Annotated in this window: 59 protein-coding genes (2 of these 59 cut by a window edge); 9 read left to right on the top strand and 50 right to left on the bottom strand. The window is 65.0% G+C overall.

Annotated elements, in window-relative coordinates; translation table 11 throughout:
- The 10 genes from pheT to infC form a co-directional block, all read right to left on the bottom strand.
- A protein-coding gene (gene pheT, locus K323_RS0119910) for a phenylalanine--tRNA ligase subunit beta (RefSeq protein WP_022887026.1) crosses the window boundary here: on the bottom strand, nt 1-561 show its start. 1,986 nt of this gene lie to the left of the window's left edge; only the first 561 of its 2,547 coding nucleotides appear in the window; its start codon is at nt 559-561; the stop codon falls past the left edge of the window.
- On the bottom strand, nt 561-1,619 hold the full coding sequence (gene pheS, locus K323_RS0119905; protein ID WP_022887025.1) for a phenylalanine--tRNA ligase subunit alpha: 1,059 nt from the start codon (nt 1,617-1,619) through the stop codon (nt 561-563). Before pheS ends, pheT begins: the two co-directional genes overlap by 1 nt.
- A gap of 23 nt (nt 1,620-1,642) precedes the next feature.
- Entirely contained in the window at nt 1,643-2,533 is an 891-nt protein-coding gene (locus tag K323_RS27495) for an amino acid ABC transporter permease (RefSeq protein ID WP_245571034.1), read from the bottom strand.
- A 38-nt stretch (nt 2,534-2,571) separates the two neighbouring features.
- Nucleotides 2,572-3,219, bottom strand: coding sequence for an amino acid ABC transporter permease (locus K323_RS0119895; RefSeq protein ID WP_022887023.1), 648 nt, complete (start codon nt 3,217-3,219; stop codon nt 2,572-2,574).
- Between the two features lie 78 nt (nt 3,220-3,297).
- Nucleotides 3,298-4,170: a glutamate ABC transporter substrate-binding protein gene (locus K323_RS0119890; protein WP_026851893.1), complete on the bottom strand. Its 873-nt coding sequence runs from the start codon at nt 4,168-4,170 to the stop codon at nt 3,298-3,300.
- Between the two features lie 37 nt (nt 4,171-4,207).
- On the bottom strand, nt 4,208-4,996 hold the full coding sequence (locus K323_RS0119885; RefSeq protein ID WP_026851892.1) for an amino acid ABC transporter ATP-binding protein: 789 nt from the start codon (nt 4,994-4,996) through the stop codon (nt 4,208-4,210).
- 177 nt (nt 4,997-5,173) lie between these two features.
- Entirely contained in the window at nt 5,174-5,974 is an 801-nt protein-coding gene (locus K323_RS0119880) for a TrmH family RNA methyltransferase (RefSeq protein ID WP_022887020.1), read from the bottom strand.
- A 116-nt stretch (nt 5,975-6,090) separates the two neighbouring features.
- Nucleotides 6,091-6,480: a 50S ribosomal protein L20 gene (rplT, locus tag K323_RS0119875; RefSeq protein WP_022887019.1), complete on the bottom strand. Its 390-nt coding sequence runs from the start codon at nt 6,478-6,480 to the stop codon at nt 6,091-6,093.
- A 28-nt stretch (nt 6,481-6,508) separates the two neighbouring features.
- A complete protein-coding gene (gene rpmI, locus K323_RS0119870) occupies nt 6,509-6,703 on the bottom strand; it encodes a 50S ribosomal protein L35 (protein WP_022887018.1) in 195 nt (64 codons plus the stop codon).
- Nucleotides 6,696-7,280 (bottom strand): translation initiation factor IF-3, encoded by a 585-nt coding sequence (gene infC, locus K323_RS0119865; protein WP_084697513.1) that lies wholly within the window; start codon nt 7,278-7,280, stop codon nt 6,696-6,698. Before infC ends, rpmI begins: the two co-directional genes overlap by 8 nt.
- Nucleotides 7,281-7,558: 278 nt before the next feature.
- Here infC and K323_RS0119860 point away from each other — a divergent pair, with 278 nt between their 5' ends.
- Nucleotides 7,559-7,939, top strand: coding sequence for a DUF1844 domain-containing protein (locus K323_RS0119860; protein WP_026851890.1), 381 nt, complete (start codon nt 7,559-7,561; stop codon nt 7,937-7,939).
- An 81-nt stretch (nt 7,940-8,020) separates the two neighbouring features.
- Here the strand turns inward: K323_RS0119860 and K323_RS30105 are convergent, their stop codons facing one another.
- Entirely contained in the window at nt 8,021-8,377 is a 357-nt protein-coding gene (locus K323_RS30105) for a GNAT family N-acetyltransferase (RefSeq protein WP_051147447.1), read from the bottom strand.
- A 155-nt stretch (nt 8,378-8,532) separates the two neighbouring features.
- Here K323_RS30105 and K323_RS0119850 point away from each other — a divergent pair, with 155 nt between their 5' ends.
- The gene (locus K323_RS0119850) at nt 8,533-8,802 is read left to right on the top strand and encodes a hypothetical protein (RefSeq protein WP_022887014.1); all 270 of its coding nucleotides are present in this window, start codon (nt 8,533-8,535) and stop codon (nt 8,800-8,802) included.
- A gap of 6 nt (nt 8,803-8,808) precedes the next feature.
- Here the strand turns inward: K323_RS0119850 and K323_RS0119845 are convergent, their stop codons facing one another.
- From K323_RS0119845 to K323_RS0119835, 3 genes are all read right to left on the bottom strand, one after another.
- The gene (locus K323_RS0119845) at nt 8,809-9,585 is read right to left on the bottom strand and encodes a DNA-formamidopyrimidine glycosylase family protein (RefSeq protein WP_022887013.1); all 777 of its coding nucleotides are present in this window, start codon (nt 9,583-9,585) and stop codon (nt 8,809-8,811) included.
- A 30-nt stretch (nt 9,586-9,615) separates the two neighbouring features.
- Nucleotides 9,616-14,355 (bottom strand): Lhr family ATP-dependent helicase, encoded by a 4,740-nt coding sequence (locus K323_RS0119840; RefSeq protein ID WP_022887012.1) that lies wholly within the window; start codon nt 14,353-14,355, stop codon nt 9,616-9,618.
- Nucleotides 14,356-14,515: 160 nt separating this feature from the next.
- Nucleotides 14,516-14,914 carry a VOC family protein gene (locus tag K323_RS0119835; protein WP_022887011.1) on the bottom strand — a complete coding sequence of 133 codons (399 nt, stop codon included), beginning with the start codon at nt 14,912-14,914 and terminating at the stop codon, nt 14,516-14,518.
- Nucleotides 14,915-15,000: 86 nt separating this feature from the next.
- On the opposite strand from K323_RS0119835, the gene K323_RS0119830 reads away from it, so the two are divergent.
- A complete protein-coding gene (locus K323_RS0119830; RefSeq protein WP_022887010.1) occupies nt 15,001-16,125 on the top strand; it encodes an epoxide hydrolase family protein in 1,125 nt (374 codons plus the stop codon).
- Nucleotides 16,126-16,188: 63 nt separating this feature from the next.
- On the opposite strand, the gene K323_RS0119825 is transcribed toward K323_RS0119830, so the two are convergent.
- The 8 genes from K323_RS0119825 to K323_RS0119795 all read right to left on the bottom strand — a co-directional run bounded on the left by K323_RS0119825 (nt 16,189) and on the right by K323_RS0119795 (nt 21,396).
- Nucleotides 16,189-16,983, bottom strand: a complete 795-nt coding sequence (locus K323_RS0119825) for an SseB family protein (protein ID WP_022887009.1) — start codon at nt 16,981-16,983, stop codon at nt 16,189-16,191.
- A complete protein-coding gene (gene priA, locus K323_RS0119820; RefSeq protein ID WP_022887008.1) occupies nt 16,967-17,713 on the bottom strand; it encodes a bifunctional 1-(5-phosphoribosyl)-5-((5-phosphoribosylamino)methylideneamino)imidazole-4-carboxamide isomerase/phosphoribosylanthranilate isomerase PriA in 747 nt (248 codons plus the stop codon). The genes K323_RS0119825 and priA overlap by 17 nt, the downstream gene beginning before the upstream one ends.
- Nucleotides 17,714-17,779: 66 nt before the next feature.
- Nucleotides 17,780-18,412 (bottom strand): imidazole glycerol phosphate synthase subunit HisH, encoded by a 633-nt coding sequence (gene hisH / locus K323_RS0119815; RefSeq protein ID WP_022887007.1) that lies wholly within the window; start codon nt 18,410-18,412, stop codon nt 17,780-17,782.
- Nucleotides 18,409-19,041 carry an imidazoleglycerol-phosphate dehydratase HisB gene (gene hisB, locus K323_RS0119810; protein ID WP_022887006.1) on the bottom strand — a complete coding sequence of 211 codons (633 nt, stop codon included), beginning with the start codon at nt 19,039-19,041 and terminating at the stop codon, nt 18,409-18,411. The genes hisH and hisB overlap by 4 nt, the downstream gene beginning before the upstream one ends.
- Complete coding sequence (locus K323_RS0119805) at nt 19,038-20,153, bottom strand: histidinol-phosphate transaminase (RefSeq protein ID WP_022887005.1); 1,116 nt, start codon at nt 20,151-20,153, stop codon at nt 19,038-19,040. Before K323_RS0119805 ends, hisB begins: the two co-directional genes overlap by 4 nt.
- Nucleotides 20,154-20,197: 44 nt before the next feature.
- Complete coding sequence (locus K323_RS29560) at nt 20,198-20,293, bottom strand: hypothetical protein (protein ID WP_425402294.1); 96 nt, start codon at nt 20,291-20,293, stop codon at nt 20,198-20,200.
- Nucleotides 20,294-20,417: 124 nt separating this feature from the next.
- The gene (locus K323_RS27485; protein WP_245571033.1) at nt 20,418-20,930 is read right to left on the bottom strand and encodes a hypothetical protein; all 513 of its coding nucleotides are present in this window, start codon (nt 20,928-20,930) and stop codon (nt 20,418-20,420) included.
- A gap of 76 nt (nt 20,931-21,006) precedes the next feature.
- Nucleotides 21,007-21,396 carry a LysM peptidoglycan-binding domain-containing protein gene (locus tag K323_RS0119795; RefSeq protein ID WP_022887004.1) on the bottom strand — a complete coding sequence of 130 codons (390 nt, stop codon included), beginning with the start codon at nt 21,394-21,396 and terminating at the stop codon, nt 21,007-21,009.
- Between the two features lie 263 nt (nt 21,397-21,659).
- Here K323_RS0119795 and lexA point away from each other — a divergent pair, with 263 nt between their 5' ends.
- Nucleotides 21,660-22,370, top strand: coding sequence for a transcriptional repressor LexA (lexA, locus tag K323_RS0119790; RefSeq protein WP_022887003.1), 711 nt, complete (start codon nt 21,660-21,662; stop codon nt 22,368-22,370).
- Between the two features lie 122 nt (nt 22,371-22,492).
- Here the strand turns inward: lexA and metE are convergent, their stop codons facing one another.
- The 3 genes from metE to hflX form a co-directional block, all read right to left on the bottom strand.
- Nucleotides 22,493-24,820, bottom strand: a complete 2,328-nt coding sequence (metE, locus tag K323_RS0119785; protein ID WP_022887002.1) for a 5-methyltetrahydropteroyltriglutamate--homocysteine S-methyltransferase — start codon at nt 24,818-24,820, stop codon at nt 22,493-22,495.
- Entirely contained in the window at nt 24,817-25,824 is a 1,008-nt protein-coding gene (locus K323_RS27480) for a methylenetetrahydrofolate reductase (RefSeq protein ID WP_022887001.1), read from the bottom strand. Before K323_RS27480 ends, metE begins: the two co-directional genes overlap by 4 nt.
- Nucleotides 25,825-26,056: 232 nt before the next feature.
- A complete protein-coding gene (gene hflX / locus K323_RS0119775; protein ID WP_022887000.1) occupies nt 26,057-27,619 on the bottom strand; it encodes a GTPase HflX in 1,563 nt (520 codons plus the stop codon).
- A gap of 42 nt (nt 27,620-27,661) precedes the next feature.
- Between hflX and K323_RS0119770 the strand changes: the two genes are divergently transcribed.
- A complete protein-coding gene (locus K323_RS0119770) occupies nt 27,662-28,282 on the top strand; it encodes a class I SAM-dependent methyltransferase (RefSeq protein ID WP_022886999.1) in 621 nt (206 codons plus the stop codon).
- Nucleotides 28,283-28,320: 38 nt separating this feature from the next.
- On the opposite strand, the gene dapF is transcribed toward K323_RS0119770, so the two are convergent.
- The 14 genes from dapF to K323_RS0119700 form a co-directional block, all read right to left on the bottom strand.
- Nucleotides 28,321-29,202 (bottom strand): diaminopimelate epimerase, encoded by an 882-nt coding sequence (dapF, locus tag K323_RS0119765; protein WP_022886998.1) that lies wholly within the window; start codon nt 29,200-29,202, stop codon nt 28,321-28,323.
- Between the two features lie 50 nt (nt 29,203-29,252).
- The gene (gene miaA, locus K323_RS0119760; protein WP_022886997.1) at nt 29,253-30,188 is read right to left on the bottom strand and encodes a tRNA (adenosine(37)-N6)-dimethylallyltransferase MiaA; all 936 of its coding nucleotides are present in this window, start codon (nt 30,186-30,188) and stop codon (nt 29,253-29,255) included.
- 5 nt (nt 30,189-30,193) lie between these two features.
- Complete coding sequence (gene miaB, locus K323_RS0119755; RefSeq protein ID WP_051147446.1) at nt 30,194-31,840, bottom strand: tRNA (N6-isopentenyl adenosine(37)-C2)-methylthiotransferase MiaB; 1,647 nt, start codon at nt 31,838-31,840, stop codon at nt 30,194-30,196.
- Between the two features lie 22 nt (nt 31,841-31,862).
- Entirely contained in the window at nt 31,863-32,558 is a 696-nt protein-coding gene (locus tag K323_RS27475) for a regulatory protein RecX (protein WP_022886995.1), read from the bottom strand.
- A 74-nt stretch (nt 32,559-32,632) separates the two neighbouring features.
- Nucleotides 32,633-33,736 carry a recombinase RecA gene (recA, locus tag K323_RS0119745; protein ID WP_022886994.1) on the bottom strand — a complete coding sequence of 368 codons (1,104 nt, stop codon included), beginning with the start codon at nt 33,734-33,736 and terminating at the stop codon, nt 32,633-32,635.
- Between the two features lie 292 nt (nt 33,737-34,028).
- Nucleotides 34,029-34,253, bottom strand: a complete 225-nt coding sequence (locus tag K323_RS0119740; protein ID WP_022886993.1) for a DUF3046 domain-containing protein — start codon at nt 34,251-34,253, stop codon at nt 34,029-34,031.
- Between the two features lie 60 nt (nt 34,254-34,313).
- Entirely contained in the window at nt 34,314-34,622 is a 309-nt protein-coding gene (locus K323_RS0119735; RefSeq protein ID WP_022886992.1) for a helix-turn-helix domain-containing protein, read from the bottom strand.
- Between the two features lie 161 nt (nt 34,623-34,783).
- A complete protein-coding gene (locus K323_RS0119730) occupies nt 34,784-35,293 on the bottom strand; it encodes a CinA family protein (protein WP_022886991.1) in 510 nt (169 codons plus the stop codon).
- 6 nt (nt 35,294-35,299) lie between these two features.
- Nucleotides 35,300-35,899, bottom strand: coding sequence for a CDP-diacylglycerol--glycerol-3-phosphate 3-phosphatidyltransferase (pgsA, locus tag K323_RS0119725; protein WP_051147445.1), 600 nt, complete (start codon nt 35,897-35,899; stop codon nt 35,300-35,302).
- 4 nt (nt 35,900-35,903) lie between these two features.
- Nucleotides 35,904-38,792 (bottom strand): FtsK/SpoIIIE family DNA translocase, encoded by a 2,889-nt coding sequence (locus K323_RS0119720; protein WP_022886989.1) that lies wholly within the window; start codon nt 38,790-38,792, stop codon nt 35,904-35,906.
- Nucleotides 38,793-38,882: 90 nt separating this feature from the next.
- On the bottom strand, nt 38,883-40,145 hold the full coding sequence (locus tag K323_RS0119715; protein WP_022886988.1) for an ABC transporter permease: 1,263 nt from the start codon (nt 40,143-40,145) through the stop codon (nt 38,883-38,885).
- Nucleotides 40,142-40,849: an ABC transporter ATP-binding protein gene (locus tag K323_RS0119710; RefSeq protein ID WP_022886987.1), complete on the bottom strand. Its 708-nt coding sequence runs from the start codon at nt 40,847-40,849 to the stop codon at nt 40,142-40,144. The genes K323_RS0119715 and K323_RS0119710 overlap by 4 nt, the downstream gene beginning before the upstream one ends.
- Complete coding sequence (locus tag K323_RS27470) at nt 40,846-41,922, bottom strand: efflux RND transporter periplasmic adaptor subunit (protein ID WP_022886986.1); 1,077 nt, start codon at nt 41,920-41,922, stop codon at nt 40,846-40,848. The genes K323_RS0119710 and K323_RS27470 overlap by 4 nt, the downstream gene beginning before the upstream one ends.
- A 123-nt stretch (nt 41,923-42,045) precedes the next feature.
- Nucleotides 42,046-42,546, bottom strand: coding sequence for a GNAT family N-acetyltransferase (locus K323_RS0119700; protein WP_022886985.1), 501 nt, complete (start codon nt 42,544-42,546; stop codon nt 42,046-42,048).
- A gap of 129 nt (nt 42,547-42,675) precedes the next feature.
- Here K323_RS0119700 and K323_RS0119695 point away from each other — a divergent pair, with 129 nt between their 5' ends.
- On the top strand, nt 42,676-43,428 hold the full coding sequence (locus K323_RS0119695) for an ArsR/SmtB family transcription factor (protein ID WP_026851885.1): 753 nt from the start codon (nt 42,676-42,678) through the stop codon (nt 43,426-43,428).
- A gap of 85 nt (nt 43,429-43,513) precedes the next feature.
- Here the strand turns inward: K323_RS0119695 and K323_RS0119690 are convergent, their stop codons facing one another.
- The 9 genes from K323_RS0119690 to K323_RS27450 all read right to left on the bottom strand — a co-directional run bounded on the left by K323_RS0119690 (nt 43,514) and on the right by K323_RS27450 (nt 53,444).
- Nucleotides 43,514-45,190 (bottom strand): ribonuclease J, encoded by a 1,677-nt coding sequence (locus K323_RS0119690; RefSeq protein ID WP_022886983.1) that lies wholly within the window; start codon nt 45,188-45,190, stop codon nt 43,514-43,516.
- A 40-nt stretch (nt 45,191-45,230) separates the two neighbouring features.
- Nucleotides 45,231-46,208 (bottom strand): 4-hydroxy-tetrahydrodipicolinate synthase, encoded by a 978-nt coding sequence (gene dapA / locus K323_RS0119685; protein ID WP_022886982.1) that lies wholly within the window; start codon nt 46,206-46,208, stop codon nt 45,231-45,233.
- Nucleotides 46,209-46,288: 80 nt separating this feature from the next.
- Nucleotides 46,289-47,716, bottom strand: coding sequence for an FAD-binding oxidoreductase (locus K323_RS0119680; RefSeq protein WP_022886981.1), 1,428 nt, complete (start codon nt 47,714-47,716; stop codon nt 46,289-46,291).
- 169 nt (nt 47,717-47,885) lie between these two features.
- Nucleotides 47,886-48,743 (bottom strand): EI24 domain-containing protein, encoded by an 858-nt coding sequence (locus K323_RS0119670; protein WP_245571032.1) that lies wholly within the window; start codon nt 48,741-48,743, stop codon nt 47,886-47,888.
- A 90-nt stretch (nt 48,744-48,833) separates the two neighbouring features.
- Nucleotides 48,834-50,168: a serine hydrolase domain-containing protein gene (locus K323_RS27465; protein ID WP_022886978.1), complete on the bottom strand. Its 1,335-nt coding sequence runs from the start codon at nt 50,166-50,168 to the stop codon at nt 48,834-48,836.
- Between the two features lie 8 nt (nt 50,169-50,176).
- Nucleotides 50,177-51,466 (bottom strand): serine hydrolase domain-containing protein, encoded by a 1,290-nt coding sequence (locus K323_RS27460; protein ID WP_169515697.1) that lies wholly within the window; start codon nt 51,464-51,466, stop codon nt 50,177-50,179.
- 171 nt (nt 51,467-51,637) lie between these two features.
- The gene (locus K323_RS27455; protein ID WP_022886976.1) at nt 51,638-51,997 is read right to left on the bottom strand and encodes a DUF202 domain-containing protein; all 360 of its coding nucleotides are present in this window, start codon (nt 51,995-51,997) and stop codon (nt 51,638-51,640) included.
- A gap of 11 nt (nt 51,998-52,008) precedes the next feature.
- Nucleotides 52,009-52,368 carry a YidH family protein gene (locus K323_RS0119650; protein WP_022886975.1) on the bottom strand — a complete coding sequence of 120 codons (360 nt, stop codon included), beginning with the start codon at nt 52,366-52,368 and terminating at the stop codon, nt 52,009-52,011.
- Entirely contained in the window at nt 52,365-53,444 is a 1,080-nt protein-coding gene (locus K323_RS27450) for a formylglycine-generating enzyme family protein (RefSeq protein WP_022886974.1), read from the bottom strand. The genes K323_RS0119650 and K323_RS27450 overlap by 4 nt, the downstream gene beginning before the upstream one ends.
- A gap of 134 nt (nt 53,445-53,578) precedes the next feature.
- On the opposite strand from K323_RS27450, the gene K323_RS0119640 reads away from it, so the two are divergent.
- Nucleotides 53,579-54,082 carry a universal stress protein gene (locus tag K323_RS0119640; RefSeq protein WP_022886973.1) on the top strand — a complete coding sequence of 168 codons (504 nt, stop codon included), beginning with the start codon at nt 53,579-53,581 and terminating at the stop codon, nt 54,080-54,082.
- A 17-nt stretch (nt 54,083-54,099) separates the two neighbouring features.
- Here the strand turns inward: K323_RS0119640 and thyX are convergent, their stop codons facing one another.
- Both thyX and K323_RS0119630 read right to left on the bottom strand, forming a co-directional pair.
- The gene (gene thyX / locus K323_RS0119635; RefSeq protein WP_022886972.1) at nt 54,100-54,837 is read right to left on the bottom strand and encodes an FAD-dependent thymidylate synthase; all 738 of its coding nucleotides are present in this window, start codon (nt 54,835-54,837) and stop codon (nt 54,100-54,102) included.
- Nucleotides 54,838-54,905: 68 nt separating this feature from the next.
- The gene (locus tag K323_RS0119630; protein ID WP_022886971.1) at nt 54,906-55,352 is read right to left on the bottom strand and encodes a hypothetical protein; all 447 of its coding nucleotides are present in this window, start codon (nt 55,350-55,352) and stop codon (nt 54,906-54,908) included.
- Between the two features lie 220 nt (nt 55,353-55,572).
- On the opposite strand from K323_RS0119630, the gene K323_RS27445 reads away from it, so the two are divergent.
- Together K323_RS27445 and K323_RS27440 are read left to right on the top strand one after the other, a co-directional pair.
- A complete protein-coding gene (locus K323_RS27445; RefSeq protein WP_022886970.1) occupies nt 55,573-56,052 on the top strand; it encodes a TlpA family protein disulfide reductase in 480 nt (159 codons plus the stop codon).
- Nucleotides 56,033-56,240: the beginning of a DUF4395 domain-containing protein gene (locus K323_RS27440; RefSeq protein WP_022886969.1), read on the top strand. 284 nt of this gene lie beyond the right edge of the window; only the first 208 of its 492 coding nucleotides appear in the window; the start codon lies at nt 56,033-56,035; its stop codon lies beyond the right edge, outside the window. Before K323_RS27445 ends, K323_RS27440 begins: the two co-directional genes overlap by 20 nt.

Genomic DNA, 56,240 nt, shown 5'->3' with positions numbered 1-56,240 from the left:
CGAGAAGGCGTAACCACGGTCGGGCGTGACGTTGACTTCGACGGCCGCATCGTCCAGGCCCAGCAGGCTGATCGCATCCGTACCCACCTCGGGGTCAAGCCCCAGCGTGGCCAGGCGCAGGATGCCGTCATGCTCGTCGCCGAGCCCGAGTTCGCGAGCGGACGCGATCATCCCGTCTGACACGTGCCCGTAGGTCTTGCGGGCAGCGATCGGGAACGGGCCGGGCAGGACGGAGCCGGGCAGCGTCACGGCGACCTTGTCGCCTACGAAGAAGTTGGCGGCGCCACAGACGATGCCGTGCACGGCGGGTCCGCCGTCTGCGGCGGCCTCCGCACCCTCAGGCGCCACGCGCACCTGGCACCAGCGGATCGTCTTGCCGTTCGACTGCGGTTCTTCGGTGAATTCGAGCACCTCGCCGACGACGATCGGTCCGGACAGATCGAAGCGGTGGATCTCTTCTTCCTCGAGGCCGACGCTCACGAGGGCAGCATGTACATCTTCCGGCGTCGTTCCCGGCTCCAGGTCGACGTACTCGCCGAGCCAGCTCAGTGGTACCCGCATCAGACAGCCATCCCATACTGCTGGCTGAAGCGGATGTCGCCCTCAACGATGTCGTGCATATCCTTTACGTCGTTCCTGAACATCAGGGCGCGGTCGATGCCGACGCCGAAAGCGAAACCGGAGTACACCTCTGGGTCGATGCCGGCCGATCGCAGCACGTTGGCGTTGACCATGCCGCATCCGCCCCACTCGATCCAGCGCGCGCCGCCCTTGAAGGTCGGGTGCCAGAAGTCGAGCTCTGCGCTCGGCTCGGTGAATGGGAAGTAGTTCGGGCGCAGTCGCACGGTCGCCTCGTCGCCGAACAGCGACTTGACGAAGTGATCGAGGGTGCCTCGCAGGTGCGCCATGGTGAGGCCCTTGTCGATGGCGATGCCCTCGGTCTGGTGGAAGACCGGAGTGTGCGTGGCGTCGAGCTCGTCTGTGCGGTAGACGCGTCCGGGCGCCACCACGTAAACGGGGAGTTCCCGGCTGAGCAGCGCGCGCAGCTGTACCGGCGACGTGTGCGTGCGCAGCACCAGGTGCGCGCTCGTCGGCTCGGTGAAGAAGGTGTCCTGCATGGCGCGGGCGGGGTGGTCCTCGTCGAAGTTGAGCGCGTCGAAGTTGAACCATTCGCTCTCGAGCTCCGGCCCCTCCGCGATCTCCCAGCCCATACCGACGAAGACGTCGGCGATGCGGTCTTGCAGCAGGGAGATCGGATGCCGGGCGCCGGCCTGCCAGGTCGAAGCGGCGGCGGTGACGTCTACGGCTTCGGCTTTCAGCCGGGCTTCTGCCTCCGCCGCGAGAATCTCTGCCTCGCGCGCCGTGAGCGCCTGCCCGACCTGCGCCCTGGCCTGCCCAACGAGCTTGCCGGCCGCTGCCTTCTGGTTGTTCGGCACGGTACGCATCAGTGCGTTCAGCTTCGCAAGCGGTGAGGCTTCGGCCGCGTGGGCGGCACGAGCAGCCCTCAGCGCCGTCGAGTCGCCGGCGGCCGCGATGGCCGCTAGGGCCGCGTCGACGGCTTCGGTGACGGCTGGTTCGGTTATTTCAGTGGGCTCGGGGGTAATAGGCACTGCGCTCATAGGCTCTGACACAAGGCACAAGTTTACCGGGAATCACCCCGCGCGCCGTCGCCTCCGGCACCACCAATGCCGAGTGCTGCCGACTCGCCGCCGAGCGTGGTCGAATCAAGCTCTGCGATCGCGGTCACCCCGCCAGAGTGCGAGCCCGTGCGTCGAGCGATGATGCGAGCCAGCCACGACAGTGACAGGTTCATCGCCAGGTAGATCGCCAGCACCACGAAGAAGAACGAGAACGCGTAGCGGTTGCCGAAGAATCCAGAGAGGTTGTAGATACCTTCGCGCAGCAGCTCAGGGTACCCGACCACGAATGCCAGCGAAGTGTCCTTCAGCAGCACCACGAGCTGCGCGATGATAATCGGCAGCATCTGCCGGAAGGCCTGCGGAAACTCGATCCGGAACCGCGTGGCGAGGGGAGTGAGGCCGATGGCAAGACCGGCTTCCCGTTGCCCGCGGGGCAGAGATTTGATGCCGGCGCGCAGCGCTTCACCGATGATTGCCCCGTTGTAGACCGCCAGGGCGGCGACGCCAGCCCAGAACGAACCGGTCGAGAACACGAGCAGGATGAACAGCATCATCAGCAGAACGGGCATTCCGCGAACGAACTCGAGGATGATCGTCGCCGGGCGACGGATCCACGCATTCTCCGAAGCGCGTCCGAACGAAAACGCGATACCAAGGAGTATCGCGAAGACAGCGGCCACCCCGGCCATCGACAGTGTCGCGAGGGCGCCCTTGCCCAGGGCGCGCCAGACAACCAGGTCATTGAAGACGTCCCAGCGGGTCGGATCCCAGAGTCCCGGCTGCACAGCGCCATTCGCACTGGTCTTGGGTGCGCCGAGCGCAAAAGCCAGCCACACCAGTCCGCCGACAATCAGCAGGATACCGACAACGGAGATGACACGGGAGCGTGTCATCGCCTTCGGCCCAGGCGCATCGTAAAGAACCGAGGTACTCATCGGAGAACCGCCACCCTCTGCTCGACCTTCCCGGCGATCAGTCCGAGAGGAATGGTGATCACAAGATAGAAGAACGCGACAGCGAGCAGAATCGCAATCACTTCGTCTCCTCGGTCATTGGTGACCTGCCTGGCTGCGCCGAACAGCTCGAAGACAAAGAAAGCGCCGGCGACCGAGGTGTTCTTGGTGAGTGCGATAAAGACATTGATCAGTGGCGGAATCACCATTCGAATCGCCTGGGGCATGATGACGAACGACAGGCTTTGCCCGAAGGTGAGGCCGACACTGCGAGCGGCCTCTGCCTGACCGACCGGAACGCCGTTGACTCCGGAACGGAGCGCCTCGGCAATGAACGGCGACGTGTAAACGGTAAGGCCGATCGCGGCAAGTGTGAAGTAGCCAGGCTGAAACTGCAGGTACGGCAGGAGAGTCGCACAGAAGAACAACACCAGGGTGAGTGGTGTGTTGCGGACGAGTTCCGTGTAAACGGTCGCGAATGCGCGGAAAGACGGCACAGGGGAAATTCGCATTGCAGCGACGACTATGCCGATGACCAGGGCGCCGACGCCGGCTAACCCGAGCAGGGCAAGGGTGTTCCCGAAGCCCTCAAGGAACTTGGGCAGGTTTTCAATGACTGCGTCCACAACTCACCTCCTCTTTCAAACGTGTTGCGAACCGGGTGGCCCGCCCGGAGTGCGGGCGGGCCACCTGGCTCTTCTGGATTAGTAGCGGTCGATCGTCGGCGGCTTCGGCGTGGACAGCACCTTGCCGGCCGTCGACTCCCAGGCAGCAGCCCATGCGCCGTCTTCGAAGGATTCTTCAAGGACGTCGTTGACGAAGTTGCGGAACTCGGTGTCGTCGAGCGCGAGCCCGATTCCATAGGGCTCCTCCGTGAACGGTTTGTCGAGAACTTCGAACTCGCCCGCGTTCTGGTCGGCAAGGCCGGCCAGGATCACGTTGTCCGTCGTCACCGCGGCGACCTCACCGCTGCGCAGCGGGCCGAGACAGTTCGAGTAGGTGTCGGTTGCGATCACGTTGGCGGTGTACTCCGCGATGTTCTTCTCCGACGTCGAACCGGTCACCGTGCAGACCGCCTTGTCAGCGAGATCCTCAGGGCCCTTGATGTCTTCCGGGTTTCCGGCAAGTACAAGCAGGTCCTGGCCGGCGCTGTAGTACGGGCCGGCGAAGGAGATGACTTCCTTGCGCTTGTCGTTGATCGTGTACGTTGCCACGACGAGGTCGACCTGGCCGTTCTGGATGAACGGCTCGCGGTTGGCCGACACGGTCTCGACCCACTCGATGTTCTCCGGCTTGATGCCGAGCTTAGAAGCGACCAGCTTGCCGATCTCGACGTCGAAGCCGACCGGGGTGCCGTCCGGGCCCTTGAGACCGAATAGCGGTTGGTCGAACTTGGTGCCAATGGTGATCTTGCCCGCGTCACTCAAGTCGGCCATCGTGGTGCCGGCCTCGAACTCCGGTACTTCCTCGACGGGCGCTTCAGACGATGGCGCGGCGCCGGAATCGGCACACGCACTGAACGTCAGAACGCTTGCGAGGGCAATGGCTGAGATCATCAGACCTTTTTTCAGCCTCATGGTTTCCTCCTGTTTGCTGTGTTGTCCTGCTCACCGATTAGTGGGCAAGTATCTTCGAGAGGAAGTCCTTCGCTCTCGCGCTCTGGGGGTTGGTGAAGAACTGCTCAGGGGTGGCTTCCTCAACGATCTCGCCCTCCGCCATGAAGATGACGCGATCCGCTGCCTTACGAGCGAAGCCCATCTCGTGCGTCACGACGATCATGGTCATGCCGTCTTCGGCGAGTCTGATCATGACCTCGAGCACCTCGTTGATCATCTCGGGGTCAAGCGCGCTGGTCGGCTCGTCGAGCAGGATGACCTTCGGGTCCATCGCCAGCGCACGCGCGATGGCCACGCGCTGCTGCTGGCCACCAGAGAGCTGGGCGGGCATCTTCTTGGCCTGATTGGCCACGCCAACGCGCTCGAGCAGCTCCATCGCGCGCTTGTCAGCATCTTTCCGCGACATCCCACGCACCTTGATCGGCCCGAGGGTGACGTTCTCAAGCACGGTCTTGTGTGCGAAGAGGTTGAACGATTGGAAGACCATACCGACGTCGGCCCTGAGGTGCGCCAGCGCCTTGCCTTCCTTCGGCAACTCATGGCCATCGATCGTGATGATGCCGTCGTCGATGGTTTCGAGGCGGTTGATCGCCCGGCACAGGGTCGACTTGCCCGATCCACTCGGACCGATCACCACAACGACCTCGCCGCGGTTCACCACCGAGTTGATGTTCTTCAGAACGTGCAGTTCCCCGAAGTGCTTGTTGACGTCTTTGACAACAACGAGTGGTTCGCCTCGACGCACACTGATGTTCGAGGTAGCCGGTGACGGCGCTGTAGGCTCCATATCCCCAAACATAGGGGACCAGCGAACCGGATGCCCCCACATTCTCCGGACGGTTACTTATTTGTAATCGAGCTTCGCCCGCAGCCGTTCGACGGAGATTCTGTTCTAGAAGAGCACAAATCGCCCTGATTCACGCTATTCGACGAAAATCTCCGTCGAATGGTCAGGCGGTTGTATCTAAGAGCGGTGGGCGAACGCGCTCTCATACAGGCAGACGGAGGCCGCGGTCGCGAGATTCATCGATTCTGCGTTGCCGTAGATCGGCACGGTGATGGCACGATCCGCTAGTTCGATGCTCTCGTCCGTCAGGCCGCGGGCTTCGTTTCCGAACAGCCACGCGGTCGGAGCAGCGAGCACACCGGCCGAGCGGGCGGTGAGCAGGTCATCGCCCTTGACGTCGGCGGCGAGCACCTGGAGCCCAGCGGCCCGTGCCCGGCCCGCCACATCGTCGAGGGTGGCGCCGACGGCAACGGGAACATGGAAGATCGAACCGGTTGAGGAACGGACGACCTTGGGGTTGTACAGGTCGACACTGCGACCGGTGAGGATCACAGCATCGGCACCGGAGGAATCTGCCGCCCTGATGATGGTGCCGGCGTTGCCGGGGTCGCGCACCTCTTCGAGGATGGCGATGAGCTGTGGCTCCCCGGCGAAGATGTCTTTTACCGAGGTCGGGAACTGACGACAGACGGCAACGAAGCCTTGCGGAGTCACCGTATCGGCCATCGCCTCGAGTACCTGCTCGGTGACAAACTCCACCTCGATGCCGGCTTGGGTTGCCGCTTCTGCGATGTCGGGATAACGCTCGAGTGCTGTCGGAGTCGCGAAAAGGTCGACCACCAGCTCCGGGCGGAAGGTCAGCGCCTCTGCGACGGACTGCGGCCCCTCGAGGAGGAACAGCCCGGTCTCGGCTCTGGCGCTGCGCTTGGCCAGTTTGGCCACGGCGCGCACACGCGGCGAACGGGGATTATCAAGCATGTTCTAAGCCTACTTGGCGCTCACTCGTTCAAGGGGCAACCCGCCGAGGGGCCCAGACACAGAACGGGAGCCGCCGACCAGATGGCCAGCGGCTCCCGTGAAAACTGCAGGTATTGCTACGCGGCGTCAGCCTTCGGAGCCGACGTGTCGGCGGGAAGAGCAGCCTTGGCGGTCTCCACGAGCCCCGCGAACGTGGCGGGCTCATTGACGGCCAGTTCGGCGAGGATACGGCGGTCTACCTCAACGCCGGCCAGGCCGAGGCCCTGGATCAGGCGGTTGTAGGTGAGGCCGTTCGCGCGCGACGCGGCGTTGATGCGCTGAATCCACAGGCGACGGAAGTCACCCTTGCGGGCACGACGGTCGCGGTAGCTGTAGACGAAGGAGTGGGTGACCTGCTCCTTGGCCTTGCGGTACAGACGCGAACGCTGTCCGCGGTAGCCCTCGGCGCGCTCGAGGATGACGCGACGCTTCTTGTGGGCGTTGACTGCCCTCTTTACTCTTGCCATTTTCCTGAATTCCTTACGTTACGAAGGTCTAGCGACCGAGAAGCTTCTTGATGACTTTGCTGTCGGCCTTGGCCAGCACCTGGTCCTGGTTCAGGCGTGCCTTGCGCTTGGAGGCCTTGACCTCCAGGTTGTGACGCATGCCGGCCTGCTGCTTCATGATCTTGCCGGTACCGGTGACCTTGAAACGCTTCTTGGACCCGGAGTGGGTCTTCTGCTTAGGCATTCTTTTCCTCCTGTTTCGCTGCTTTGTCAGCAGCACGATGTGCGAGGGCCTCGCCCTTGACCTCTGATTTGTTTTTCAGGGGGCCAATGACCATGACCATGTTTCGACCGTCAATGGTCGGAGTCGATTCGACAGAACCGAACTCCGCGACATCTTCGGCAAATTTCTGGAGCAGTCGCACACCCTGGTCTGGGCGGGACTGCTCACGACCACGGAACAAGATCATGGCCTTGACCTTGTCGCCTCCCTTGAGGAAGCCTTCTGCGCGCTTGCGCTTGGTCTCATAGTCGTGCTTGTCAATCTTGAGACGGAACCTGACCTCTTTCAAGATCGTGTTCGCCTGGTTGCGCCTGGCCTCCTTGGCCTTCTGCGCAGCCTCGTACTTGAACTTGCCGTAGTCCATGATCTTGGCAACCGGCGGCTTGGAATTAGGGGCTACTTCGACCAGATCGAGGTCTGCCTCCTGTGCCAGTCGCAGGGCAACATCAATCGCCACGACCCCGACCTGCTCGCCGCCGGGACCGACAAGACGAACTTCAGGGACGCGAATACGGTCATTTGTACGGGGATCGCTGATGCGTCACTCCTCTACTCAATACTTCGTGACTACAACCAGACGACGGATGCCGCTGGCGACGAAGCGAGGAGAATCACGTGCGCAGGCACTCGCGAATTGTTCTCGCAACCTAAACACGACACCCTGTCTACCTTCGCAATGCTGGAGACCAGCGCCGCGACGGCGGAGTGTAATCGACCCGGTAACCTTGATGAAGCGGTATGCGCGGGTGGGAGATTCTCCACTTTCGTACCGAGATTTACATCTCGGAGCCCGGATGAGTCTAGCAGAGGATGGCAGTGAGCGACACTACGGCACCGAATACCCCCGATCTCCGGTTTCCGGATGAGGATGACGCCGCCCAGGCGACCAGGGACATCGCCGATGTCGCCGCCGTGGAGGTCATCACCACCACGGCCGTACACCTGATGAGCGCGGCAGCCGTCAAGTGCGGCCTGGCTGACGACCCGGAGTCACAGACAGACCTCGACGAGGCCAGAAAACTGATCACCGCCCTCGCCGGCCTGGTGACGGCATCCGCCCCCGACATCTCCGACATGCACGCCAGGAGCCTGCGCGACGGGTTGCGTTCCCTGCAACTCGCGTTCCGCGAGGCATCTGCCATTCCAGACCCGATCGGCCAGGGCCCTGGCGAGAAGTACACCGGCCCGGTCAACTAGGCGCATTGCGCGCCATCTGCGCGCTCATGCTCCACGCACGCATGGCGCATGAGCGCGTAGTTGGCGCGTCGTGATAAACCGTCAGTCGCAAGCGCTCCTGTGCAGCAAGAAGACGAGGTCACCGCGATCGTCATTCTCTATCCGGTCCTGAACGAACCCCACTCGAGCCAGCGCGTGCAACGAGGCAACGTTCCATCCACGGACGGTCGCCCAGACCTCGGGGAAGCCTGCCCGATGGGCTTCAGCGACCACGGCTGCCGCTGCAATGCTGCCGTAACCCTGGCCTTGATCTGCGTGGCGGACCTCGAAACCGATCTCGGGATGCGGCCCGGTCCGGCCCATGAACAACCCGGCACTCCCAACCAAGGCCCCATCGCTGCGTCGAACTGCGTACCAAGCGACACCGTGCTGCTCGCGCCTGGGAACGATCGCGTTCACATTCGGAACTCTAATCCTCGTCTCACCGCCGCGCGCCATTTGCGCGCGCATGCGCCATGCGCGCATGGCGCATGCGCGCGCAATTGGCGCGTCGTGATGGACGACCTGGGGCGGACGGGGTTGACGCTGGGAAACGGCGGCGTAGGCTCCGAAATATGACGAACGAATCCTCCAACGAAGAAGCAGACGCGGCCGGCGACACGACACCGGATGACAAAGCGAACCTCGGCGACCTGGGCGATGTGAGTCACCCATTCGACCAGACGAATGGCATCGTCGACGGATTGGAAGGCAACAGCGACGGTCAGGCGGAGGAAAATACGTCTGACTCGACAAAATCCGACGTCGATGCCAGCCGGCCAGGCGACGAAAGCGACGAGGGCGGCAACGTCACCGGGCCGATTCCGCCAACACCCATGCACTGAGCACAATCAGACCTGGCAACGGGGGCACCAGAAGGTGTCTCGCAGCTCCAGTTCTGTGCGACCGAGCCGGCCTCGCTCGATGCGCGTGCCACAGCGCCTGCACGGTTCGCCATCCCGCCCGTAGACCCATAGCTGCCTCCCCCGCCTGGTGTCGCCCGTCGTCGTGCGCACCCGTTCCCGGTTCGCCGTGATCAGGCGGTGCGCCAGCGCGATCATCCCTGGCACGTCTGACACCCGCGATTCCGGCTGGGTCGGTAGCACTCCCCTCAGGAAGCACAACTCGTTGACGTAGACATTGCCGAGCCCCGCGATATTGCGCTGGTCGGCGAGCGCCACCGCAACCGGCACGTCGCCATGCTCCTCAAGCCGGCGAACCGCTTCTTCCGCATCCCAGCCTGCGCCGAGCAGGTCTGGCCCGAGGTACGCGAGCAGCTCCGCCTCACGCTCGATCGGCACGATCTCGAGCACCCCGAGTTCGAAACCCACGGTGACCCATTCCGCCGTCTCCAGCACGGCCCTCGCCTGGAAAGCCGGCCGCTTCCAGGAGGTGCCATGGCGGTAGAGGTGCCAGGAACCCTCCATCTTCAAATGCGAGTGGATACTCACCTCGCCGATCCGCATCAGCAGGTGCTTACCCCTGCTGGCCACCTCGTGCACGGTCTGGCCGGTGAGGTCGACGGTGGCGAACTCCGGCACCCTGATGTCGCACCGCGTCAGGACTGCGCCGTGCAACGCTGCATCCAGCGTTCGTGCCGTCTGGTAGACGGTGTCGCCCTCAGGCATCCGTTCCCCTGGACAGCAGCGGTCGCACGTTCAATTCGAGAACCGTAGGCCCTGTGGCGTGACCGAGAAGCCGGCGTCTTGGAGTGCCTTTCCGAGCGGTGTTCCGATCACAAACTGCCCATTGGCGGTTTCGACTCGGATTCGGTCCACCCCTCCCCCGGTGACGATGTCGGCGAGCGATCGCGCAGCACCGACCAGGCGGTCTTCCGCGTCGGTGAAGGCCAGCATCGACTTGCCCCCGCGTTCGATATAGAGCGCCAGCTCGCCGTCGACCAGCACCACGAGAGCCCCTGCTTTCCGCCCCGGGCGATGAGTGGTGCCCTCCGGCAGCGCCGGCCACGGCAGGGCGGCGCCGTACGGGTTCGCCGGATCGGTCGCGGCCAACGTGAAGATCGAGGCCGCGCCGGCCCGTTCATTCGAGCCGTCTGACACGTAGCTGCGCAGTCTGTCGATGGTGCCCGCCGTCGCGAACTGCGCCGCGCCCAGGCCCTCGATGAAGTAGCCACGGCGGGCCCGGCCGGTCTCCTCGAAGCCGCTCAGGGTGCGGTAAACCAGCGCAAACCCCCCAATGACGCCCTCATTGGTGACGGCGCCTCTGGTGACCACGCCGTAGCGCTCCAGCAGGGTCTCACCGAGGGCGTGCGCGCGCCTGGTGCTCGACTCGTCTGCGAGTGGAACGATCGACCAGCGCCCTGCAACGATTGGCGGCCCGCCCCTGCTCGGCAGGCTCGGTCGTGGCAGGCTGCGTCCGCGGCCCATTCTCGCCCTCGGCGCCGACCTCGTGGGCTTGTGCGCACTGCGACCGCCGGAGATCAGCGAACGCACCGGCGCGAAAGTATCGTTGTTCACGAGACCGGCCCACACCAGTTCCCAGAGCGCGAGCACCAGGTCGGCGTCGTCCTGGCTGCCGACCGCATCCGCCAGTTGCCGGAAGAAATACCCCCCGCCGCCGCCCAGCGTGGCGAGAACCTCCTGCTGCATCAGTGTGGCGTCGAAACCGAGAGCGACAGGCAGGGTGAGAGGGGCCGTCTCCGCCAGGTGCAGGCTGATCCAGCCGTCCCTGGCCGCCGAACCGGTGGAGCCGGAGAGCGACCCGGAACCCGCCCAGAGCACCTCCCCCGTCGCGGTCAGCTCGTCGAGCATCGCCGAACTGTAATCGGAGACCCGCGCGGGCAGAATCAGCGACTCCCAGGCCGACGCGGGAACGCGAGCGCCCTCCAGCTGTTCGATGACGGATGCGACGCCGTCAAGTCCTCGAAGCCGGCCGCCGACATGCTGCCAGGCCGGCAGGAAGCGCCCGAGCGTGGCGTGGTCGACCGGTTCCACCTCGTGCCGAAGCGCGGCAAGGGAACGCTGGCGAAGCCGGCGCAGTACCTCAGCATCGCACCACTCTGCTCCAGCACCGTGCGGCCGGAACTCCCCCTCGATCACGCGGCGGGAATCGGCGAGGCGACGAAGTGCGCCGAGGGCGACGGATGTGCCCAGGCCGAAGCGTTCGGCGACATCCGTAGCGGTGAACGGGCCGTGAGTGCGGGCGTAGCGGCTCACCAGGTCGCCAAGAGGCTCGGCGACCGACTCGGTGAAGACCGAAGAAATACCGAGCGGAACCGGCACGCCAAGGGCATCGCGCAGCCGGCTGGCGTCTTCAATCGCCGCCCACCAGTCGTGCCCGGCGAAGCTCACCCTGATGGCTCTCCGCGCTGCTACCAGGGCGGTGAGGTGTTCCAGCGCCTGGTGTTCCAGCGCCTGGTGTTCCAGCGCCTGGTGTTCCAGCGCCTGGTGTTCCAGCGCCTGGTGTTCCGGCGCCTGTGCGTCGGTGGTGGCTCCCTCAACGGGCGCCAGCCGTTCGCTGACCTCCGCGACGGTCTGTGGTCCGAGTGTGCGCAACAGGTCGGCGACGCCCTCCAGCCCGCGTGCCTTCCGGTCGTCGGCCAGACGCTGCAACTCCCGCTCGGTCAGCTCGAGCACGCCCGGGTCGAGCAGCTCACGGAGTTCAACGCGACCGAGCAGGTCGGCCAGCAGGCCGGCATCGAGCGAGAGCGCGGTGGCGCGGCGTTCTGCGAGCGGGGAGTCGCCCTCGTACATGAAGGCGGCCACGTAACCGAACAGGAGCGTCGACGCGAACGGGCTGGCGGCATCCGTCGTCACATCAACGAGGCGCACGGTGCGGCTGGCGATCTGTCGGGCGAGGTCGGTCAACGCCGGCAGGTCGTAGACGTCTTGCAGGCACTCGCGAACGGTCTCCAGGATGATCGGGAACGTCGGGTAGACGCGCGCAACCTCGAGCAGCTGGGACGCCTTCTGCCGCTGCTGCCAGAGCGGCGAGCGCTTGCCGGGGTTGTACCGCGGCAGAAGCAGTGCACGAGCGGCGCACTCACGGAAACGGGACGCAAAGAGGGCGGAGCCGCCGACCTCCTCCGTCACCAGCTGCTCGAGCTCGTCTGGGTCGAACACGAAGAGCTCTCCGCCCGGCGGTTCGGACTCTGTGTCTGGAATGCGCACGACGATGCCGTCGTCGCTGGCCACGCAGGCACCGTCGATGCCGAACCGCTCCCGCACCCTGGCACCGACGGCGAGCGCCCAGGGCGCGTGGACCTGCATGCCGAACGGTGAATGCAGCACCACCCGCCAGTCGCCGAGTTCATCACGGAACCGTTCGACGACCAGCGTGCTGTCGGTGGGAAGGTGCCTTGTCGCTGCCCGTTGCTCGTCGAGGAAGGCGAGCAGGTTGTTCGTCGCCCGTTCGTCGAGGCCGCCTGCTGCACACCGGGCGCGAGCTTCGGTCGGTTTTGCCGTCCCGATTTCCCTGAGGAATGCGCCGACGGCGCGGCCCAGTTCGGCCGGCCGGCCAAGCCCGTCGCCCTTCCAGAACGGAAGCCGACCCGGTTGCCCGAATGCCGGCACCACCAGAACGCGGTCGTGAGTGATCTCCTGGATGCGCCAACTCGTCGCTCCCAGGGCGAAGACGTCGCCGACCCGGGATTCGTAGACCATCTCTTCGTCGAGCTCGCCGACCCGCTTGCCGGTTGCGGTATCCCCGCCGACCATGAAGACACCGAACAGGCCGCGATCGGGGATGGTGCCGCCGCTGGTGACGGCGAGACGCTGTGCTCCCGGTCGGCCGGTCAGTGTGCCGTTCTCCCGGTCCCAAAGGATGCGCGGGCGCAACTCGGCGAACTGGTCGGAGGGGTATCGCCCGGCGAGCAGATCGAGTGTGGCCTCATACGCGGATCGCGGCAGGGTGGCGAAAGGGGCGCTCCGGCGCACGCTCTCAAACCACTCGTCTGCGTCGATCGGCTCCAAGGCGACGGTGGCAATGGTCTGCTGCGCGAGGATGTCGAGGGGGTTCGTCGGTACGGCCAGCGACTCGATCAGACCGGCCTTCATCCGCTCGGCCGCGACAGCTGAGTGGATCAGATCGGCCCGGTGCTTGGGAAAGATCACACCGCGTGACACTTCACCCACCTGATGCCCTGCCCTGCCGACGCGCTGGAGACCGCTGGCGACGGACGGCGGCGACTCCACCTGCACGACAAGGTCGACGGCCCCCATATCGATGCCGAGTTCGAGGCTCGACGTCGCCACGACACAACGGAGCCAGCCCGACTTCAGGTCGTCTTCGATCATCGCCCGCTGTTCCTTGCTCACCGAACCGTGGTGCGCACGGGCCAGCAGCGGCGGAGCGCCCTCGCTCTGGCCGCTGCCTCCCATTATCTCCGCGGGCGAGCGGCGAGGCGAACTGCCTCCGGCCTCGAGAACGGCGCCGGCTGAGACGTCGCTTGACACAGCGACGGATGCAACCGGCTCACCCTCCGCTTCCGCCTCCATCCGCTCGGCATAGATCTCGTTGAACCGGGCTGTGAGCCGTTCGGCCAGCCGCCTCGAATTCGCGAACACGATCGACGACGAGTGCGCGAGCACCTGGTCGACGATCGCCTCCTCCACGTGCGGCCAGATCGAGCCGGTGCGCGGCGTGCTTGCCGCCGCCGAACCCTCTTGGGGCGGCGCGGCACCGAGCTGGCTCATGTCTTCGACCGGCACGACCACGCGCAGGTCGAACCGCTTCTGGGCATCTGGCGCGACGATCTCGACCGGAGCCGACCCGCCGAGGAATCGCGCGACTTCCGAATGCGGCCGCACGGTCGCCGAGAGACCGATTCGCTGAGCGGGCGTGGCCAGCAGTGCGTCCAGTCGCTCCAGGGAGACAGCCAAGTGCGCGCCGCGTTTGGTGGCGGCGACCGCGTGGATCTCGTCGATGATGACCGTCTCGACACCTCGCAACGACTCGCGCGCGGCCGAGGTGAGCATCAGGAACAACGATTCCGGCGTGGTGATCAGGATGTCGGGAGGAGTCTTCACGAGCGAGCGCCGGTCAGCGGAGGGGGTGTCACCGGAGCGCACGCCGACGCTGACGTGTGGCGGCTCGGAGCCCAGCCGGTGAGCGGCCTGGGTGATTCCCACCAGTGGAGCCTGCAGGTTACGTTCGACGTCGACACCGAGGGCTTTCAGCGGGGAGATGTACAGCACCTTGGTGATCGGCGTCGCCGTCGCCGTCGCCGCGGCATCCGTCACATGACTCGCGGCGAGACGGTCGATCGCCCACAGGAATGCCGCGAGGGTCTTGCCGGAGCCGGTCGGGGCGACCACCAGTGCGTGTGAGCCGCGAGAGATCGCATCCCAGGCTCCGAGCTGCACGGCCGTTGGCGCGGCGAACGCCTCGCCGAACCACGCGCGAGTGGCCGGCGAGAAGCGCCCCAGTACCTCAGCCATCTCCCCATCTTCGCCCACTCCACTGACACTCCCAACCGTGCAGCAGGGCGACTACTTGTGTTCTATGCGGAATCCTCCTTCACCAGAAGGTGCTGACGTTGGAGGAGTCGGCGCGGAGGAGGATGTGAGGTCGTAGCTCGGACCTTCCGCCCGGCGTTGTCTATTCGGGAAGCGAGTCGACGGGCGGGTCTGCCTCTCCCTGCCAGAAGTTCCATTTGTAGCCCCACGGATCCGCGACCGTAAAGGTCCACGGCCCATATGGTTGCTTCTCGGGCGGAGCCAGGTTGAGTCCAGGGGCCGCCAGGGCGACTCTGGAGAACTGAGCGTCAATGTTGTCGACGTGCACCACCAGAAGCGCGCCGCCACCCTCGTTGGCTCCGGGCGCGCGGCCCGAAATAGAGATCCGGCAGTCGCCGGCGACGATATCGGCTTCCTTCGTGGTCTGACCACCCATTTTCCATCGAGTGGAGGGGCCGAATCCCAGCACGCGTTCAAGCCAGTCAAGTGCGGCGTCGGCATCCGCGTAATACAGGTAAGGGATTACTTCGGTGATTGCCATCGCAACTCCTTCGTATGCAGGGATCATATTGCGAATTGCTGATTTGGGGCTGCTCGGCACGATTAAGAACCATGGAGAATTACAGAATGAACTCTGGATTCTTGCTCGACATACCTCGAAAAGACGTCGATGAGCTCCGCGACCGGCTCCGGCACACTCGATGGGCGCCAGAGTGGCCGGTCACTGGCTGGACGGCGGGCACCGACCAGTCCGAGCTGCGCCGCCTGGTCTCCTACTGGGAAGACGGTTTCGATTGGGAGGCTCAGCAGCACCAGATCAACGAGCTGCCCTGGCAGAGCGCCACGATCTCTGGCACTTCCTTGAGTTATCTGAGATTCGAGGCTGAGAGCCCCGGGGCGCTTCCGATCGTCCTGACCAACGGATGGCCGAGCACAGTTCTCGAACTCGTCGAACTCGCGAGGCGCCTTGCCACCCCGTCCGCGTATGGCGAAGACGCGGCAGACTCATTCACTGTCATCGTGCCGGCCCTGCCCGGGTTCCCGTTCTCCCCGCAGCGCCCGACTCATGCCGAGCAGACCCACGAGATCTGGCACCGGCTGATGTTCGACGAGCTCGGCTTCGAGCGCTACGCCGCCCACGGGGGCGACCTGGGCGCCGGCATAACGTCGCGACTTGCCGAGGCCCACCCGGAGTCGGTGGTCGGAATCCACCTTCTCGCAGTGGCCGCCCCAGCCGACGTCGATTCAGCGTCGCTCACGAGCGGAGAGCAGGCATACCTGGATGAGGTGCAGTCCTGGGTGAGCGCGGAGGGTGGGTACCAGCACGAGCAACAGACCCGTCCACTCAGTCTCGCACCGGCACTTTCCGACTCTCCGGTTGGCCTCCTCGCGTGGATCATCGAGAAGTACCGGGCGTGGAGCGACTCCGACGGAGACCTGTCGGCGCGATTCAGCGACGACTTCCTGCTCGCTCAGGCGTCTCTGTACTGGTTCACGAACTCGACTTCGACGTCGTTCCGGCCCTACTGGGAGTTCGCGGCCGGTCTGACGACGCGGGTACGGAGAGTCGACGTGCCGACTGCCGTCGCGGTGTTCCCGCGCGATCTCACGCAGCCGCCTCGCAGCTGGGCTGAGAGGACATACAACGTGGAGAGGTATTCGACGATGCCGCGTGGCGGGCACTTCGCACCACACGAAGAGCCAGACCTGCTCGCTATCGACCTGAGGGAATTTCTCCGACCGCTGCGATAGAAAGAGCAATCACGCGACAGCGAATGCACCCGTGTGTTTTCCGTCTCGATAGCCGGCAGTACGCTACACCGAGGCGACGAGCTGCACCTTCAGGGAGTCGACCCCTGTCGCGATCGGGTCGCTGGTCGACCACCTGGTCGCCAGGCGCGCGAGGGTGGCGTCGAGTTCAGTCTTGGTGAGGCCGTCGACCAGCTCCAGTCGCACCACCAGTTCAGGTCCGGCCAGGCGACCTTCTGGGTCCCCCGCTACCAGGGCGACCGAGAGAACTGAAAGTTCGGTCGCGATCGACTCCGCGAACGCATCCGCCACCTGCCGGCTCGCGTAACTCGGCGTCCAGGGCTGGGACTGCGCGATCGCCCACAGTGCAGGGCGACGGATGACGTACTCCGTCTCCGCGGTCGGGTCGAGCACCACAAGGTCGGTGTTCTCCTGCGCGGCGGCGAGCGCCACCCGCACCGCGTCTGCCGGCACTGGGCGTGCGTCGGCATTCCACGCCGACATCGCGGCGGCCGAAGAGAACACCGGCATGACATTTCGACCGTCTGGCCCTGCGACAGTGATGATCGACAGCTCCTGGCTTTTGTCGATCGTCACCCCCTGCTCGTTCTCACCGGCCTCGCCGAGCCGCGCAACCAGGGGAATCAGCAGGCGCGACTCGCGGAGCGCGTCGATGACGCTCTCCTCGCCGACCTCGCGCAAGCGGTACCGGCGAAGTGCCTCCATCAGCGCGGCGGGGGCAGAACCGTCGTCGTCCGAGTGCGTGCTCGCCTCGAACTCGCGGCCTGCCCACGGCTGGCCGGCGGAGTCTGACGCCCCGTCTGGCCGGCCGGTCGATCCGAGGTTATGAGCCGGAGACATCCAGTGCCTCGGCCAGCGTGAACGCACCCGCATACAGCGCCTTGCCCACGATGGCGCCCTCGAGCCCGAGCGGAACCAGGTCGCGGAGTGCCTGGATGTCGTCGAGGCTTGAGATGCCGCCCGAGGCAATGACGGGGCGGTGTGTGCGTTCCATCACCTGGCGGAGCAGGTCGATGTTGGGTCCCTGAAGGGTGCCGTCCTTGGTCACATCCGTGACGACGTAGCGTGCGCACCCGGCTTCTTCGAGGCGGTCCATGACGTGCCAGAGGTCGCCGCCCTCTTTGGTCCACCCTCGCGCAGCGAGTGTCGTGCCACGCACGTCGAGGCCGACGGCAACGGCTTCGCCGTACTGCGCGATCACGCTCGCCGCCCACTCCGGGTTCTCCAGCGCGGCCGTGCCGAGGTTGATTCGCTTCACGCCGGTGCTGAGCGCGGCCTCGAGCGACGCGTCGTCACGGATGCCGCCGGAGAGTTCCACGTTGACCCCGCGCACCTGTTTAATGACCTTCTTGAGCACGCCGGTGTTGTTCCCGCGTCCGAAGGCTGCGTCGAGATCGACGAGGTGGATCCACTCCGCTCCCTGGCTGGCCCAGTCGGCTGCGGCATCGACCGGATCGCCGTAACTGGTCTCGGTGCCTGCGGCGCCCTGGGTGAGGCGAACGGCCTTGCCCCCTGCGACATCGACGGCGGGAAGCAGCACCAGGCGCGGCGCTCTGTTGAACTCACTCATGATCGTTGTTCGTGTCCTTGGGTAACGGGCGACCACGGAAGGCCGTGACCGAGTAAACACTCGATACTACCCGCGAAGCGAGCCGAGCCAGTTCGCCAACACCCGGATGCCGGCCTCGCCCGATTTTTCGGGGTGGAACTGGGTGGCAGAGAGCGGTCCGTTCTCCACGGCGGCGAGGAAGGGCACGCCGTGCTCTGCCCAGGTCAGCCGAGGTGCCGGGAACGGCGGCTGCACGTCGAGGGTCCATTCCTGGGCGGCGTAGGAGTGGACGAAATAGAAGCGCTCGTCCTCTAACCCGGCGAACAGCACCGAGTCCGGGTCTGGCTTCACGGTGTTCCAGCCGATGTGCGGCAGTACCGGTGCGTCGAGTTCGGTGACGGTTCCCGGCCATTCACCGAGCCCTTCGGTGTCGACTCCACGTTCCACGCCACGCTCGAACATGACCTGCATTCCGACACAGATGCCGAGAACGGGCCTGCCGCCCGCGAGACGCTTGTCGATGATCTCGTCCCCACCGACATCCGTCAGCGCTGCCATGACAGCACTGAAAGCGCCGACGCCAGGAACCAGCAGACCGTCGGCCTCGAGTGCCTTCTTGCGATCGCCGGTCAGCGTCACGTTCGCGCCGGCGTGCTCCAAAGCCTTGACGGCCGAGTGGATGTTGCCGGTTCCGTAGTCGAAGACGACAACGGATGTCACAACGCGCCCTTGGTCGACGGGATGCCGGACACCAGCGGGTCGAACGCCTTCGCCTGTCGGAACGCACGGGCGAATGCCTTGAACTCGGCTTCGGCGATGTGGTGCGGGTCACGGCCTCCGACGACGGTGACGTGAACGGTCAGACCCGCGTTGAAGGCGATGGCCTCGAACACGTGGCGCACCATTGAGCCGGTGAAGTGGCCGCCAATGAGGTGGAATTCGAAGCCGGCCGGTTCACCGGTGTGCACCAGGTATGGCCGCCCCGAGATATCGACGACGGCCTGCACGAGTGCTTCGTCGAGCGGAACGAGTGCGTCGCCGTAGCGCGAGATGCCGGCCTTGTCGCCGAGTGCCTGCTTGATGGCCTGGCCGAGCACGATGCCGATGTCTTCGACGGTGTGGTGCACGTCGATCTCCACATCGCCCCGTGCGGTCACCGTGAGGTCGGTCAGCGAGTGCTTGGCGAACGCGGTCAGCAGGTGGTCGTAGAACGGCACGGAGGTGTTGATGTTGCTGGCTCCGGTGCCGTCAAGGTTGAGCGAGAGGTCGATGCTCGACTCGCTCGTCTCGCGTTGGAGGTGGGCGGTGCGGTCTTCTGTGGAGACAGGCTCCGTGCCGGGAGAACTCATGGCTCTAGCCTATTCGGACCCGGCCGCCCGGTCTGCGGCGTGCCCAGTCGCTCGAGGGCATCGAGGAAAGCAGTCGTCTCCGGTTTGGTGCCGACACTGACCCTGAGGTGGTTCTCGATTCCGGGGTCGCGCACCAGGATGCCCTCGGCAAGCAGTGCTTCGAACACCGCTTTCGGGTCGTCAACCCCGCCGAACAGCACGAAATTGCTCGCGGTGCGGTGGGGAACGTAGCCGAGTCGCTTCAGTTCGATCACGAGCCGGTCACGCTGCTGACGGATGTCGTCTACCATGGCCAGCATCTCGTCGGCGTGGGCCAGGGCGGCCGTTGCGGCGCCCTGGGTCAGCGCAGACAGGTGGTACGGAAGCCGGACGAGGCGGAGGGCATCCGTCACCGCGGGGTCTGCGGCCAGGTAACCCAGGCGAACGCCGGCGAACGCGAACGCCTTGCTCATCGTGCGGGAGACGATCAGTCGCTCCCGGCCGGGTAGGAGGGTGAGTGCACTGGGTGTTCCGTCTGGGGCGAACTCGGCGTACGCCTCGTCGACGACGACCATGGCGTCGGTTGCGTCGTACACGGATTCGATCGTCTCGAGCGAGAGGGGTGTGCCGGTGGGGTTGTTCGGGGAGCAGAGGAAAACGACGTCTGGTGCGTTGCTTCGAACCTGTTCGGCTGCGGTTGCAGGGGAGATCTCGTAGTCGGCGTCGCGCTCTGCCGCAATCCAGCCGGTGACGGTGCCGGCGGCCAGGATCGGGTACATCGAATAGGTCGGAACGAACCCGAGGAGCGTGCGCCCTGGGCCGCCGAATGCCTGCAGGATCTGCTGAAGCACTTCGTTCGAGCCGTTGGCAGCCCAGATATTGTCGGCGGTGAGGCCGTGGCCGAGGTAGCCGGCGAGGCTCTCGCGGAGGGTCGTGAATTCTCGGTCCGGGTAGCGGTTGACCGTGAGGATGGCCCTCGCGACGGCGGCCACGATGTCGTGGGCGACCGCCTCAGGGATGGGGTGGGTGTTCTCGTTGACGTTGAGGGCAACCGGAACGCGCAGTTGCGGGGCGCCGTACGGGCGTTGGCCGCGGAGGTCATTACGCAGAGGCAGGTCGTCGAGGCTGGTCACCCGTTCGATAATACCGGCACCGTTCTCCGCCGGCGTCGGTGTGATCAGTACCGCGCTGAGAACGCTCCGTCGGCTTTGAGGAGTTGACCAGAGACCCAACAACCCTCCTTCGACACGAGGAATGAGACGACACCTGCGATATCGGTGGAAGTGCCCGGACGACCGAGCGGATGCTGCGCGGCCAGTTAATTCGGCAGCCCCAAAATCGCAGCCTGGTTTTCTCCCTCGCAGGGGTGGGCAGAACGAGCTCAGCCGGGCCCCCGGTCAGCCACTCTCATTTGGTGAGCCTGGCGTGACGCTTCCCATGGATCCATTGCTTCCAGGACGCACTGACAGGTGCCCGCTACTCGGTTGCACGAGCAGCCTCAGCTGTCCGTCTGGGCTGCGGCCGAGCCAGGCGAAGAGAAGGAGGACGAGTGCGGTTCCGGACAACACCCCGTCGGCAAGACCGGCGGGCAGCATGAAGACCATCAGCACCAGCGTCACGACGCAGTTGATGATGGAGAGCCCGAGGCCCCATAATCGGTTGCGCAACAGCCCAATGGCCCCCACGACGCGCAGCGCGGCGAAAAGTCCACTCATCGCCATCATGAGATAGAGGTTCTCCTGCAGGTAATTCAGGGCGAATACGTCGGCACGTTCAAGGATGAGCGATTGAGGAACATCAAGAGCGACAAGAACGATGAGCCCGACAACCACCAAGCCCTCCATGAGAACGCCCTGAGCCAGGAGCAAGCCGGCAGCCCACCGATACTGCAGTCGCTGAGTTCTATGCACGCTGCGACTCTACCGGTGGCGAGATGGCCCGAACTCGTGCGGATGTGCGCGGTGCGCTTCCCAGCGGCGCGGCGTGTCAGTCGAGGGGCAGGGCCAGCCGCTGGCCGGGCTGCACGTCTTCTGACCGGAGCTGGTTGAGGTTGACGATCTCGGCGATGAGGTCGCGGGGGTCGGCCGTCGGATCCACCCATTCCGCAAGCTGCCACAGGGACTGCCCGGCTTCGATGGTCACGTATTCAAAGGGTGCAGCCTCAAAGGGAGCGGCGCCGGAAGCGCCGTTGTTCGCCGCCGCCATGCCGCCGTTGAGCGCAACAACGAGCGCACCAGCAACGAGGGGCAGAGCCGCGAGAGTCGTGAAGACGACCCGCCCACGACGGGTGAGGTGCAGGCGGGTCGTGCGGACTGCATTGCCTGCCCGTGCTGCATTGCCTGCCCGTGCCGTGTTCACTTCTACTGCTGCGCTCATGACGAACCTCCTCTGAGTTACGCATCCGACCCTCGGCCGGGAGGGCCGGATACGAATCTATGTTCCGAACATACCTACGATTATTCGAACAGTCAACCCTGTTTGCGGTATTTCTCGAAAGAATTTCCCGACACACTCGAATAGATGTTTGCCCAATCACCCTGCGAGAGATACAGTTTCGATTGTTCGGTTGAACCCAACCAGACACCACCGACATTCCAGCCGGGACGGCTCATGGCCCCGCGGAACCGGCAAAAGGAGCGATGAACGTGACGCAGGAAAAGCGGGTTCCCCGCGAGAAGAGCAACACCAGGCGACGCAAGAGCCTGAGTGAGAAGCAGCTCGCCATCCTCGATGTCATCCAGCGCTCGGTCAGCCAGCGCGGCTACCCGCCGAGCATGCGAGAGATCGGCGATGCGGTCGGGCTCTCGTCGCTCTCCAGCGTCACACACCAGCTCAACCAGCTGGAGCTGAGCGGCTACCTGCGTCGCGACCCGAACCGCCCCCGCGCACTCGAGGTGCTCATCGAGCTTCCGAAGCGGCCGGAAGAGCCGATCGAGGGCGACTCAGAACGCTTCCAGAACACCGCCACCGTCGCCGACGCCGCAATGGTTCCGCTCGTCGGGCGCATCGCAGCAGGCGTTCCGATCATGGCAGACCAGATGATCGACGAGATCTTCCCGCTACCGCGCCAGCTCGTCGGCAAGGGCGAACTGTTCATGCTCAAGGTGATCGGCGAATCTATGATCGACGCCGCCATCTGCGACGGCGACTGGGTGGTCGTCAGGCAACAGAAGACGGCAGAGAACGGCGAGATCGTGGCCGCCATGCTCGACAACGAGGCCACCGTCAAGGTCTTCCGCCAGCGCGACGGCCACACCTGGCTGCTCCCTCGCAACAGCAACTTTGAGCCCATCGTCGGCGACTTCGCCGAGATTCTCGGCAAGGTGGTCGCGGTTCTCCGAGCCGTCTAGCGCTTGCACGCGCGCCGAGAATCGCCCTCCGCGCCGGGAATCGCCGGTGCAATAGCGATTCTCGGCGTCACGGGCGATTCTCGACACCGTGGCAACCTCGCCGCGCCATGGGCGGCGGGCGATCAGGCGGGAACGACTGCCCCGGCCTTGGCGCGCACGGCGCGGGTCGCCTCGAGGATGTTCTTCAGCGACTCGACCGTCTCCGCGTAGCCGCGGGTCTTCAAACCGCAGTCCGGGTTGATCCAGACCTGCCGCTCTGGGATCGCCTCGATGGCGCGCTCGATGAGCTCGGTCACTTCCGCGACGCTGGGCACCCGCGGCGAGTGGATGTCGTAGACGCCCGGCCCGATCCCGTGATCGAAACCACTCGAACGGATGTCGCTGACGACTTCCATGCGTGAGCGTGCCGCCTCGATGCTGGTCACGTCGGCGTCCAGCCGGCGGATGGCGTCGATGACAACCCCGAACTCCGAATAGCAGAGGTGCGTGTGCACCTGCGTCGAATCCGTCACACCCGCGGTGGCCAGCCGGAACGAGCCGACCGACCAGTCGAGGTAGTCGGCGTGGTCCTTCTTCTTGAGCGGCAGCAGCTCGCGCAGGGCGGGTTCGTCGACCTGCACCACTCCGATGCCGGCCGCTTCGAGGTCGGCGATCTCGTCGCGCAGCGCGAGCGCGACCTGGCGGGCGGTCTCGCCGAGCGGCTGGTCATCGCGCACGAACGACCAGGCGAGGATGGTGACCGGACCGGTCAGCATCCCCTTGACCGGCTTCGCGGTCAGGCTCTGCGTGTAGGCGGACCACTCGACAGTGATCGGCTTAGGCCGCGAGACGTCTCCCCAGAGAATGGAGGGTCGCGTGCACCGGCTACCGTACGACTGCACCCAACCGTTCTCGGTCACCGCAAACCCATCGAGGTTCTCGGCGAAGTATTGCACCATGTCGTTGCGCTCCGGCTCTCCGTGTACCAGGACGTCGAGCCCGATCTCCTCCTGCAGCTCGACGACCCTGCCGATCTCGGCCCGCATGAGGTCGACATAGTCACCCTCGCTGAGTGCGCCCTTCACCAACTGTGCCCGGGCACGACGGATCTCGCCGGTCTGCGGAAACGAACCGATGGTCGTTGTCGGCAGGAACGGCAGACCGAGGGCGACGTCCTGTGCGGCGAGACGCGCCGCATAATCGCCACGGGTGAAGTCGGACTCCGAGAGCGCGGCCGCACGGTCTCGCACCGCACCGTCGCGCACACCGGGCGCAGCGTGGCGGGCGGCCAGGGCTCGCGTCGCGTAGTCGAGCTCCGCCTGCACGGCGGCAAGTCCATCAGACAGCCCGCGAGCGAGCGTGACGACCTGGCCGACCTTCTGATCGGCGAACGCCAGCCAGCTGGTCAGTTCTGCGCTGAGCTTCGACTCATCGGCAACGTCATGGGGCACGTGCAGCAGCGACGTCGACGTCGACACGGCAATATGCGGTGACAGGGTGCTCAGCCGGGAAGCAGTGTCGAACGCGGCCGCGAGGTCGCCCCGCCAGATATTGTGGCCGTCGACGACACCGGCGACCAGCGTCTTCTCGGCCAGGCCGGCGAAATCCGTCGGCACCTGGCCGCGAACGAGATCAAGCCCGATCGCCTCGACCGGGGAGGCGGCCAACACCGGAAGGGCGTCATCGAGACTGCCGTACGGCGCCGCGACGAAGATCGCCGGACGCCTGGCAAGCCTGCCCAGGGTGGCGTACGCGAACTCCAAGGCTCCGAGCGACTCAGAACGAGGCGTCTCGATGCTCTCGCTTACCAGTGCCGGTTCGTCGAGCTGCACCCAGTCGGCGCCGGCCGCCGCCAGCCGGTCGAGCAGTGTCGCGTAAACCGGCAGGAGGTCATCGAGTCTACTGAGCGGCTCAAAGCCCTCTGGGGCCGCGTCACTCGGCTTGCCAAGGAGCAGGAACGTCACCGGGCCGACGATCACGGGGCGGGTGATGAATCCGGCGGCCTTCGCCTCTTCGAATTCGCGCACGATACGGTCGCTCGCCAGCGAGAACACGGTCTCCGGACCGATCTCTGGCACCAGGTAATGGTAGTTGGAGTCGAACCATTTGGTCATCTCGAGCGGGGCATTGTCGCCCTCGCCTCGTGCGATGGTGAAGTAGCCGGCCAGGTCGATGGTGCCGTCTGCGGCGACCAGCGACGCGAATCGGGTGGGCACGGCGCCGACCGTGACCGCGGCGTCCAGTACCTGGTCGTAGTAAGAAAACGACTCGGGGATGGATGAGTCCGCACGCCCGAGGCCGAGGCCCGCGAGCCTGTCGCGTGTCACCTGGCGAAGCGTCGCCGCGGTGGCCTCGAGCTCGTCGGCACCGATGGTGCCCGCCCAGAAGGCTTCAACGGCCTTCTTGAGCTCACGACGGCGGCCAATGCGCGGGTACCCGAGGATCGTGCCGGCGGGGAATTGGGTTGTCATACGGATTCCTTGACTGTGTTGGCGAATGCGGGATGGGACAGGGTGGGTGTGCGGTTCTGGGCGCCAAGCACGCCGCAGCCTTCGAGCACGGAGAGCACGGTTTCGTGCTGGTTGAACGCGTAGAGGTGCAGGCCTGGAGCGCCGCCGGCGAGAAGTTCATTGCCCAGCCTCACCGCGTGCAGGGTGCCGATCTCACGTTGCCCCTCATCGGTCGGTTCGACCTCGAGCTGGATCGACAGCTCTGACGGCAACTCTTCACCGGAGAGCTCGAGGATGCGCCGCAGCCGAGTCGGGCTGGTCACCGGCATGATCCCAGGGAGGATCGGGAACTCGACCCCGGCTTCCCGCGCGCGCTGGATAAAGCTGAGGTAGTGGTCGGCGTGGAAGAACAACTGCGTCACCGCGAGGTTGGCGCCGGCGGCCTGCTTGGCCAGGAGTGTGTCGATGTCCTGTGAGGTCGACCGCGAACTCGGGTGCCCGTTGGGGAACGCGGCAACCGCGATGCGCACCTTCTCACGCTCGGTCTTGACCGAGCGTGCCTGCGGCAGGCCGGGGATGACACTCTCCTGGTACGGAACCCGCTCGGCCTGCACCCGGTGAATCAGCTGCACCAGCTCCCCCGCGCTCTTCAGGTCGCCGAGGAATGGTTCTGTCTCCAGGACGCCGGCAGGCGGGTCGCCACGAATGGCGAGAAAGTTCCGGATGCCGGCATCGAGGAATTCGCGGATCAGCCGGTTCGCTTCGGTGTGCGATGAACCGACGCAGGTCAGGTGGGCCATCGGCTCGACAGCTGTCGCCGCGAGGATGTACTTCAACACCTCGAGTGAAGAACCGCGCGAGGAGCCGTTGGCACCATACGTGACGGAAATGAACTCAGGACCCGCCGCTGCCAACCGGTCGATAGTGGCGTGCAGGGCGGAGGCGGCCGCATCCGATCTCGGCGGATACAGTTCGAAGGAAAACGGGACGCGCGTGGTACACGCCGGGTCCGTTGCCTGGGTCATGATTCCTCATTTGCACGAGAGCTGTTCAGTCAGATGCGGCCGGACGGCCGCGAACCGCCGGCGTGAGCTGGTGGTGTTCGCGGGCGGGTGCCGGGCTCGGCTGTCGCTCCATGCGGTCGGACAAACCCACAGTCAACGATTGGCCCGACGGCAACGATTGGGAAGACTCTAACCCCGCGGCGGCCTTGATTGCCAGAGTGTGACTGAATGTTGCGCCTCGCCGAAGAGGGAACTAGGCGGTGACGGTCTCTGCCGGTTCGGTCGTCACGAACGGCGTGAACTGCGGCTCGATCTCCGGTGTCACCATGGCCCGCACGCGAGTTCCGGTCTCCGCATACGACGTCGAGAGAACACGACCGTGCTCGTGCAGCACCGTGATCAGGTCTCCGCGCTCATACGGGATGAGAAGGTCGAGTTCGATCTGCGGGCGCGGCACCAGATCGGCGATCGCCGTCAGCACCTCTTCAATACCTTCTCCGGTTCGTGCAGACACGAAGATGGCACGCGGTTCGAGGCCGCGCAGCACCAGACGGTCGTCTTCGCTGACCAGGTCACTCTTGTTGAAGACCACGATCTCCGGGATGTCGCGGGCCCCGACCTCGCCGATCACGTCGCGCACGGTGGCCAGCTGGCTGGCAGGGTCGGGGTGCGACCCGTCGACGACGTGCACGATGACATCGGAATCTGCGACTTCTTCGAGGGTAGAGCGGAAGGCTTCGACCAGCTGGTGCGGCAGATTGCGCACAAATCCGACGGTGTCGGCGAGCGTGTAGAGCTGGCCGTCGTCCGTCGTTGACTTGCGCACGGTGGCGTCCAGCGTGGCGAACAGCGAATTCTCCACCAGGACGCCGGCACGGGTGATGCGGTTGAGCAGGCTCGATTTGCCGGCGTTCGTGTAGCCGGCGATGGCAACGGATGGCACGGAGTTGCGCTTGCGGTTCGCCCGCTTGGCCTCCCTGGCCGGCTTCATCGCGATGATCTGCTTGCGCAGCTTCGCCATGCGGGTGTGGATGCGACGACGATCGAGTTCGATCTTGGTCTCACCTGGTCCGCGCGAGCCCATCCCGGCACCGGCGCCACCGACCTGGCCACCGGCCTGGCGGGACATCGACTCACCCCAGCCGCGCAGGCGCGGGAGCAGGTACTCGAGCTGGGCGAGCTCGACCTGAGCCTTGCCCTCCCTGCTCTTGGCGTGCTGGCTGAAGATGTCGAGGATGACGGCGGTGCGGTCAATGACTTTGACCTTGACCACGTCTTCCAGCGCGCGTCGCTGGCTGGGCGCGAGTTCGGTATCGGCGATAACGGTGTCAGCGCCGAGCGATTGCACAACGCCGGCCAGTTCGGCCGCTTTCCCCTTGCCGAGATAGGTGCTGGGATCTGGGTGGGGCCTGCGCTGAAGCAGACCGTCGAGAACGGTGGCCCCTGCGGTCTCGGCTAGTGCCGCCAGTTCACGCAGCGAATTCTCGGCATCCGTCACAGTGCCTTGGGAATAGATGCCGATCAAGACGACGTTCTCGAGCCGAAGCTGCCGGTATTCGACCTCTGTGACGTCTTCAAGCTCGGTCGAGAGACCACCGACACGACGGAGCGCGTTGCGGTCTTCGCGGTCGAACTGGTCGCCGTCATGGTCGTCGGCGTGGTCGTCACCGAAGGCCCGATCGCGCGCGGTATCGGCCTGCAACGCCTGCGCAGTACCCGCGGTGAACAGCGAGTATCCCGCCGCGTGCGAATCGGCGTTCGCCAGCACGCGCGCCACAACGTCGTCGTTGTTTTCTTGCCTGGTCGGTTCAATCATTGCTTTAACCCTAGTTCCTCTAACTCCGGTACGTTTTCCTCTATGGCCCCTGAGCACTATTTCTCTTCGGCGCCCGACAGCGAACTCAAACTGCGACAAATTGTGGTGCAGTTGGCCGGAGCGTCGTATGAATTGACGACGGCGAATGCCGTCTTCAGCCCGGAACACATCGATACCGGTACTCAGGTTCTGCTTGCCAACACTCCAGCGCCACCGCCCGGTGGAGACTTTCTTGATCTCGGCTGCGGCTGGGGGCCGATCAGCCTTCACCTCGCCATCGCATCACCGCATGCGACGATCTGGGCCGTTGACGTCAATGAGCGAGCCCTCCACCTGGTGCGGATGAACGCCGCAAAACTCGGACTCTCGAATATCAACGCCGTTGTGCCCGCAGATGTTCCCGGCGACCTCCGGTTCCGCACGATCTGGTCGAACCCGCCCATCCGGGTCGGGAAGAACGAGTTGCACAACCTGCTGCTGGCCTGGCTGCCGAGGCTGGAGTTCGGTTCTGACGCCTGGCTCGTCGTTCAGCGCAACCTCGGCTCCGATTCACTGCAGCGCTGGCTGCAGGGGGAGCTTCCGCACGAATATGCCATCACGCGAGCGGCAACGAGCAAGGGCTTCCGGGTGCTGCACGTCAAGCACCGCGAGCAGTCCGTCTAGCCTCGGCCGCCCAGGCGATGCGGCCGAGGCGACGCGGCTCAGGCGACGCCGAGCACGCCGTCGAAAACCAGATCAGCGGGCCCAGAGAGCGACACGTGCTCGCCGTCTTCCGTAGGGAACATCCGCACGCCGAGGACACCGCCCGGCACTTCGACCCGCCACTGGTTGGGTGCGCCAGCACCGGCCCAGTGCCTGGTCGCCAGGGCCGCAGCAGCCGCACCGGTTCCGCACGACAACGTCTCGCCGCTACCACGCTCGTGAACGCGCATCCGGATGCGCCCGACCCCGTCAACCACCAAAGGGTCGTGCGGCACCACGAATTCGACGTTGATGCCGTCGTCCGGCTCTGGATCGAGCTGCGGGATGAACGTCAGGTCGGCGGAATCCAGCTCATCGTCGTCTGCGAGAGCCACGACAGCGTGCGGGTTGCCGACATTAATGCCGAGGCCCGGCCTGGCGACCTGCAGGTTCTTGGCCCGCACCAGCGGTTCGCCTCCCTCTAGCTTCCACCGGCCGAGGTCGACCTGGAACCCGGTCAGGTTCCGCTGCACGTCGCGCACACCCCCGCGAGTTCCGATTGCGAGCGTGTCGCCGTCTGCAAGCGCGACCAGACCATTGTCGATGAGGAACCGTGCATACACCCGGATGCCGTTGCCACACATCTCAGATGGCGTGCCGTCTGCATTCCAGTAGTCCATAAACCATTCCGCGGCGTCGTCTTCTGCCAGTGCGGCAGCGCCGGCATCGAGATTGCGGGACTTCACAGCGCGGATGATGCCATCGCCACCGACGCCGAATCTGCGGTCGCATACGGCGCGGATCTGAGCGGGCGTCAACTCGACCTGACCCTCTGGGTCGGCGAACAGCACAAAGTCGTTTCCGGTGCCCTGGCCCTTGGTGAAGTTCAGATCGATGCCCATCCAACCAGTTTATGTGGCAGCGCTGGGCGGACGGTTTGAGGCGAGCACAGTCAAGCTGACAGCGCACCGTGGATGAGAGCGGAGACACCGTCAACGCGCTCACCGGCAGGAACCCCCGCCCCGGTCTCGAACCAGCGGGTGCCGGGGTAGCGCTTGAACCAGCTCACCTGCCGCCGCGCGTAGCGACGGGTCAGCTGCTGGGTGATCTCGATCGCCTCTGGCTCGCTGAGCGTCCCCTGCAACTGCCCGAGCGCCTGCGCGTAACCGATGGCCCGACTGGCCGTGATGCCGTGTTCGATTCCCATCGGCACCAGTGATTCCACCTCGTCGACGAGACCATCCGCCCACATCGCTTCGACTCTGGCATCGAGGCGCGCCGTGAGCTCCTCACGGGGCGCTGTCAGGCCAATGGCGACCTCTGGCATCCAGGGCACCGGTTGTTCGGGCAGCGACGCAGCGTGCGGCTTCCCGGTGATCTCCACAACCTCCAGCGCGCGCACCAGTCGTCGCCCGTTGCTGGCGCCGATTCGCTCCGCCGCCTGCGGATCGATGGCTGTGAGCCTGGCATGCAGCGCGCCTGGGCCGTGTTCGACCAGGTCGGCCTCGAGCCGCGCACGGAGCTCTGGATCGGTACCGGGGAACCGGAAGTCATAGATCACGGAGGAGACGTAGAGCCCGGAGCCGCCCACCAGGATGGGAACGGCGCCGCGAGCCAGAACTTCGGCTATCGCTGCCCTGGCATCCTCCTGATAGCGCGCCACGGTCGCTTCGTCGGTCACGTCGAGCACGTCGAGCAGGTGGTGTGGGATGCCGCGGCGCGCCTCGATGGGCAGCTTGGCCGTTCCTACGTCCATACCCCGGTAGAGCTGCATTGCATCGGCGTTGATGACCTCGACGGCCCGGCCACGTTCTGCCAGCCGCTCGGCGACATCGAGCGACAGCTCGGACTTGCCGGTCCCAGTCGGTCCGACGATGACGACGAGCACGGTCGCTAGCGCTCTGAGTCCGTGGGGTCGTAGATCGGGACTGTTGTCGCACCGCTGTGGAGTTGAAGTGACGGCAAGCCCACAGTTGGCAGGCCCAGCGACACCGGTCCTGTGCCGCTGGAAGACACACTGCCTGCCGGGACTGCAACCGCACAGGAGTCGGCTTCCGCGCGGTCCCAGGCATCGCCTGCAGTCGTGCGACGGATGCGCAGGGGCGCGTCATCGACGGAGTCCGCGATCAGGTGGAACGGTGCAGCCTGCGTGACCGTTACCGTGACCATGTCGCCGGGGCGCGGGGTTTCCGATCCTTCTGGTACGGCGAAGTGCACCAATCGGCTGTCGGCAGCACGACCGCTCATCCGGTGAGTGTCGGAATCCTTCCGACCTTCACCACTGGCAACGAGCAGTTCGACCTCGCGGCCAACGACCTTCTGGTTCTCTTCCCAGGAGATACGGTCCTGGAGCACCTGGAGACGTTCGTACCGGTCCTGCACAACGGCCTTCGGCACCTGGTCGGGAAGCGTCGCGGCCGGCGTTCCAGGACGGATCGAGTACTGGAAAGTGAACGCGGTCGCAAAACGCGCCGCCTCGACCACTCGCAGGGTCTCCTGGAAGTCTTCTTCGGTCTCACCGGGGAAGCCAACGATGATGTCGGTGCTGATTGCGGCGTGAGGCATGCGCTCGCGCACGCGGTCGAGGATTCCAAGGAACTTCGTTGACCGGTAGGAGCGCCGCATCGCCTTGAGGATGCGGTCAGAGCCCGACTGCAGTGGCATGTGAAGCTGCGGCATCACCGTCGGAGTCTCCGCCATCGCGTCGATGACGTCGTCGGTGAAGGCGGCCGGATGCGGGCTGGTGAACCTGATGCGCTCGAGGCCTTCGATCTCTCCGGCGGCTCGCAGCAGTTTGCCGAACGCGAGCCGGTCGCCGAATTCGACGCCGTAGGAGTTGACGTTCTGGCCGAGCAGGGTGACCTCGATCACGCCGTCATCGACGAGCGTGCGGATCTCGGAGAGGATGTCACCCGGGCGGCGATCTTTCTCCTTGCCGCGAAGGGCTGGCACGATGCAGAACGTGCAGGTGTTGTTGCACCCGACAGAGATCGATACCCAGCCGCTGTAGCTGGAGTCACGCCGGGTGGGCAGCGTGGACGGGAAGGTCTCCAGCGACTCCAGAATCTCAAGCTGGGCCTCGCCGTTGTGGCGGGCACGCTCGAGCAGGCTCGGAAGGGAGCCCATGTTGTGGGTTCCGAAGACAACGTCGACCCACGGGGCCTTGTCGAGGATGGTGTTCTTGTCTTTCTGGGCCAGGCAACCGCCGACGGCGATCTGCATGCCCTCGTGCTTCCTCTTCACCGAAGCCAGGTATCCGAGGTTGCCGTAAAGCTTGTTGTCGGCGTTCTCCCGCACAGCGCAGGTGTTGATGACGACGACGTCGGCCAAGGCGCCGTTCGCCGCCACATAGCCGGAAGCCTCAAGCGACCCGCTCAGCCGCTCGGAGTCGTGGACGTTCATCTGGCAACCGAAGGTGCGCACCTCATAGGTGCGAACGTGACCGTCGGCGTCGATCGCCGCGTCGGAGTGTGCGATCGGGGTTGGTCGCGAAAGGAGGTCGCCGGTTCTCACCGATCCCCGTAAAGTCTGTCCGCTCATAATCCGTCTAGTTTACGTACCTCTAGCGGAAGCGAACGCCGGAGCCGGACGAACCTGTGCGGGTGGCCAGTGCGGTCTTCACCGCGGCGCGTACGGCACTCGACGTATAACCCTTGCGCATCAGGAACCCGGTCAGTCGACGATCGGCGGTTTCATCGTCGAACCGGCTCAACTGGGCGACGCGTTTGACCGCCAGATCGATGGCACGCTCCGCCTCATCGTCTGGCAATTCTTCCAGCTTTTCGATGATGACAAACTGATGAATTCGCCTGCGTCGCATCTCGGCTTCAACCCCGGTGCGGCCGAGGCCCTTGCGCTGGTGATGACTGTGGATGATCTGGTCGGCCAGCTTGTGATCGTCGATGTATTTCAGTTCGCTGAAGTGAGCGACGATATCGCTCGCCTCCTGGGGATCGATATCCGTCGCCTCCAGAATGGAGAACGCCTCCGCCTCAGACAACGATCGGCTTCGCAGCCTGGATAGCAGCAGCTTCTCGGCTCGCTCGCGCTCTTCCGCCGAATCGAATTCGTCGGCCCCTGCCATCGGCTCTCCCGCCGTAGCCTCACTGTCCGTCGGCTGGGCAGCGACCACTATCTGAGTGGCATCGCCCCGGCCTTCCAGCGGCGAACGCCGTTTCATGCCGGGCGACGCGCCGGGCAGGTAGGTCACGGGCGCAAGATCGTGCTTCGCTCCGTCGGAGGGTTCGAATTGCACCATGCCCGTGACCTGCCTTTCGCTGGGTTTCTGAACGCTGGGTTTCTGAACGCTGGGCTACTGAAAATTGCTCTGGGCTATGCGCCCTTGCGAGCAGCCAGCTTCGCCTGGATCGGCAGCGCGTTGCCTGCGGCCGCCGCTTCGAGCGCCGCCGCGTCGGTGAGTGCTTTCGCCGCTGCGCCTTCCGGTCCGATGCCGAGCTTGTTCAGGATCTTCGTCTCGATCTCGTTGGCGATGTCGGCATTCTTAAGCAGGAAGTTTCGCGAGTTCTCCTTGCCCTGCCCAAGCTGGTCGCCGTCGTAGGTGTACCAGGCGCCAGACTTCTTGACGATGCCGTGGTCGACTCCGAAGTCGATCAGGCTGCCCTCGCGGGAGATGCCGATGCCATAGATGATGTCGAATTCCGCCTGTTTGAACGGCGGTGCCATCTTGTTCTTGACGACCTTGACTCTGGTGCGGTTACCCACGGCTTCCGTGCCGTCTTTCAACGTCTCGATACGACGGATGTCGAGGCGGACGGATGCGTAGAACTTGAGCGCCTTGCCCCCGGCGGTGGTCTCGGGGCTGCCGAAGAACACACCAATCTTCTCGCGCAGCTGGTTGATGAAGATCATCGTGGTGTTGGTCTGGCTGAGGCCACCGGTGAGCTTCCGCAGCGCCTGTGACATCAGCCTGGCCTGGAGGCCAACGTGCGAGTCGCCCATCTCTCCCTCGATCTCGGCGCGCGGCACGAGAGCCGCAACGGAGTCGATGACGATGAGGTCGATGGAACCACTTCGCACGAGCATGTCGGCGATCTCGAGAGCCTGTTCACCGGTGTCGGGCTGCGAGACCAGGAGGGCATCGATGTCGACGCCGAGCTTCTTGGCGTATTCGGGATCGAGCGCGTGCTCCGCGTCAATGAACGCGGCGATGCCGCCATTCTTCTGCGCGTTCGCGATGGCGTGCAGCGTAAGGGTGGTTTTACCCGATGACTCCGGGCCGTAGATCTCGACGATCCTGCCACGTGGAAGCCCGCCGACGCCGAGCGCGACGTCGAGCGCAATGGACCCGGTGGAGATGGTCTCGACGGGTGCGCGGTCATCACTTCCGAGCCGCATGACGGAGCCCTTGCCGAACTGTCGATCGATCTGGGCAAGAGCGGTTTCGAGCGACTTCTCGCGGTCTGCTGCTGAGGGCATGATGGGCTCCTTCTGGTCGTACGGTTGTCGCCTATAGGCTGTCGTTGCCTGCCTCCGGCTGACCCGGATGCCCGCTTTCGACAAGGCGTATGGCTGTCTGTCTTCAACAAATCCGACTGTACGCGTGGCCACCGACACGAGGCCGGTGGAGCGGCGAACTGTGGAGAACCCGTTGTTGACGTCTGCTGTTGAGGAGCCTAGCAAGGTCCGAACACGTCTTCGATCATTTGCGGCATGAAAAACCCCGGCGTGTCGAACACGCCGGGGTTCTCACACTCTTCTCACCACGCGGTCATTTCCGTTGGGAGGGCAATCCTGCACCGTACCAGCGACTCTTCGGGACATCCGTCTCTGCACACAGCGCCAGCCAAACGTCGCGAGCCGGTCTGCCGGCGGCGAGAGCCTGCTCTGCTGTCACGCCGCCGAGTGCCGACAGCACCAGATCACGCATCAGCACACGGCCATATGCATCGCCAAACTCATCCGCGATGGCCTGGCGAAGCTCGCTCAGGCGCATGCGCGTCGTTCACTGAATGCCGCTACCGAAACTGCGTTCACCGAATGTGTGGCTGAACTTCTATCGCACCATGAGGTCGGCGTCGAAGTCGGCGACGAACTCGTCTGGCACAGTGTCGGGGAACGGATCGATTCCCTCAATCACGGCGAGGCGGTCTCCAACCTCGCGCATGATGACGGAGATCGGGGTCTCCAACGCATCTGCGACGGAGGCCAGAATTTCGGAAGAAGCTTCCTTCTGGCCACGCTCCACCTCGCTCAGGTACCCGAGGGCCACACTGGCCTTGCTGGCTACCTGGCGCAGCGTGCGCCCCTTCTGCAGGCGGAAGTCCCTGAGCACATCGCCGATTTCCTGACGAACCAGAATCATTGGAACCTCCTTCTCGTGTCATTCAACAACAGAGCCCTGTCGTCGCTGGTTAACCTGTTGCGGATGGCCTACTTTACTACAACCATCCACATGCCCAGACTAGCCACGATCACTGGACTTTGCTTGTGAATCTTCACGGTGTAACCCACCTGTTACAGGAACTATTCCGCCGCGATCCTGGCTAACAGGTCACGCACAGCTTCGACGGCCCTCGCGACCGTTTGCGCTCTGACGGCGTCGCGATCGCCCTCGAGGCGAAGAGGCACCGCCCAGGATCCGTTCCCCATCGAGAGTCCGATGAAGACGGTGCCAGGCTCCTGGCCGTCCTGCGGGTCGGGTCCGGCGGCGCCCGTTGTCGACACCCCGACGTCGGCACGAACTCCCCCGACCGCCAGCTGGGTGCGTGCGCCGATGGCCATCAGCTTGGCGACATCCGGGTGCACGGCGCCGTGCACGTTGAGCACGCTGCTGTCGACGCCGAGCAGCGTGTGCTTGAGTTCGGTGTTGTACGCCACGATTCCCCCGTTGAGAACAACGGATGCGCCGGGGATGCGTACGAGTTCGGCCGTCAGTGCGCCCCCGGTGAGGGATTCGGCGACGGCGATCGTCAGTCGCTGGTCGGTGAGTTCACCGATGAGCAGCGCGGTCTGGTCCTGTGTATGGTCAGGCACTCTCTTCTACTTCTTCCGGTTTTCCCGCCAGGCCGACACCAGGTAGTCCAGGCCGGTGTAGACGGTGAGGATCACGGCGAGGGTCATTGTTATTCCGTTGACCCAGTGCACCCAGTCGCCCAGCAGCAACCAGAAAGGCGTGAGGGCCAGGGTGATGGCGACGGACTGCAGGATGGTCTTCAGCTTGCCGCCGCGGGAAGCCGGAATGACCCGGTCACTGAGCATCGCGAATCGGAAGACGGTGATCCCGACCTCGCGCACGAGGATGACGATCGTCACCCACCACGGCAGCTCGCCGAGGATCGACAGTCCGACCAGGGCCCCACCGGTGAGCACTTTGTCGGCGATCGGGTCGAGAAGCTTGCCGAGGTCGGTGACCAGCCCGCGCCGACGCGCGATAGCACCGTCGACCCCGTCCGTGGCGATCGCGACGACAAAGAGCGCGGCCGCCCACCATCGCAGGGCGCCGTCGTGGCCGGCATCCGCCAGCAGCATCCAGATGAACAGGGGTGCAAGCAGGATGCGCACCACGGTGATCAGGTTGGGCACGTTCCAGTTGCTCGGCGCGGCGGGCACGGGCGTGCCAGGCGTATCCGGTGTCGCCATCGATTCAGTCCCTGTCGGTGAGATTCCAGGCGTCCTCGTCGGAATCGCCTTCCACCTCAGGGTAGCCCTCGCTCATCTTCGCGACCGGGTCCCCGTCGTAACGGGGGTCTGGCTGGCTGGTTGCGGGAGCGTGACCGGATGCCGCCGCCTGCTGGGCAGCATGCTGAGCGTCCGAGCCGCGCAGCTTCGCCAGCACGCCAGGCAGCTGCTCGGCGGTGACGAGCACGTCCCTGGCCTTCGATCCCTCCGACGGGCCGACGATCTCGCGCGACTCGAGCAGATCCATCAGGCGGCCGGCCTTGGCAAAGCCGACCCTGAGCTTGCGCTGCAGCATCGAGGTGGAACCGAACTGAGTGGAGACGACCAGCTCGGCCGCAGCCAGGAGGAGGTCGAGGTCGTCGCCGATGTCGGAATCAATCTCCTTGCGTTCGACCACGGCCGCGACATCCGGCCGATAATCGGGGCGCGCCTGCTGGGTGACGTGCTTGACGACCTTCTCGATCTCCGCCTCGTTCACCCAGGCCCCCTGCACCCGGAGCGACTTCGACGCCCCCATCGGCAGGAACAGGGCGTCGCCCTGGCCGATCAGCTTGTCGGCTCCTGGCTGGTCGAGGATGACGCGGGAGTCGGTGACGCTGGTCACGGCGAATGCCAGGCGCGAGGGCACGTTGGCCTTGATCAGGCCGGTCACGACATCGACGCTCGGACGCTGGGTGGCGAGCACGAGGTGGATTCCGGATGCCCGGGCCAGCTGCGTGATGCGCACGATCGAGTCCTCGACGTCGCGCGGGGCGACCATCATGAGGTCGGCGAGCTCGTCAACGACGACGAGGAGATACGGATACGGCTTGAGCTTGCGCTCACTCCCGGGCGGCAGCACGATCTCGTCGTTCGTGACCGCCTTGTTGAAGTCGTCGATGTGGCGGAAGCCGAAGCTGGCCAGGTCGTCGTAGCGCATGTCCATCTCTTTGACGACCCACTGCAGCGCCTCCGCGGCCTTCTTCGGGTTCGTGATGATGGGCGTGATCAGGTGCGGAACGCCGGCGTACGGCGCGAGCTCGACCCGCTTCGGGTCGATCAGCACCATTCGAACATCGCTCGGCTTGGCACGCATGAGCAGGCTGGTGATCATCGAGTTGACGAAGCTCGACTTACCGGAGCCGGTGGAGCCGGCCACCAGAAGGTGGGGCATCTTGGCCAGGTTGGCCACGACGTAGCCACCGCCCACGTCTTTGCCGACGCCGATCGTCATCGGATGGGTGCTGTTGGTGGCCGCGGTGGAGCGAAGCACATCACCGAGGGTGACGATCTCGCGGTCGGTGTTCGGAATCTCGATGCCGATCGCGCTCTTGCCCGGGATCGGAGACAGAATGCGAACCTCATTCGAGGCGACCGCGTAGGAGAGATTCTTGCTCAGCGCCGTGACCCGTTCGACCTTGACACCTGGGCCGAGCTCGATCTCGTATTGGGTCACGGTCGGGCCGCGGGAGAATCCGGTCACCTTCGCGTCGACACTGAACTGGCGCAACACTTCGGTGATCGACTTGACCACGTCGTCGTTCGCGGCAGAGCGGGCCTTTGCCGGCGGGCCGGCGACCAGGGTCGACGCCGATGGCAGCACATACGGGGCGCTCGCCTGCGGTTCCTCGGCTCCTGACGGCGGCAGCGCGTCTCCGGCATCGGGTGCGACCAGGCTCTCGAAGCCCGGAAGCACTTCGGTCAGCCCCGACGGGTCATCAGCGTGCAGGCCGGTGGCGGAATTACCGCCCAGCTCCACCTCGCCGGTGAAGCGCTTGAGCGCGTCTTCTGCGCGCTCGAGGTCACCGAGCACCTCTGTGCCGTAGTGGTCCTGGTTGGCCGGTGCTCCAGCAGAGCCAAGGGGCGTGTCGAATGCGCCGCGCGCGGCATCCGTTTCTGCTGAACCGGTGCTGGCTGATCCGGCACCGACTGAACCGGCACCGAGGAGCTCCGTCATCGGATCACCACCGGCGACATCAACGGCGCTGCCGAAGTCAGGGTCCTCTTCACGCTTGCTGTTGTTGCGACGCCACCATGGCAGGGCGCCGGTCTCAGCCTCGTCGTCAGCCGCCCCATCGTCGACGCCATCGAGCTCGACCTGTTTGGTCTTCTCGAGTTTCGCTTCCTTTGCGGCCTGTCGCTCCTCGGCATCCGGCAACTGGGCGCCGAACAGCCAAGCGTAGAGCTCGCGGGACCGCTCGCCGATCTTGTTCGGAGGGGTCTTGGTGATGATGAACAGGCTGAGCAGCAGGAGCAGGATGACGACGACGGATGCGCCGATGGCCGTCGTCAGCGCGATCAGCGGCGCGGCGACCATCCAGCCGATGACCCCGCCGGAGAGGGCGAGCACCTCCATGCCCTGTCGCGGTTCCGGTTGCCCGCCGAAGATGTGGCAGAGGCCGGACACCGACACCAGAAGGAGCGCGAGTCCGATGCCGATGCGACCGTTGTCGTGGATCGAGCTGGGTTTGCGGAACAGCCAGATTGCGAACAGCAACATGATGACGGGGAGTGCGAAAGCGACCCGGCCGAACAGGCCGCCGAAGGTCCAGGCGTCAAGGGTGCGGGCGATCTGGTTGTTGATCAGGAACCACTCAACGACTGCGCCGGCGATCGCGAGTAGTACGAGGAAGAAGGGGAGCCCGTCTCGGCGCTCCTCCTTGGAGAGTTGCTCTGGCCCGAGCGCACGCGCCGCACTGCCGGTCACGTGGGCAAGGCCCATCCACAGGCGAGCGAGCGGGTTCGCCTTCGGCTCGGCCGCCGGATACTTGACGGTCTTCTGGGTAGCGGTCTTTCCGGCAGGCTTCCGCGCAGTGCTGCTGCCGCGCGCAGGCGCGTTGCGGGCGCGTCCGCTCGATTTGGTGCTCGTAGCCATAACTTCCACGGTACCGCCGCCCACTGTCGTTGCCGGTGACCCCACGCCCAATTTCCTGAGCACCGGCCGAAGGGTCGACCTCACCGACAATCAGTAACGGATGGCGTCGATCACCTTCACGCGCACGGCAACGAGTGCGGGCAACAGCCCGGCGAGCGCCCCGACGAAGGTCGCAGCCACCATTCCGAGCACGGCGGCCTCCACGGGGAACGGTGGGAAGTCGGAGACCATGCCCTGCCCGATGAGTTGCTCGACGAGCGGGTTCTTGACGATCAGGATGGCGCCGATGACGCCGACGACACCGGCCACAACGGTCGCGACGACGCTCTCCATCATCACGGAGAAGAACACCCGGCCTGCGGTCGCGCCGAAGCTGCGACGGATGCCGATCTCGCGAATCCGCTGTTTCAGGGTCACCAGTGCGATGTTGACCAGGCCGAGCGCGCCGAGCAGCAGTACGAGCACCGCCACTCCCCCGACCATGAGCTTGATCGGCAGGAACGGGTCTTGCCCGTCGTTGAATGCCGCGTAATCCTGCCGGTTCACCGAGACGTTCGCACCGTCTCCGAGCGCAGCCGCGACGTCACGCTGCAACGCGGTCGTGAGTTCGGTGGCGAGTTCAGGCGGCACCCACGCCTCGTACATCGGCGGCTGGCCGCCCATTTGGTATGACGCGCCGCCGGGTCCGGCCGGCACGGAAGTCGGAGGGGGTGTAAGGGACTGCATGGCGTCGGCAAGAAGAAACATCGACGGCTCCTCCCCCTCCCATCGCGATGGAGTGACACCGGTGATGACCGCTGTCGTATTCTGCTGGCCGAGCACCATCGCGGTCGGATGGGTGGCGAGGTCCGGCCGGCCGATTCGGTCGTAGAACGCCTCGTTCACAATCGCCGCGGGAGCCAACCGCTCGGTGTCCGCCGTTGTGAACCAGGTGCCATCGATGACCCTGACCCTGTGCATTGTGCCGTACGACGGGTCGACACCAGTGGTCGTCACGTTCGCGGCACCGTCGGCGAACTGCACAAGCAGGCTGCCGGAGACGACACGTGTCGAGTAAGTGATGTCGTAGCGCTCGAGCGCGGTGTTCCACGCGCCCTGCATGGTCTCCGGTGCCAATTGGCTGCCGTCACCCATCGAGGCGGTCAGGGAGAGGTTCGCCGGCCTCCCCCCGAAGGTCTCGTTCTGTTCCTGGATGGCCTGCCCGGCAACCGCGCCGAGCCCGACCACCGTGGTGATGGCGCACACGGCGACGGCGACGCCCACCAACGAGAGCATCACGCGGGTGCGATGGATTCGCACCTCCTGCCAGGCCTCGACGAAGGAACCGACGAGGTTGCTCAAAAACCGCTTCACGCCTGCACCGCCATTGCCGCGGCATCCGTCGGCGTCAAGACGCCGTGATCGAGCCGGTAGTGGGTCGTGGCAAGCGCGGCGATCGCCGGATCGTGGGTGATGGTGACCAGCGCGGCACCCGAGGCGGTTGCCACGTCGTCGAGGAGTTCCATGACGGATGCGCCGGTCTCCAGGTCGAGGGCTCCCGTCGGTTCATCGGCCAGGATCAGCCTCGGCCCCCGCACCAGTGAGCGCGCGATCGCCACCCGCTGCTGCTCGCCTCCGCTGAGCTTATCCGGCATGGCGGTCGCCCGGTGGCCGAGGCCGACGCGGTCGAGCATCTCACCCGCGATGCGACTGCGCTGCCAGAATTGGCGTCCTTCGGCGTAGAGCAGCGGCGTCATCACATTCTCGAGAGCGGTACGCCCTTGCAGCAGGTTGAACTGCTGGAAAATGAAGCCGACGTCCCTGCCGCGCACGCGATCGCGTTCGCCGGACGAGAAGGACGGCACGGGTCGGCCGTCGAAGTGCATCTGACCGGTCGTGGGATCGTCGAGGAGGCCGAGGAGGTTGAGAAGGGTCGACTTGCCGGAACCGGAGCGCCCGACGATGGAGACCCGGTCGCCGACGGCAACGTCGAGGTCGACCCCGTTCAGGATGGTCAGCGGCGGCGCGTCGATGAGCTGGACGGTGCGGGTGACTCCCTCGAGTTGAAGGAGGGTCATCCGAAGGCCATCCCGCCTTCGGCGCACATCATGCTGCCGTCCGGCAGAGTGGTGCACCCGTTGGCGTCCGGCGCGACGGCGCCCGGCACGAACTGATTGATCAGGTCGCCCTCTGCGAGACCTTCGGCGATCTGCACCATGGTGCCGTCGCTCATCCCGAGGGTCACCGGTCGCTGTTCGATTGTGCCGTCGTCCAGCACCAGGCCCACGACGCCGGTCTCGGCCGAGCCCTTCACTGCCGTGGTCGGAACCACGAGGACGTTCTCCACCTTGCCTCCGGCGATGGTGATCTGGGCGGCGAGGCCGGGGAACACGATGATCTCCGGCGGAATCGCGCAGTGCACTGTGGTGGCGCTTCCACCCGAAGATCCGGTTCCGGTGGTCGCACCAGCGCCCGGTGTGGGTGAACCGCCGTTTCCGCCCTCTCCCGCGCCGGCCAGCGGCGTCGTGATGGTCAGGCCGGTACAGGTGAACGGAGCCGGGCCGTTGGTGATGGCAATGGATGCCTCTGTCGGCCTGGTCAGCAGTCGATACTGCTGATCTGGGCTGAGCGCTCCGCTCACGGAGAATGTCGGCGGCGCCACCTGTCCCCCTGTGTCGCCCACCGCGACGCTCTGGCCGGGGAGAACGGTGAGGGCGCTCAGGGTTCCCGTGATGGGTGCGAGGACCTTTCCGTAGGTCACGACCGGTCTGGGCTGGGTGATCGAGACCATGCCCGCGGCATCCGTCGTCTCTACCGGCTCTTGTGGCGTTTCGACCTTGATGTCATAGAGCACATCTCCGCCGGTGACGGGCTGACCGGCCAAGGCGAAGACTTCGTCGACGGTGCCCTGGGCGACGGCACGAACGGGAACGGCCGGGTCGGCCTGGACCGTACCCGGCAGGGTCACATCGTTGGTGATCGTGCCGACTGCGACCGGAATCTGCGGTTCGACGATCTGGCCGGTCGGCACGTCTGGGTTGCTGGCTTCAGCGCTGTCTGGGAAGAACGCCACTTTCACGAGCGCCGCGGCGACAACGGCGATCAGCACGATCCGAATGATCGGAAATACCCATTTACGCGCCACGCTCATTCTGCTCCCCGATCGTCAACACCAATTTCTCGATCCTAGGGGAACGGAGGGAGGCCTCGGCGGACTCGCGGCGGATTTACATCCAGGGGATGACGGTTTCGTACGCCAGGCACGATGACAGTCTTAGGGCGAGGGGTGCAGCGACTTGGCGAACCAGTGCTGGGCGTACGGGGAATCGTTGAACCGTTCGACCTCGCTATAGCCGGCCCGCGTATAGAGGCGCCTGGCCTCAACAAGATCGGAGCGGGTGTCGAGACGGAGCCGCGTGAGGCCCGCGTCAAGCGCCGCGCGTTCGATCTCGCCAAGGAGCCGTGCTCCGACCCCGCGACCGCGGGCATCCGGCGACACAAATACACGCCGCACCTCGCCGAGACCGGGCTCGATCAAGCGAAATCCCGCGCACCCGACGACGTCGTTACCGGCGTGGGCGATCAGGAAGTATCCCTGAGGGGGCGCAAGTTCTTCGGCCGGCCCTTCACTGAGCTCCAGGTCGATTTCGGCGTCGGTTGCCTGGCGGCCGTAGAACCGGCTGATGATGTCATCAAGGTAGCGGCGAACAGCCTCGCGGCCGTTTGCCGACTCGGGAGACGCCGGTGCAATGGTGATCTCTGCCCTGCTGTTCACATCCTCAAGGTTATGGGCTGCGTCGTCATTCGGCTGTGCCGGAAGATCTTCAGACCGACAAGTATTCCCGCTTGACCAGTCGAGCGGCAGCTCTTGACATGTGACCAAATGGTCACCTATTATCTCACCATGGATGAGGTGTTCAAGGCCCTGGCCGATCCGACGAGGCGCAGCCTGCTCGACGAACTGTTTCGCGAAGACGGGCAGACTCTCACCGCGCTCGAAGCGCGGTTCGACATCACCAGATTCGGCGTGATGAAGCACTTGAAACTGCTGGAGGATGCCGGCCTGGTCGTCACCAGACGGCGTGGCAGGGAAAAGCTCCATTTCCTGAACCCCGTGCCCATCCGTCTCGTCCACGACCGGTGGGTGAGCAAGTACGCAGAACCGTGGGCCGCTGGACTCAGCGGACTCAAATCGAGACTGGAGAACCCCGTGGAAAAGGTATTTGAGATCTACATTCGCACGACGCCAGAGCGACTGTGGGAGGCGATCACCGACAGTGAGATCCGCAGCAAGTACAACTTCGGCAACCTGATCGAGAGCGACTGGACGCCCGGATCGACCTACACGCAGACCAACCCGAAGTCGAACGCGCCGCTCGGCACCGGTGTGAACGTCGAAGTAGACCCGCCGCTTCGGCTGGTGCAGACCATGACGGCGCTCTGGGGCGACGATGTGAAGTCCGAAGGTGAGACGCGCATCACCTGGGAGATTGAGCAAGTCGGCGATTCGTGCCGGCTGACCGTCACCCACGACCAGCTGCGCGAGGGGGCGAACGACCAGTTGTACGGCGGCTGGCCGATGATTCTCTCCGGCCTGAAGACGTGGCTGGAGACCGGCGAACTGCTCACGACACCCGGGTCGCTCATGTACACCTGAGCACACCGGCAGCGATCCGATTCAGGCTCCGACAACGGATGCCCGGGCCCGCGAAGTGTGGCTCGGGGCGCACCGGCGAGTGCGGTTACGCCTCGATGACCAGCGGCACGATCATCGGACGACGGCGGAACGACACGTTCACCCAACGACCGACCTCGCGACGAATGACCTGCGACAGTGCGTGCGTGTCGCGCACGCCGTTCTTCGAGGCTTCGAGCAGCGCCGCCGCGATCTTCGGCTTCACCGCGTCGAACACCGAGTCGTCTTCCGCGAAACCCTTCGCGTGGATCTCCGGCCCGACAATGATCTTGCCGCTCGATGAGTCGAACACCACGATGATGGAAATGAAGCCCTCTTCGGCGAGGATGCGGCGATCCTTGAGGTCGGCATCCGTGATCGAGCCGACAGTCGAACCGTCCACATACACAAATCCGAGGTCGAGCTGGCCGACCACCGTCGCGACTCCGTCGAGAAGATCGATCACGGTACCGTCTTCGGCGAGAATGATGTTCTCCTCCGGAACGCCCGCTGACATGGCAATCTTCTGCTGAGCCACCAGATGGCGATACTCGCCGTGCACAGGCAGCACGTTCTTCGGCTTCAGGATGTTGAACACGTAAAGCAACTCCCCCGCCGCGGCGTGCCCCGAGACGTGCACCTTCGCGTTGCCCTTGTGCACCACGTTGGCGCCGAGCTTCGTCAGGCCGTCGATGATGCGATACACCGCGTTCTCGTTGCCGGGAATCAGACTGGAGGCCAGGATCACGGTATCGCCATCGCCGACCTCGATCTGGTGGTCTTTGTTCACCATTCGACTGAGCACGGCCATCGGCTCACCCTGCGAACCGGTCGACATGTAGACGATCTTGTCGTCTGGAATGTCCTTGGCCTTCTTGAAGTCGACCAGTACGTTCTCGGGAACCTTGAGGTACCCGAGTTCGGCGGCGATGGTCATGTTGCGCACCATCGAACGCCCGAGCAGAGCCACCCTGCGGCCGTTGGCGTGCGCAGCATCGAGCACCTGCTGCACGCGGTGCACGTGGCTGGAGAAGCTGGCGACAATGACACGGCGCGGTGCCCGGGCGATGACGTCGTCGAGAACCGGCCCGATCGAGCGTTCGGTGGGCGTGAAGCCGGGCACGTCGGCGTTGGTTGAGTCGACCAGGAACAGGTCGATGCCCTCTTCGCCGAGCCGGGCGAAGTCGCGCAGGTCGGTGAGGCGGTCGTCGAGTGGAAGCTGGTCCATTTTGAAGTCACCGGTGTGCAGCACGGAGCCGCCGTCGGTGAAGATCGCAACGGCGAGGGCGTCGGGGATGGAGTGGTTGACCGCGACGAACTCGAGCTCGAAGGGGCCGATCATCTCTTCCTGGCCCTCTTTGACCTCGAGCGTGTACGGCTTGATGCGGTGTTCCTTGAGCTTGGCTTCGATGAAAGCGAGCGTCAGCCCAGAGCCGATCAGTGGGATGTCTCCCCGCAGCTTGAGCAGGTACGGAACCGCGCCGATGTGGTCTTCGTGGCCGTGCGTGAGCACAATGCCCAGGACGTCGTCGAGACGGTCACGGATCGGGCTGAAGTCGGGCAGAATCAGGTCGACGCCCGGCTGGTGCTCCTCGGGGAACAGCACGCCGCAGTCGACGATGAGAATCTTGCCGTCGATCTCGAAGATGGTCATGTTGCGACCGATCTCGCCGATTCCGCCGATCGGAGTAATGCGGAGTGTGCCCGGTTTCAGCGCGGGCGGGTTGTATACGTCGATGGGCATATGCCCTCCTCTATTCGATTATGCGCTTGTCAGCGCTGGTTCAGCGTGTGGTGCCGGCGACCTTGGGCAGGGCGCCGCCGGCGGCGGCGTTGCGGTCTGGCCGGAAGTTGGAGAAGTCGACACCGGGGATGTCGGTGACCAAGTCGATTTCGTCTTCGATCTGGGCGGCTTCCCATTCCTCGGGGCCGACCAGTGGGAGGCGAACTCGCGGGCTCGTGATGCGCCCGAGTCCGTGCAGCACGTACTTCACGGCAACGGTGCCTGGGACATGCGTCATCAGGGCTCGCACCAACGGTTCGAGCCGCTGGTGCGCATCCGTCGCCGTCTTCAGGTCGCCCGCGTTGACGGCGTCGATCATCTGCCGATACGGCGTCGGTGCGATGTTCGCGGTCACGCCGATGAGGCCGGTCGCCCCGATCGCCAGGTGCGCCAGCACGTATGGATCGTCGCCGGAGAAGTACATCAGGTCGGTCTGGTTGAGCACTCGGCTGGCCTGGGCCAGATCACCCTTCGCGTCTTTGACGGCGAGGATGTTGGGGTGCTTGGCAGCGCGGAGTATCGTCTCGTAATTGATGGGGATGCCCGTGCGACCCGGGATGTCGTAGAGGATGACCGGAAGGTCGGTGGCATCGGCGATCATGCGGAAGTGGGTGAGCACCCCGGCCTGGGTCGGCTTGTTGTAATACGGGGTCACGATCATGTTGCCGTCTGCGCCGGCCTTCTCGCTCTGCCTGGCGAGTTGCATGGCGTGGGCAGTCTCGTTGGAGCCGCCGCCGGTGATGATCTTGGCGCGGCCGCCTGCGACGTCTTTGCCGACTTCGACCAGGCGAATCTTCTCCGGGTCGGTCAGTGTGGAGGTCTCCCCCGTCGTTCCGGTGACGACGATGCCGTCTGCCCCGGCGGTGATCACGTCGTCGATATGCTTCTCGACGTCTTTCCAGTCCACCTCACCGTCGGCTGTGAACGGAGTCACCAGCGCAACGAGTACCTGACCAAAGGGATTCGTAGACGTAGACACGTTCTACAGGTTATCGGTATGAGTTGAGGTTGGCAGCGTCCACTGCACTCCGGCTGAGCTGGGTTGCGCCCTCGCTGCGCTCACTCCTGGGCGGGGAGTGGCAGGATGTTCTGGTTCAGCCGAAAGAAATTGTGCGGGTCCCAGGTGCGCTTCAGCTCTCGAAGCCGGTTGTACTTCGCCTCGCCATACGCCTGGCGCACCCGCTCTTCACCCTCGTCCATCAGGAAGTTCATGAACACACTGGTGTGAAAGGGCGCCAGGTCGTTCCAGAAATCTCGCACCCACTCGCGCTCGGCGTCGAAGCCGGACTCGTCCAGCGCGACACCGGTGATGTTGAAGGTATGGCCCTTGGTTCGCCCGCTGAAAGCGGCATCATCTTCGGAGACCCGTGCCGCCGCACCGCCGCCCTGCCAGATCGGGAATGCCGTGAGCGGGGACACGATCCTGGAGGCGTAGTCGACGGTGATGTCGATGACCTCATCGCTCAGCTCCGCGACGTCGCACGAGCGCACGTAGTACCACCAACCGTGAGGATAGCTCGGGTCGAACATGCCCTGATGATCGACGAACGGCTTGGGCTGACACAGATCGAGAATCGGGGTGCCGAACTCCTTCAGTGGCTTCAGCAGCTTTTCGCCCTCGTCGACCAGACCGGCGTAGCAGCTGACGATGGCGACAACCGGTTGGCCGTGCAGCTCGGTCGGTATGTACGGCACCGCAGGCGCCCTGCGGTGCACCACAAGTGTCATCAGCTCGTCGGGGGCGTCGGCCGACCATTCACGATAGAACCGCAGGAGCTTCGGCGACTCGGTCGTCGGCCAGAAGATCGGTCCGGCCATGACGATCGGGCCGACCGAGTTGAGCCGGAACTCGAACTCGGTGACGATTCCGAAGTTGCCGCCGCCGCCACGCACGCCCCAGAAGAGGCCGGCGTTCTCGGTGGCGCTCGCTCTCACGAACTCGCCCTCCGCGGTAATCATGTCCACCGACAGCAGCTGGTCGATGGCGAGCCCATATTTGCGCATCAGCCAACCCATGCCGCCGCCGAGGCTGAGCCCGGCGACGCCGGTGTGGGTGACGATCCCCGACGGCACGGCGAGTCCGTATTCCTGGGTCGCCCGGTCGAGTTCGCCGAGCAGTGCGCCGGCCTGCACGCGCGCTGTGCGGGCATCCGGGTCGACACGGATGCCGTTCATCGCCGACAGGTCAATCACTATTCCGTCGTCGCAGACGGAATACCCCGGGAAGCTGTGCCCTCCACCGCGCACAGCGACCAAGGCACCGTTTTTGCGCGCGAACTGCACGGCCGTGCGCACGTCATCGCGGCCGGCGCAGCGAGCGATCAGGCCTGGGTACCGGTTGATCGACCCATTCCAGACGCGGCGCAACTGGTCGTACGCGGCGTCGTCGGGGCGAACCAGTTCGCCGCGGAGGCTCCGCTTGAGGTCACGCACAGCGTGCTCGTCGGCGTCGATTCGGCCACTGCCGCTCGTGGCCAGGCCGGTCACGGCGCGCGGCTTCCCGTGCGCGCAAGCGATGCGATTTCGTTTGTGCGGACCAGGTACGGGGAAATGTCTGCGCCCACGCCATCCATCGTAGAACCGGAGTTGCTGTGCGGCAAGGGTTCGAACCACGTACGCACTCGGGCATCGCCGTTGTGGTCCACGAACGGCGGCTCTACGGCGTACCGACGTCGCCTTCTCGAGAGCGGATTTGATTGCCCAGAGGAACATCCGGCTCTCCTGGCGCGAGTGCGCTCCGGCTGAGCAGGGTTGCGCCGGCGACCGCCGCGGGCATCACAAAAATGGCTGCGAAGGGAATCAGGAACAGAACATAGACGGCCATCCCGAATCCGAGGGTGGTGGACCGGCGGACGCCCAGCATCCGTCGCCGGTCTCGCAAGGTGAGCCCCCTGGCGTCGAAGGCGTAGCCGGTCAACTCGACGGCGAGAAACCAACCGCCGAAGGCCACACCGAGCACCGGCACGATGGTTTGCCCGACGATGGGAATGAACCCGAGCGCAAAGAGGGACAGACCGATGAGGGCCGTGTTGAGCAGGAGGCGCAGACCGTTGCCGATCCCGCGCCGGAGGGAGGTCCAGAACGGCGGCTCGGAGTCCGTCGGCGCGGTGCCGAGCCTGGTCTCGACTTCGCGCCAGATCTTCTCGTAGAATACGTCACCGACGGTCAGGGTGATGGCGGCGAAGGTGTACACGACGATCAACACCGTAAGGCCGAGCAGGGCCGCCCCTGCCGCAAAGCGCGTCGCCGTGCGCCACGGTTCGTCCCAGCCGTCGGCGAACGGCGTCACCCAGGCGATGACGGCGTCGATGTTGACCAGCAGAATGACGATCAAGGCGGTATACATGGCGCCGACGATCAGCGCAGGGATTGCCCCGAGGAACATGATCTTCGGTGACGTGAACCACATACCAAGACCACGGAAGAGCAATCCGATTCCCGCGAAGAACCTGCGCACAGGGCCGGACGTCGCGGCAGCGAACACCGCATCCCGAAGTCGTTGGTTCTCCTGCACTCGATCAGCGTACCGAGGCCGGACTACATCGGTGCGATGATCTCGCCGGGATTCACATGAACGGATGTTGCGGCCGCCGCCGGTGTTCGCTCAGAGTTCTGGCACCGGGGCCTGCACCTGAAATTCCGCCGAGACGACGATGGGCGTGGGCGGTTCCCCGGCGACGGCGCCGAGTGCGGAGGTGAGTTCCTGGGTGACGGCGAGGCGAGGCGGGGTGCTGCTTCCGTCATTGCCCGTGGCCTCAACGACGATCGTGGTGTCGATGCCGGGGTGGTAGACGAGATTGGTGTTGTACCCCATGAACGTTCCGGCGTGACCGAGCCAGCCGTCCTTGCAGGTGAGGCCGTCACCGTAGAAGTCGTCGGCACTGATGTTGGAGGTACCGAATGACTCCAGTCGCTGCACCTGCGTGGATGCCGACAGCACGCCTTGCCCGGTCCCAAGCACGCGACCCCAGGTGAGCAGGTCATCCACCGTACTGGTCATCGCGCCGGCCGCCCCGAACAACTGCGGATTCCATTCTGTGGTGTCCGCCCATTTGTTGACGGGGGCCGTGCCGGTCAGGGCATTCGGCAGGGTCGAGTATCCGTTGAGATGCGGTGTCGGGTACGCAGACGAGGTCGGCAGTGTCGTCGAACTCAAGTGCAGTGGGTCGAGAAGCTGGGTCTCAATGACCTCTGCGAGCGTCTTCCCCGTGACCTGCTCGATCGCCAGGCCCAGCAGAATGTAGTTGGTGTTCGAATAGAACATGTCGCTGCCAGGCGGAAACTTTGTGGGAAGCTCCCAGGCCGCGTCGAGGAGCTGATCGGTCGTCCACGACGCCTCCGGGTCGGCCAACCACTCGGCTTGGAGAGTCGGCTCATCCTGGTAATCGGCCAGCCCGCTCGTCATGCTGAAAAGTTCACGCAACGTGATGCGAGAACCGTTTGGTACCTTCGGCACATAGTCGTCGATCGGGTCATCGAGTGAGAGGTTCCCTTGCTCGGCCAATTGCAGCACGGCAGTGGCGACAAATGTCTTGGTGACAGAGGCGATGCGCTGATACATGTCAACGCTTGCCGCTGCGCCGGACGCGAGATCTGCGACACCATACGCTTTCGTCCACGTACCCTGCGGGCTCCGCACGCCGACGATGACGGCTGGAGCATCCGCCTGCACCTGCGCGAACACGGCGGCCGCGGCCTTGTCGTATGCAGCAGCCTGCTCGGCCGACATCGGCTTCGTCGACTGCGTGTTCTTGGCAGCAACGACCTCCTGGGCATTCGGCACACACGCTGCAGCAGACCCGGCCACCGGCTGCGAGGCTGACACCGGAGACGGTGGAGCGGATGCCTCCGGCAGGCCGGTCGTGCAGCCACTCGCCGTGAGCACGGCCGCCACTGCTAGCCCCAGCAGCACCTGCCGCCCACGACGAACCCTGTCCATGACGCTCCTTAGTGGGTTGCGGAAATCACTGGTGTGCCGAGCTTCGTGCGATAGAGCTTGTCGATCACCGCGCTCGCGACCGCCTTCGCGGTGGCCTGCCCATCGGGTGAGACGCCGAGGTTCGTCCAGATGACAAACCTCACATCGTGCGCAGGGTCTGTGGCGACAAACGTATTGAATCCCGGGAGCTGGCCCTCGTGGAAGTACAGCCGGTTCGGCCCGAACCGGGACTGTTCGATGCCCAGCCCATACTGCGGGCCGTTGTCCGGATTCGCCGGGTCCATGGGCTTGACGTCATCCAGCCAGAGCGCGTGCAGGGTGTCCCCCAGTAGTTCGCGTCCGCCCATCGCCTTCGCCCACGTCATCAGATCGTTCACGGTCGAGACCACACCGCCGGCCGCCCAGGACCACGACGGACTCTGCACCGTCACGACATTGGGTTGCAGGGTGCCGGCCGCGGCGGCTGCCTGCTCCTCGTCAGGCAGAAGGGGGCGGTGATTGATCGGAAAGATCCCGTATTGGTAGCCCTGTATGAGCGGGCTCGGCAGGGCGGTGGTGGTCGCGCTGGGAAGCTCGGTGTCGGTCATGCCGAGTGGGTCGAACAGGCGGTCGTGGAGGATATCTGCCAGCGGCTTGCCGTCCAACTTCTCGGCCACCAGCCCGAGCAGCGTCGTGTTCGTGTTCGAATAGTCGAACACGGTGTCCGGTGCAGAAACGGCCGGGTAGCCGAAGCCGAAGTCCACCAGTTGCTGCGGCGTCCACACCGTCGTCATGTCGTGGTCGAAAACCGTGGCGAACCCGTCGGTGTCCAGGTAGTTCTGCAGGCCGCTTCGCATCTGCAACAGGGCTGCAATAGTGATGTTCTGCCCGTTCGGCACGCCAGCAACCAAGCGAGCAATCGGGTCGGACAGGGCCAGCTTCTCCTCCCTGACCAGCTGCAGGATCACCGCGGCGACCATCGTCTTGGTGACCGAGCCGATCCGGAAGACGTCAGACGCCTGGGGTGCCCGGGTCTCACCGAGTGTGGTTGTGCCGTAGCTGGCCGATACTGTGCCGTCTGGCGTGGTCACCACGGCGATCGCCCCCGGCACCAGGTTCTCCGTGACGGATGCCGCAAGCGTCGAAGCGAGGTGCGCCTGGGTGAGCGACTGCAACTCTTTCGTTGCAGACGCTGTGCGGGACGCGTCAGCGGCCGGTCCAGCGGCGCAACCGGAGACCAGCAGGGCAATCGCGATCAGGGAGCCGGCGCAGCCGCCAACTCGGCGCCGAGCGGTAACCGGCCAACGGGTTCGAATCATCATCACCTCTCCCGCCTGCTCCGGAACAGGGCGGCCATGACTTCCAGCATGATGATGATCCGGGTGTGCTGTCTGCAAGAGCGAGCCTACTGACCAGTGGGGAGGGAAAGGCGGTGGCAACAGAGGCCGGCCCCCACGGTCGCGCCCCCAGTGGTGGGGGCATGATCGGCTCTAGCGGCCCGGCTGAAGAACACCGAAGATGAACAGGGCGGCGAGGATGCCGAGCACCACCGTGGAGACGGCGACGGCGGCCAGCGGCCATGCACTGACACCGCGGAGCGTGGCGTGGCTCCGAAGAGCGAGATGAGTTGTCCGGTGTCTCCGAGCGATGCCGACGTACGCGGTCACGGCGAGGCCGAGGCCGGCCATTCCCACCAGTGCGCCACCGATGCCCATCGTCGGCACGGTCAGGCGGATGGCGATCGCACACCCGACGGCCAGGGACAACACAGTACGCTGCCAGGCCAGGAGCGTGCGCTCCGCCTGCAGCCCGACATCGAACGGCCGGTCGTCGGCAAAGTCCTCACTCACCGGGCCACCGCTCACAACAACAGGCCGGCGGCGATGAGCAGACCGGCGATGACGACTCCCGCCGCCAGAATGCCGGAGAGTGCCGGAGCGGGCAGCGGCAGGTGCTGCCGCATCCGCCGTTCTGTGCGCATCCAGCTGACCCAGGCGTGCAGGGGCGCAGCGATTCCCAGCACGATGAAGATGCCGGCCGAGATCATGCGCAGATCACTCTGGATCGGCAGTTCGAGAGCCTCGAGGGCGACGCCGGCCGCGATCAGGGCGAGAGACGTGCGGATCCAGGCAAGGAAGGTGCGTTCGTTGGCCAGCGTGAAACGAGGGTCTGGTTCCTCGCCATGCCGATAGACGGCCTGCGGGAATCGTCGGTCTGTCACGCGATGACACCGTCGCTGCCGCCATCGCTATCAGCGTCACCGGTGGGATCGACATCGACGGCACAACGGAATCCGATGTGGGTGGTCGCTGAATCCTCGGTTTGCGGAGACCGGGCGGCTGGCCGGTAGCGCAGGCAGTACTCCGGCGCGCAGAGGTGGGAGCCGCCCTTGGTCACGCGACGTACCTCAGGATCGGGCGCCGGCACGGACGATTCCGGCCGGCGAGCCTCATTCGACGACGATGGTCCGCAGGTGCATCCATCACCACATCCGCCCGATCCCGGCTGGACAGGCTCGGGAGACGAGGTCGTCTCTGCAAGGAGATTTCCCGCTGAGGCGCGAGCGGCACTGTGGTCGCCGAGGAATCTCGACGACGTCCACTCCCAGACATTGCCGATCATGTCGAACAGCCCAAATCCGTTCGCCGGGAACGTGCCGACCGGCGACGTTCCCCTCCAGCCTTCGGCCCCGCTATTGCGATACGGGAACGACCCTTGCCAGGTGTTGGCCATCAGTCGACCCTCCGGGCGGACGTCTTCGCCCCAGGCGTAGGTCTGACCATCCTGGCCACCCCTGGCCGCGTACTCCCATTCCGTCTCTGTCGGCAGCCGTTTTCCTGCCCACGCGGCGTAGGCGGCAGCATCCGTGTAGCTCACCTGAACCACCGGGTGATCCTGCTTGTCGGCGATTTCCGAATCAGGGCCGAACGGATGCCGCCAGCTCGCGCCTGGGACCCAGCTCCACCAGGCTCGCCAGTTGCCGAGGTCGACCGGCCCGTCTGTTGGCTGGAAGACCAAACTTCCGGGAAGGAGTTCTTCCGGCGCCAACTCCGGGAAGATCGCTGCGTCAAGCGGTTGTTCTGCGATCGTGAGGTATCCGGTTGCTTCGACGAATTCAGCAAACTGGCGATTCGTCACAGCGCGCGCCGCGAGCGCGAAGGTGTCGACTTTCACGCGGTGGATCGGCGACTCTTCCGGATAGAAGTCCTGCGAACCCATCGCGAACTCACCGCCCGGCACGACGATCATCCCGTCGTGTCGCTTGGTCGGGGTCGCTGTTGGCCCGGCGTTCGTCATGACTTCAGGCTACCTCGGCGTGCTCCAGCTTCCTGTCAGCTCCGCTCGCGTCGAACCTGACTCAGAAACCCCGAGCGGCCACTGGCGAAGCAAAGCAAACGTGGTCATGCTGAGGGTAAGAGGAAGGCGCGATTATGAGCGAGACAGTGAACACCCCCACCGAGGTCACCGGGAGCACGGCACCCAGGATCGTTGTCGGGGTCGACGGCTCCGAGGCGTCCCTCGACGCATTCAGACACGCCATTCAACTCGCGAAGGCACTCGAACACTCACTGGTCGCCGTCACCGCGTGGGACTATCCGACCTCGATGTACGACGTCTATTACCCCGAACCCGGATGGTCACCGGAGAGCGATGCGGTGCAGATCCTGACCGACGCCTCCCAGAAGGTGTTCGGAGACCTGGTGCCGAACTGGTTCAGCACGGCAGCCCATCGCGGCACGCCGGCGCGAGTGCTCCTCAAAGAGAGCGAAACGGCCGAAATGCTCGTCGTCGGCTCCCGCGGGCACGGTGGCTTCGTCGGGCTGATGGTCGGCTCGGTCAGCACGGCGTGCGTCGGCCACGCCCATTGCCCGGTTCTTGTCGTTCACCATCGCGCCCACGAGTCCGGCGAGCCGGTCATGGAGACCGCTGGGTAGCTATCGGGAATAGGCCGTTACGGCGCCACACGCCCGTTCTTGTTGAACGCACCATAGGTGAGGGGCATCAGCTCGGCGAAGTGCTTCTCCATCTGTTCAGCGCACATCTCGATCTCGCGCTGCGGGAACGACGGAAAGTGGGTTCCGTCACGGCGGGTGCGCAGGCTGAGAAAGTTCATCAGTGCCCTGGCGTTCATCGTCACGTACATCGAGGAGTAGATGTTCAGCGGAAGCACGATTCGCGCAACCTCGCGAGCGACGCCAGCCTCCAGCATCCGTTGGTACGCCGTATAAGCCTGTCGTGACACGTCGCGGGTCTGCTGCTCGACAAGCGCGGTCTGCTCCGCCGTGCCCGGCAGGAAGTCGTAGGCGCCCGGCTTGCCGACCTGCAGCAGGTTGCGGTCGGATGCTGGAACGTAGAACACCGGTCGCAACTCCCGGTAGCGGCCGGACTCCTCGTTGTACGACGCGATGCGGTGACGCATGAACTCGCGGAACACGAAGATCGGCGCCTGCACGTAGAAGGTCATCGAGTTGTGCTCGAACGGGCTGCCGTGGCGGTCGCGCATGAGGTAGTTGATCAGGCCGCGGTCGCGTTTCACGTCGACGTCGGTGTCTGTCCCGTCGAGCCTGCTCCCCTCCAGCGATTGCTCGCCCTGGGTCGACACCCGCGCGGCAAAGAGCACATCGGAGTCGTGGGCGCTGGAACGCACCAGCTCAACGGTCACATCGGAACGGAATTCGATCTCAGCCACGGGTTCACGTTAGCGGGTACTGCCGGTATGCGCAGTTGGCGTTGGAAGTCGAGTGCCGTAGCCGACGCTCAGGACGCGGTCGGAGTCAGCGTCATCGCACCGGCGTCCGCCCCGTTCTTCGCAACCGTGGCAGAGAGCGGCTCGCCTGGCGCGGCATCCGTCGCCGTGATCACGTAATCGACCAGCTGATCGTCCCCGGAGAACGCCATAGTGAAGACCAGGTCGCTGCCAACAACCTTCATGGTGCCGCTCGACAATTTGGGCGGTAGTCCGTCGCGTGTGACAGTAACCCCGAATATGTTGCCGGCCTGTGGGGTGATCGTCCAGGAGTACCCCTCCGGGTCTGTGCCCTCGTACCTTCCGTCCTGGAAACTCTCGATGGTGTACGTCGAATCGGGCGCCGACGACCCGGGGTTCTGCGTTGGGGACTCATCCGCTGAGCCGCCTGCGACCGAGCAACCGGTAAGCAATACAGCCACCAGCACCACCACCGCCGCGGCAATCTGTTTCCTCATTGTGACTTCATCCTCATCCTGTGTTGACGGCCAACGTAACCCGGTTCGGTGCGCAGATTCGATGGGGAGAGCTGCCCACTGTCGGCAGCAGATTGACCGTTGACCCGGGATCACCACGCGCGGATGAAACGGATGCCGGGTCACGGACGACCAGTGTGTCGCGGCGTAACGAGTCGTCATAGTGGACTGTTTCCTCGACCGCACGCGTAGCGTCACCGGTATGGAACCACTCGTAGCGCTCGGTCTGGTGCTCGCGCTCGTTGCCGTCGCAACCGGCGCCGGCCTGGCGTGGCGCGCCCGTCAGGGCCGCGTGTCCCTCGTTGGGCAACCGGCGACCGGCGCACCCGGTGCTTCGACGGCGTGGGTGATCTCGCCGGCTGACGTCTCGACCACCGAGCCATTCGGCAGCCACGCAACACTCCTGCAGTTCTCGACGGAGCTGTGTGCACGCTGTCCAGGAACCCATCGCCTGCTCCAGACGATCGCGACCTCACGCGATGGTGTCGTGCACCTCGACATCGATCTGACCCGCCGCTCAGACGTCGCTAACCGATTCAACATCCTGCAGACGCCCACCACGCTCATCCTCGATGGCACCGGAAGAATCCAGGCACGCGTGAGCGGCGTACCGAACCGGGAGCACCTTGCCAGCCACCTCGACGAACTCATGAGGAGTCACCATGTCAACATCTCCGGTTGACCGGCGACCGGATGCCGCCGGCATCGATCCGCGCGGACCACGCTTTGGGGCGGGGATCACAGCCGTTCTGCTCCTGGTCGATGTGTTCCTCGGGCTGACGGGGGCATCCGTCGCCGCGCTTGTACTGCTCGCGGCCATTGCCGCCCTGTTCGCCTGGGGCGCGTTCGCTGGGGTGCGGAGGCACCCGT

The organism is Glaciibacter superstes DSM 21135 (assembly GCF_000421145.1).
GTDB lineage: Bacteria > Actinomycetota > Actinomycetes > Actinomycetales > Microbacteriaceae > Cryobacterium > Cryobacterium superstes.
Note: the sequence above shows the minus strand (reverse complement) of the source record. Positions and strands in the feature narration are given on the sequence as shown.

Excerpts from the sequence above, each read along its gene's own strand:
- pheS (WP_022887025.1), bottom strand. The coding sequence starts at position 1,619 with ATGAGCGCAGTGCCTATTACCCCCGAGCCCACTGAAATAACCGAACCA.
- K323_RS27495 (WP_245571034.1), bottom strand. The coding sequence starts at position 2,533 with ATGACACGCTCCCGTGTCATCTCCGTTGTCGGTATCCTGCTGATTGTC.
- K323_RS0119890 (WP_026851893.1), bottom strand. The coding sequence starts at position 4,170 with ATGAGGCTGAAAAAAGGTCTGATGATCTCAGCCATTGCCCTCGCAAGC.
- K323_RS0119885 (WP_026851892.1), bottom strand. The coding sequence starts at position 4,996 with ATGGAGCCTACAGCGCCGTCACCGGCTACCTCGAACATCAGTGTGCGT.
- K323_RS0119880 (WP_022887020.1), bottom strand. The coding sequence starts at position 5,974 with ATGCTTGATAATCCCCGTTCGCCGCGTGTGCGCGCCGTGGCCAAACTG.
- rplT (WP_022887019.1), bottom strand. The coding sequence starts at position 6,480 with ATGGCAAGAGTAAAGAGGGCAGTCAACGCCCACAAGAAGCGTCGCGTC.
- rpmI (WP_022887018.1), bottom strand. The coding sequence starts at position 6,703 with ATGCCTAAGCAGAAGACCCACTCCGGGTCCAAGAAGCGTTTCAAGGTC.
- K323_RS0119850 (WP_022887014.1), top strand. The coding sequence starts at position 8,533 with ATGACGAACGAATCCTCCAACGAAGAAGCAGACGCGGCCGGCGACACG.
- K323_RS0119845 (WP_022887013.1), bottom strand. The coding sequence starts at position 9,585 with ATGCCTGAGGGCGACACCGTCTACCAGACGGCACGAACGCTGGATGCA.
- K323_RS0119840 (WP_022887012.1), bottom strand. The coding sequence starts at position 14,355 with ATGGCTGAGGTACTGGGGCGCTTCTCGCCGGCCACTCGCGCGTGGTTC.
- K323_RS0119835 (WP_022887011.1), bottom strand. The coding sequence starts at position 14,914 with ATGGCAATCACCGAAGTAATCCCTTACCTGTATTACGCGGATGCCGAC.
- K323_RS0119830 (WP_022887010.1), top strand. The coding sequence starts at position 15,001 with ATGAACTCTGGATTCTTGCTCGACATACCTCGAAAAGACGTCGATGAG.
- K323_RS0119825 (WP_022887009.1), bottom strand. The coding sequence starts at position 16,983 with ATGTCTCCGGCTCATAACCTCGGATCGACCGGCCGGCCAGACGGGGCG.
- priA (WP_022887008.1), bottom strand. The coding sequence starts at position 17,713 with ATGAGTGAGTTCAACAGAGCGCCGCGCCTGGTGCTGCTTCCCGCCGTC.
- hisB (WP_022887006.1), bottom strand. The coding sequence starts at position 19,041 with ATGAGTTCTCCCGGCACGGAGCCTGTCTCCACAGAAGACCGCACCGCC.
- K323_RS0119795 (WP_022887004.1), bottom strand. The coding sequence starts at position 21,396 with ATGAGCGCAGCAGTAGAAGTGAACACGGCACGGGCAGGCAATGCAGCA.
- lexA (WP_022887003.1), top strand. The coding sequence starts at position 21,660 with ATGAACGTGACGCAGGAAAAGCGGGTTCCCCGCGAGAAGAGCAACACC.
- metE (WP_022887002.1), bottom strand. The coding sequence starts at position 24,820 with ATGACAACCCAATTCCCCGCCGGCACGATCCTCGGGTACCCGCGCATT.
- K323_RS27480 (WP_022887001.1), bottom strand. The coding sequence starts at position 25,824 with ATGACCCAGGCAACGGACCCGGCGTGTACCACGCGCGTCCCGTTTTCC.
- hflX (WP_022887000.1), bottom strand. The coding sequence starts at position 27,619 with ATGATTGAACCGACCAGGCAAGAAAACAACGACGACGTTGTGGCGCGC.
- K323_RS0119770 (WP_022886999.1), top strand. The coding sequence starts at position 27,662 with ATGGCCCCTGAGCACTATTTCTCTTCGGCGCCCGACAGCGAACTCAAA.
- dapF (WP_022886998.1), bottom strand. The coding sequence starts at position 29,202 with ATGGGCATCGATCTGAACTTCACCAAGGGCCAGGGCACCGGAAACGAC.
- miaB (WP_051147446.1), bottom strand. The coding sequence starts at position 31,840 with ATGAGCGGACAGACTTTACGGGGATCGGTGAGAACCGGCGACCTCCTT.
- K323_RS27475 (WP_022886995.1), bottom strand. The coding sequence starts at position 32,558 with ATGGTGCAATTCGAACCCTCCGACGGAGCGAAGCACGATCTTGCGCCC.
- recA (WP_022886994.1), bottom strand. The coding sequence starts at position 33,736 with ATGCCCTCAGCAGCAGACCGCGAGAAGTCGCTCGAAACCGCTCTTGCC.
- K323_RS0119740 (WP_022886993.1), bottom strand. The coding sequence starts at position 34,253 with ATGCGCCTGAGCGAGCTTCGCCAGGCCATCGCGGATGAGTTTGGCGAT.
- K323_RS0119735 (WP_022886992.1), bottom strand. The coding sequence starts at position 34,622 with ATGATTCTGGTTCGTCAGGAAATCGGCGATGTGCTCAGGGACTTCCGC.
- pgsA (WP_051147445.1), bottom strand. The coding sequence starts at position 35,899 with ATGGCGACACCGGATACGCCTGGCACGCCCGTGCCCGCCGCGCCGAGC.
- K323_RS0119720 (WP_022886989.1), bottom strand. The coding sequence starts at position 38,792 with ATGGCTACGAGCACCAAATCGAGCGGACGCGCCCGCAACGCGCCTGCG.
- K323_RS0119710 (WP_022886987.1), bottom strand. The coding sequence starts at position 40,849 with ATGACCCTCCTTCAACTCGAGGGAGTCACCCGCACCGTCCAGCTCATC.
- K323_RS27470 (WP_022886986.1), bottom strand. The coding sequence starts at position 41,922 with ATGAGCGTGGCGCGTAAATGGGTATTTCCGATCATTCGGATCGTGCTG.
- K323_RS0119695 (WP_026851885.1), top strand. The coding sequence starts at position 42,676 with ATGGATGAGGTGTTCAAGGCCCTGGCCGATCCGACGAGGCGCAGCCTG.
- K323_RS0119690 (WP_022886983.1), bottom strand. The coding sequence starts at position 45,190 with ATGCCCATCGACGTATACAACCCGCCCGCGCTGAAACCGGGCACACTC.
- K323_RS27465 (WP_022886978.1), bottom strand. The coding sequence starts at position 50,168 with ATGGACAGGGTTCGTCGTGGGCGGCAGGTGCTGCTGGGGCTAGCAGTG.
- K323_RS27460 (WP_169515697.1), bottom strand. The coding sequence starts at position 51,466 with ATGATTCGAACCCGTTGGCCGGTTACCGCTCGGCGCCGAGTTGGCGGC.
- K323_RS27450 (WP_022886974.1), bottom strand. The coding sequence starts at position 53,444 with ATGACGAACGCCGGGCCAACAGCGACCCCGACCAAGCGACACGACGGG.
- K323_RS0119640 (WP_022886973.1), top strand. The coding sequence starts at position 53,579 with ATGAGCGAGACAGTGAACACCCCCACCGAGGTCACCGGGAGCACGGCA.
- K323_RS0119630 (WP_022886971.1), bottom strand. The coding sequence starts at position 55,352 with ATGAGGAAACAGATTGCCGCGGCGGTGGTGGTGCTGGTGGCTGTATTG.
- K323_RS27445 (WP_022886970.1), top strand. The coding sequence starts at position 55,573 with ATGGAACCACTCGTAGCGCTCGGTCTGGTGCTCGCGCTCGTTGCCGTC.